This window comes from Micromonospora sp. RL09-050-HVF-A (assembly GCF_019374995.1).
GTDB lineage: Bacteria > Actinomycetota > Actinomycetes > Mycobacteriales > Micromonosporaceae > Micromonospora > Micromonospora antibiotica.
On the sequence record NZ_JAGKQP010000002.1, the window covers coordinates 5,713,221 to 5,770,494 of the forward strand.

General features: G+C 72.7%; 50 protein-coding genes and 1 pseudogene (2 of these 51 only partly in view). 26 read left to right on the plus strand and 25 right to left on the minus strand.

The window, feature by feature from the left end:
• Positions 1-1,887 carry the 3' portion of a VWA domain-containing protein gene (locus J7462_RS25425; RefSeq protein WP_219467496.1) on the plus strand. 63 nt of this gene lie to the left of the window's left edge, so the window shows 1,887 of its 1,950 coding nt (coding positions 64-1,950); the start codon falls outside the window, past its left edge; the stop codon is at positions 1,885-1,887.
• A 21-nt stretch (positions 1,888-1,908) separates the two neighbouring features.
• Here the strand turns inward: J7462_RS25425 and J7462_RS25430 are convergent, their stop codons facing one another.
• Positions 1,909-2,925 carry a GlxA family transcriptional regulator gene (locus tag J7462_RS25430; protein ID WP_219467499.1) on the minus strand — a complete coding sequence of 339 codons (1,017 nt, stop codon included), beginning with the start codon at positions 2,923-2,925 and terminating at the stop codon, positions 1,909-1,911.
• A gap of 70 nt (positions 2,926-2,995) precedes the next feature.
• Between J7462_RS25430 and J7462_RS25435 the strand changes: the two genes are divergently transcribed.
• Complete coding sequence (locus tag J7462_RS25435) at positions 2,996-4,294, plus strand: MFS transporter (RefSeq protein ID WP_308291026.1); 1,299 nt, start codon at positions 2,996-2,998, stop codon at positions 4,292-4,294.
• 99 nt (positions 4,295-4,393) lie between these two features.
• Here the strand turns inward: J7462_RS25435 and J7462_RS25440 are convergent, their stop codons facing one another.
• Together J7462_RS25440 and J7462_RS25445 are read right to left on the minus strand one after the other, a co-directional pair.
• Positions 4,394-5,131, minus strand: coding sequence for an RICIN domain-containing protein (locus J7462_RS25440; RefSeq protein WP_219467505.1), 738 nt, complete (start codon positions 5,129-5,131; stop codon positions 4,394-4,396).
• A gap of 58 nt (positions 5,132-5,189) precedes the next feature.
• Positions 5,190-5,474 (minus strand): DUF427 domain-containing protein, encoded by a 285-nt coding sequence (locus J7462_RS25445; RefSeq protein ID WP_219467507.1) that lies wholly within the window; start codon positions 5,472-5,474, stop codon positions 5,190-5,192.
• A gap of 184 nt (positions 5,475-5,658) precedes the next feature.
• On the opposite strand from J7462_RS25445, the gene J7462_RS25450 reads away from it, so the two are divergent.
• From J7462_RS25450 to J7462_RS25465, 4 genes and pseudogenes are all read left to right on the plus strand, one after another.
• Positions 5,659-7,041, plus strand: a complete 1,383-nt coding sequence (locus J7462_RS25450) for an FAD-binding oxidoreductase (RefSeq protein WP_219467511.1) — start codon at positions 5,659-5,661, stop codon at positions 7,039-7,041.
• Positions 7,038-8,373: pseudogene (locus tag J7462_RS25455) on the plus strand (class I SAM-dependent methyltransferase). The gene J7462_RS25450 and the pseudogene J7462_RS25455 overlap by 4 nt, the downstream one beginning before the upstream one ends.
• Before the next feature lie 99 nt (positions 8,374-8,472).
• The gene (locus J7462_RS25460; protein ID WP_219467513.1) at positions 8,473-9,033 is read left to right on the plus strand and encodes a helix-turn-helix domain-containing protein; all 561 of its coding nucleotides are present in this window, start codon (positions 8,473-8,475) and stop codon (positions 9,031-9,033) included.
• Positions 9,026-9,889 carry an SRPBCC family protein gene (locus tag J7462_RS25465; RefSeq protein WP_219467516.1) on the plus strand — a complete coding sequence of 288 codons (864 nt, stop codon included), beginning with the start codon at positions 9,026-9,028 and terminating at the stop codon, positions 9,887-9,889. Before J7462_RS25460 ends, J7462_RS25465 begins: the two co-directional genes overlap by 8 nt.
• Positions 9,890-10,341: 452 nt before the next feature.
• Here the strand turns inward: J7462_RS25465 and J7462_RS32600 are convergent, their stop codons facing one another.
• A complete protein-coding gene (locus J7462_RS32600) occupies positions 10,342-10,764 on the minus strand; it encodes a hypothetical protein (protein WP_255597900.1) in 423 nt (140 codons plus the stop codon).
• On the opposite strand from J7462_RS32600, the gene J7462_RS25470 reads away from it, so the two are divergent.
• Positions 10,745-11,440 carry a S1C family serine protease gene (locus J7462_RS25470; protein ID WP_255597901.1) on the plus strand — a complete coding sequence of 232 codons (696 nt, stop codon included), beginning with the start codon at positions 10,745-10,747 and terminating at the stop codon, positions 11,438-11,440. The two genes, J7462_RS32600 and J7462_RS25470, sit on opposite strands and share 20 nt — an antisense overlap.
• A 91-nt stretch (positions 11,441-11,531) precedes the next feature.
• Here J7462_RS25470 and J7462_RS25475 read toward each other — a convergent pair whose 3' ends face one another.
• Positions 11,532-12,800 (minus strand): sigma-70 family RNA polymerase sigma factor, encoded by a 1,269-nt coding sequence (locus J7462_RS25475; protein ID WP_308291027.1) that lies wholly within the window; start codon positions 12,798-12,800, stop codon positions 11,532-11,534.
• 95 nt (positions 12,801-12,895) lie between these two features.
• Positions 12,896-13,225, minus strand: coding sequence for a YciI family protein (locus J7462_RS25480; protein WP_219467520.1), 330 nt, complete (start codon positions 13,223-13,225; stop codon positions 12,896-12,898).
• 124 nt (positions 13,226-13,349) lie between these two features.
• Here J7462_RS25480 and J7462_RS25485 point away from each other — a divergent pair, with 124 nt between their 5' ends.
• From J7462_RS25485 to J7462_RS25515, 8 genes are all read left to right on the plus strand, one after another.
• Positions 13,350-13,583: a zinc-ribbon domain-containing protein gene (locus J7462_RS25485; protein WP_219467522.1), complete on the plus strand. Its 234-nt coding sequence runs from the start codon at positions 13,350-13,352 to the stop codon at positions 13,581-13,583.
• Between the two features lie 238 nt (positions 13,584-13,821).
• On the plus strand, positions 13,822-14,910 hold the full coding sequence (locus tag J7462_RS25490) for a hypothetical protein (RefSeq protein ID WP_219467525.1): 1,089 nt from the start codon (positions 13,822-13,824) through the stop codon (positions 14,908-14,910).
• Positions 14,907-15,737: a hypothetical protein gene (locus tag J7462_RS32605; protein WP_255597902.1), complete on the plus strand. Its 831-nt coding sequence runs from the start codon at positions 14,907-14,909 to the stop codon at positions 15,735-15,737. The genes J7462_RS25490 and J7462_RS32605 overlap by 4 nt, the downstream gene beginning before the upstream one ends.
• Positions 15,632-16,402: a hypothetical protein gene (locus J7462_RS32610; RefSeq protein WP_255597903.1), complete on the plus strand. Its 771-nt coding sequence runs from the start codon at positions 15,632-15,634 to the stop codon at positions 16,400-16,402. Before J7462_RS32605 ends, J7462_RS32610 begins: the two co-directional genes overlap by 106 nt.
• Positions 16,403-16,518: 116 nt before the next feature.
• Positions 16,519-18,783: an EAL domain-containing protein gene (locus J7462_RS25500; protein WP_308291028.1), complete on the plus strand. Its 2,265-nt coding sequence runs from the start codon at positions 16,519-16,521 to the stop codon at positions 18,781-18,783.
• A gap of 135 nt (positions 18,784-18,918) precedes the next feature.
• Complete coding sequence (locus tag J7462_RS25505; protein WP_219467530.1) at positions 18,919-19,677, plus strand: MerR family transcriptional regulator; 759 nt, start codon at positions 18,919-18,921, stop codon at positions 19,675-19,677.
• 62 nt (positions 19,678-19,739) lie between these two features.
• Positions 19,740-20,024, plus strand: a complete 285-nt coding sequence (locus J7462_RS25510) for an antibiotic biosynthesis monooxygenase family protein (protein WP_219467533.1) — start codon at positions 19,740-19,742, stop codon at positions 20,022-20,024.
• Positions 20,025-20,284: 260 nt separating this feature from the next.
• Positions 20,285-21,064 carry a hypothetical protein gene (locus J7462_RS25515; protein ID WP_219467536.1) on the plus strand — a complete coding sequence of 260 codons (780 nt, stop codon included), beginning with the start codon at positions 20,285-20,287 and terminating at the stop codon, positions 21,062-21,064.
• 76 nt (positions 21,065-21,140) lie between these two features.
• Here J7462_RS25515 and J7462_RS25520 read toward each other — a convergent pair whose 3' ends face one another.
• Positions 21,141-22,697: an SLC13 family permease gene (locus J7462_RS25520; protein ID WP_219467539.1), complete on the minus strand. Its 1,557-nt coding sequence runs from the start codon at positions 22,695-22,697 to the stop codon at positions 21,141-21,143.
• Between the two features lie 43 nt (positions 22,698-22,740).
• On the minus strand, positions 22,741-24,294 hold the full coding sequence (locus tag J7462_RS25525; protein ID WP_308291029.1) for a gluconokinase: 1,554 nt from the start codon (positions 24,292-24,294) through the stop codon (positions 22,741-22,743).
• A 239-nt stretch (positions 24,295-24,533) separates the two neighbouring features.
• Between J7462_RS25525 and J7462_RS25530 the strand changes: the two genes are divergently transcribed.
• Positions 24,534-25,625 (plus strand): hypothetical protein, encoded by a 1,092-nt coding sequence (locus J7462_RS25530; RefSeq protein WP_219467546.1) that lies wholly within the window; start codon positions 24,534-24,536, stop codon positions 25,623-25,625.
• A gap of 89 nt (positions 25,626-25,714) precedes the next feature.
• Positions 25,715-26,101: a membrane protein insertion efficiency factor YidD gene (gene yidD / locus J7462_RS25535; RefSeq protein ID WP_219467551.1), complete on the plus strand. Its 387-nt coding sequence runs from the start codon at positions 25,715-25,717 to the stop codon at positions 26,099-26,101.
• Positions 26,102-26,159: 58 nt separating this feature from the next.
• Here the strand turns inward: yidD and J7462_RS25540 are convergent, their stop codons facing one another.
• Positions 26,160-26,378 carry a hypothetical protein gene (locus tag J7462_RS25540; RefSeq protein ID WP_255597905.1) on the minus strand — a complete coding sequence of 73 codons (219 nt, stop codon included), beginning with the start codon at positions 26,376-26,378 and terminating at the stop codon, positions 26,160-26,162.
• A 145-nt stretch (positions 26,379-26,523) separates the two neighbouring features.
• On the opposite strand from J7462_RS25540, the gene J7462_RS25545 reads away from it, so the two are divergent.
• A complete protein-coding gene (locus tag J7462_RS25545) occupies positions 26,524-27,249 on the plus strand; it encodes a TetR/AcrR family transcriptional regulator (protein WP_219467557.1) in 726 nt (241 codons plus the stop codon).
• A 95-nt stretch (positions 27,250-27,344) separates the two neighbouring features.
• The gene (locus J7462_RS25550; RefSeq protein ID WP_219467560.1) at positions 27,345-28,508 is read left to right on the plus strand and encodes a phosphotransferase family protein; all 1,164 of its coding nucleotides are present in this window, start codon (positions 27,345-27,347) and stop codon (positions 28,506-28,508) included.
• A 52-nt stretch (positions 28,509-28,560) separates the two neighbouring features.
• Here the strand turns inward: J7462_RS25550 and J7462_RS25555 are convergent, their stop codons facing one another.
• A complete protein-coding gene (locus tag J7462_RS25555; protein ID WP_219467563.1) occupies positions 28,561-28,929 on the minus strand; it encodes a VOC family protein in 369 nt (122 codons plus the stop codon).
• Positions 28,930-29,088: 159 nt separating this feature from the next.
• Here J7462_RS25555 and J7462_RS25560 point away from each other — a divergent pair, with 159 nt between their 5' ends.
• The 3 genes from J7462_RS25560 (at position 29,089) to J7462_RS25570 (ending at position 34,153) form a co-directional block, all read left to right on the plus strand.
• Entirely contained in the window at positions 29,089-33,390 is a 4,302-nt protein-coding gene (locus J7462_RS25560; RefSeq protein WP_219467567.1) for an AAA domain-containing protein, read from the plus strand.
• A 114-nt stretch (positions 33,391-33,504) separates the two neighbouring features.
• Positions 33,505-33,861, plus strand: coding sequence for a type II toxin-antitoxin system RelE/ParE family toxin (locus tag J7462_RS25565; RefSeq protein ID WP_219467569.1), 357 nt, complete (start codon positions 33,505-33,507; stop codon positions 33,859-33,861).
• Positions 33,854-34,153, plus strand: coding sequence for a helix-turn-helix transcriptional regulator (locus J7462_RS25570; protein ID WP_219467572.1), 300 nt, complete (start codon positions 33,854-33,856; stop codon positions 34,151-34,153). The genes J7462_RS25565 and J7462_RS25570 overlap by 8 nt, the downstream gene beginning before the upstream one ends.
• Positions 34,154-34,172: 19 nt before the next feature.
• Here the strand turns inward: J7462_RS25570 and J7462_RS25575 are convergent, their stop codons facing one another.
• From J7462_RS25575 to J7462_RS25590, 4 genes are all read right to left on the minus strand, one after another.
• Positions 34,173-37,232, minus strand: a complete 3,060-nt coding sequence (locus tag J7462_RS25575) for a DEAD/DEAH box helicase (RefSeq protein ID WP_255597906.1) — start codon at positions 37,230-37,232, stop codon at positions 34,173-34,175.
• A 271-nt stretch (positions 37,233-37,503) separates the two neighbouring features.
• Positions 37,504-38,028 carry a hypothetical protein gene (locus J7462_RS25580; RefSeq protein WP_219467576.1) on the minus strand — a complete coding sequence of 175 codons (525 nt, stop codon included), beginning with the start codon at positions 38,026-38,028 and terminating at the stop codon, positions 37,504-37,506.
• 149 nt (positions 38,029-38,177) lie between these two features.
• Complete coding sequence (locus J7462_RS25585) at positions 38,178-38,972, minus strand: inositol monophosphatase family protein (RefSeq protein ID WP_308291030.1); 795 nt, start codon at positions 38,970-38,972, stop codon at positions 38,178-38,180.
• Positions 38,969-39,790, minus strand: a complete 822-nt coding sequence (locus J7462_RS25590) for a DUF5919 domain-containing protein (protein WP_374197548.1) — start codon at positions 39,788-39,790, stop codon at positions 38,969-38,971. Before J7462_RS25590 ends, J7462_RS25585 begins: the two co-directional genes overlap by 4 nt.
• A gap of 365 nt (positions 39,791-40,155) precedes the next feature.
• Between J7462_RS25590 and J7462_RS25595 the strand changes: the two genes are divergently transcribed.
• From J7462_RS25595 to J7462_RS25605, 3 genes are read left to right on the plus strand one after another with little or no spacing between them, the layout of a single operon-like run.
• Positions 40,156-40,434 (plus strand): hypothetical protein, encoded by a 279-nt coding sequence (locus J7462_RS25595; protein WP_219467580.1) that lies wholly within the window; start codon positions 40,156-40,158, stop codon positions 40,432-40,434.
• Positions 40,431-41,177: an FAD-binding oxidoreductase gene (locus J7462_RS25600; RefSeq protein ID WP_219467583.1), complete on the plus strand. Its 747-nt coding sequence runs from the start codon at positions 40,431-40,433 to the stop codon at positions 41,175-41,177. The genes J7462_RS25595 and J7462_RS25600 overlap by 4 nt, the downstream gene beginning before the upstream one ends.
• 24 nt (positions 41,178-41,201) lie before the next feature.
• Entirely contained in the window at positions 41,202-42,206 is a 1,005-nt protein-coding gene (locus J7462_RS25605; RefSeq protein WP_219467586.1) for a serine protease, read from the plus strand.
• Positions 42,207-42,820: 614 nt separating this feature from the next.
• Here the strand turns inward: J7462_RS25605 and J7462_RS25610 are convergent.
• The 11 genes from J7462_RS25610 to J7462_RS25660 all read right to left on the minus strand — a co-directional run bounded on the left by J7462_RS25610 (position 42,821) and on the right by J7462_RS25660 (position 55,424).
• Entirely contained in the window at positions 42,821-43,903 is a 1,083-nt protein-coding gene (locus tag J7462_RS25610; protein ID WP_219467589.1) for a macro domain-containing protein, read from the minus strand.
• Positions 43,900-44,550 (minus strand): DUF4433 domain-containing protein, encoded by a 651-nt coding sequence (locus J7462_RS25615; protein ID WP_219467592.1) that lies wholly within the window; start codon positions 44,548-44,550, stop codon positions 43,900-43,902. Before J7462_RS25615 ends, J7462_RS25610 begins: the two co-directional genes overlap by 4 nt.
• A 38-nt stretch (positions 44,551-44,588) precedes the next feature.
• On the minus strand, positions 44,589-46,145 hold the full coding sequence (locus J7462_RS25620) for a restriction endonuclease (protein WP_308291031.1): 1,557 nt from the start codon (positions 46,143-46,145) through the stop codon (positions 44,589-44,591).
• 317 nt (positions 46,146-46,462) lie between these two features.
• Positions 46,463-47,821 carry a hypothetical protein gene (locus J7462_RS25625; protein ID WP_219467598.1) on the minus strand — a complete coding sequence of 453 codons (1,359 nt, stop codon included), beginning with the start codon at positions 47,819-47,821 and terminating at the stop codon, positions 46,463-46,465.
• 3 nt (positions 47,822-47,824) lie between these two features.
• Complete coding sequence (locus J7462_RS25630; protein WP_219467600.1) at positions 47,825-49,210, minus strand: OmpA family protein; 1,386 nt, start codon at positions 49,208-49,210, stop codon at positions 47,825-47,827.
• Positions 49,207-50,031: a hypothetical protein gene (locus J7462_RS25635; RefSeq protein ID WP_219467604.1), complete on the minus strand. Its 825-nt coding sequence runs from the start codon at positions 50,029-50,031 to the stop codon at positions 49,207-49,209. The genes J7462_RS25630 and J7462_RS25635 overlap by 4 nt, the downstream gene beginning before the upstream one ends.
• Positions 50,032-50,042: 11 nt before the next feature.
• Positions 50,043-52,358, minus strand: a complete 2,316-nt coding sequence (locus tag J7462_RS25640; protein ID WP_219467607.1) for a hypothetical protein — start codon at positions 52,356-52,358, stop codon at positions 50,043-50,045.
• Positions 52,355-53,173 carry a hypothetical protein gene (locus J7462_RS25645; protein ID WP_219467609.1) on the minus strand — a complete coding sequence of 273 codons (819 nt, stop codon included), beginning with the start codon at positions 53,171-53,173 and terminating at the stop codon, positions 52,355-52,357. Before J7462_RS25645 ends, J7462_RS25640 begins: the two co-directional genes overlap by 4 nt.
• An 84-nt stretch (positions 53,174-53,257) precedes the next feature.
• Positions 53,258-53,962, minus strand: coding sequence for a Crp/Fnr family transcriptional regulator (locus tag J7462_RS25650; RefSeq protein ID WP_219467611.1), 705 nt, complete (start codon positions 53,960-53,962; stop codon positions 53,258-53,260).
• A gap of 42 nt (positions 53,963-54,004) precedes the next feature.
• Positions 54,005-54,394 (minus strand): Pycsar system effector family protein, encoded by a 390-nt coding sequence (locus J7462_RS25655; protein ID WP_219467614.1) that lies wholly within the window; start codon positions 54,392-54,394, stop codon positions 54,005-54,007.
• A gap of 277 nt (positions 54,395-54,671) precedes the next feature.
• On the minus strand, positions 54,672-55,424 hold the full coding sequence (locus J7462_RS25660) for a Crp/Fnr family transcriptional regulator (RefSeq protein WP_219467618.1): 753 nt from the start codon (positions 55,422-55,424) through the stop codon (positions 54,672-54,674).
• Between the two features lie 573 nt (positions 55,425-55,997).
• Between J7462_RS25660 and J7462_RS25665 the strand changes: the two genes are divergently transcribed.
• Positions 55,998-57,274, plus strand: partial view of an AAA family ATPase gene (locus tag J7462_RS25665; protein ID WP_219467620.1) — the 5' portion only. The gene runs 46 nt beyond the window's last position; 1,277 of the gene's 1,323 nt are visible here — the first part of the coding sequence; it begins with the start codon at positions 55,998-56,000; its stop codon lies off the right edge, out of view.

Genomic DNA, 57,274 nt, shown 5'->3' on the forward strand with positions numbered 1-57,274 from the left:
TACGACGTGCGTGCCGCCGTGGACTCCGTCGGCGCGGAGGTGCTGGCCGGCGGCAGTCTGCGGGAGGCGCTGCGGGATCTGCTGCGTCGTGGCCCGCAGGGCCGGGGCGGCCTGGACGACCTGGCCGCCCGGGCCCGCCGGCTGCGCCGGGAGGCGCTGCGCCGGGGTGACCTGGACGGCGCGGTGACCCGGTCCCGGGCTTTGCTCGACCAGGCCCTCGCGGCGGAGCGGGACGCGCTGCGTGAGCGCACCGACGACGACGCCCGGTTCGCCGAGACGGTGCTGGACAACCTGCCCCGGTCCACCGCCCGTGCGGTGCAGGAGCTGGCCGGCTACCGGTGGACCAGCGACGAGGCCCGGCAGGTGTACCAGCGGATCCTCGACGGGCTGCGCGGGGAGGTGCTGGAGCAGCGGTTCGCCGGGCTGCGCGACGCCGCGCGGGCCGCCGGTGACCCGGCCGTGCAGGTGCAGCTCGCCGAGATGATGCGGGACCTCAACGACCTGCTGGCCCGGCACGCCCGTGCGGAGGACACCACCGACGCGTTCGCCGAGTTCATGCGCCGGCACGGCGAGTTCTTCCCGGAGCAGCCGGGCACCGTCGACGAACTGGTCGACGTGCTGGCCCGCCGGTCGGCGGCCGGTGAGCGGCTGATGCGGTCGCTGTCCGACCGGCAGCGCGAGGAGCTGGCCGGGCTGATGCGGCAGTCGCTCGGTGACCGGCTCGCCGGTGAGCTGTCCGCCCTCGACGCCCACCTGCGCGCCCTGCGCCCCGACCTGAACTGGCAGCGCGGCGAGCGGGTCCGGGGCGACCAGCCGCTCGGCTACGGCGAGGCGACGGGGGCGCTGGACGAGATCGCCGAGCTGGACGAGCTGCTCGACTCCCTCGACCAGCAGCAGCCGGGGGCCACCCTGGACGACGTGGACGTCGAGGCGGTCGCCCGGACGTTGGGCCGCGACGCCGCCGACGACGTACGCCGGCTGCGGGAGCTGGAGCGGGAGCTGCGCCGGCAGGGCTGGGTGGGCCGGGACGCCGACGGGTTGACGCTCAGCCCGAAGGCGTTGCGCCGGTTGGCCGGGACCGCGCTGCGCCGGGTCTTCGCCGACCTCACCGCCGGCCCGCGCGGCCAGCACGACCTGCGTACGGCCGGGGCGGCCGGCGAGGTCAGCGGCGCCTCCCGGCAGTGGGAGTACGGCGACGAGCAGCCGTTGGACGTGGTGCGCACGCTCACCCGGGCGGTCCGCCGGGCCGGCCCCACCGTGCCGCTCCAGCTCGCCGTCGAGGACTTCGAGGTGGTGGAGACGGAACGGCGGGCGTCGGCGGCGGTGGCGCTCTGCGTGGACCTGTCGTACTCGATGGTGTCGCAGGGGCGGTGGGGGCCGATGAAGCAGACGGCGCTGGCCCTGTCGCACCTGATGGCGACCCGGTTCCCGCAGGACGCGTTGCAGATCGTCGGGTTCGGTCGGGAGGCGGTGACGCTGACCCAGCGGGAGCTGGCGGCGGTGGAACCGGACATGGAGCAGGGCACCAACCTGCAGCACGCGTTGCGGCTGGCCGGCCGGCACCTGCGCCGGCATCCGGGGGCCGAGCCGGTGGTGCTGGTGGTCACCGACGGTGAGCCGACCGCGCACCTCGACCCGGACGACGGTGAGGCGTACTTCCACTGGCCGACGCTGCCCGAGACGGTCCAGGCGACCATCCGCGAGGTGGACCGGCTGGCCCGCGCCGGTGTCACCCTCAACCTGTTCCTGCTGGGCGACGACCCCGGCCTGCGCCGCTTCATGGATGCCGTCGCCAAGCGCTCCCGGGGTCGCCTCTTCACCCCCGACCTGGGTGACCTGGGCGAATACGTGGTCTCCGACTATCTCCGCTCCCGCCACACGAGCTGACCCCCACCCACCCCGCGTCGGTCATGCGGTCGTGGCGGACCCCACCACCGGATGATCGACGGAGGGTGGGGGGCGGCGGAAGGTGCGCCGGTAGGTCGAGGGGGAGACGCCGATCCGGGTGTGCAGGTGCTGGCGCAGGGCGGCGGTGGTGCCGAAGCCCGCCCGACGGGCCACCTGGTCGACGGTGAGGTCGGTGGTCTCCAGGAGGAGCCGGGCGTGGTCGGTGCGCTGCTGGAGCAGCCACTGTGCCGGGCTGAGCCCGGTCTCCGAGCGGAAGTGCCGGGTGAAGGTGCGTACGCTCATCCGGGCATGGGCGGCCAGTTCCCGCAGGGTGACCGGCTCGTGCAACTGTTGGCGGGCCCACTCGCGGGTGGCCGCCGTGCCGCTGGCCGGGCTGCGTGGCACCGGTCGTTCGATGTACTGGGCCTGGCCGCCGTCGCGCCAGGGCGGCACCACGCACCGCCGGGCCGCCCGGTTGGCGACCTCGCTGCCGTGGTCACTGCGGATGACGTGCAGGCAGAGGTCGATCCCGGCGGCCACCCCGGCCGAGGTGAGCACCTGGCCGGAGTCGATGAAGAGCACGTCCGGGTCGAGGTCGACCTGCGGGTACAGCCGGCGGAACGGTTCGACGTGCGCCCAGTGGGTGGTGGCCCGGTGCCCGTCGAGCAGCCCGGCGGCGGCCAGCGCGAACGCGCCCGTGCAGATCGACATGATCCGGACGCCCCGGTCGTGGGCCTGCCGCAGGGCCACGGTCACCGCCGGGTGGACGGTGCCGTCGGTCATCGGCGGGCCGCCGTGCAGGCCGGGCACCACCACCGTGGCGACGGTCGTCAGCAGGTCGAGCCCGTGGTCGGGGAGGACCCGGAAACCCGAGGAGCTGCGGACCGGGTGGCCGCCGGGGGTGCAGGTGTCGACGGTGTAGAGCGGTTGCCGGTCGGCGGTGCAGGCGGCCCCGAAGACCTGGGCCGGGGTGCCCAGGTCGAGGCCGACGACGCCGTCGAGGGCGAGCACGCCGATCCGGTGCGGGACGAGGGTCATGGCCCGATTATTGCGTACGATGGCTTTCCGGCCACTCGTCGCAGGTCGGGTGGGCCCCGAGACTCGGAGCGTGACCCGAGCCCGTCGTCTCCACCCGGCCTGGACCGTGGCCGCCGTCGCCTTCGTCGCGCTGGTCGGCGCGGCCGGCTTCCGCGCCACCCCGTCGGTGCTGCTGCACCCGCTGCACGCCGAGTTCCGCTGGCCGTTGGCCACCATCTCCGCCGCCGTCTCGGTCAACCTGCTGCTCTACGGCCTGACCGCGCCGTTCGCCGCCGCGCTGATGGAACGGTTCGGCATCCGCCGGGTGGTGACCTGCGCGCTGGCACTGGTGGCGCTCGGCAGCGGCCTGACCGTCTTCATGACGGCGAGCTGGCAGCTGATCCTCTGCTGGGGTGTCCTGGTCGGGCTGGGCACCGGGTCGATGGCGCTGGCGTTCGTCGCCACCGTCACCGGACGCTGGTTCGTCGCCCGACGAGGGCTGGTGACCGGGGTGCTCACCGCCGGTGGGGCCGCCGGTCAACTGGTCTTCCTGCCGCTGCTCGCGGTGCTGGTCCGCGACCACGGCTGGCGGGCGGCGGCACTGGTGGTGGCCGGGGCCGCCCTGGCGGTCGTACCACTTGTGGTGTGGTGGTTGCGGGAACACCCGGCGGACCTCGGCCTGCCCGCCTACGGCGCGACCGAGGTGACGCCCCGGCGGCCGGCCGCCGGCGGGGCCGCCGCGCGGGCCGTCGGCGCGTTCACCGCCGCCGCCCGGACCCGCCCGTTCTGGCTGCTCGCCGGCGGCTTCGCGATCTGTGGCGCGACCACCAACGGTCTGGTCGGCACCCACTTCGTGCCGGCCGCACACGACCATGGGATGCCGCAGACCACGGCGGCGGGTCTGCTCGCCCTGGTCGGGCTCTTCGACATCGTCGGCGTCGTGGCCTCGGGGTGGCTCACCGACCGGGTGGACAGCCGGCTGCTGCTGGCCGGCTACTACGCGCTGCGTGGTCTGTCGCTGTTGCTGCTGCCCAGCCTGTTCACCGGCGGCACCGGGCCGAGCATGCTGGTCTTCGTCGTCTTCTACGGCCTCGACTGGGTGGCGACCGTGCCGCCGACGGTGGCCCTGTGCCGGGAGTACTTCGGCGCCTCGGCGGCGGTGGTCTTCGGCTGGGTCTTCGCCGCGCACCAGTTCGGGGCGGCGGTCGCGGCGACCGGCGCCGGTCTGGTCCGCGACCGGCTCGGTGACTACGCGCTGGCCTGGTATGTGGCGGGGGCGCTCTCGGTCGGCGCCGCGGTGCTGTCGCTGCTGCTGCGCCGACGTCGGTCGCTGCCACCACCGCTCCTGCTGTCGGCCCGTCCCGCCGGGGCGTGGAGCTACCGAGGCTGACCGACGCCGGTCGGGCCTGCCGCCGGTCCGCCGGCCGGGCAGCGGGGTCGAGGTCGGTCCGGTGCGCCGACCGGGCTACGGCCACCCCCGCCGCACCCGTCAGCCGAGGGCCCACTGTTGGCCGGCCGACGCGGTGCAGGTGGCCTGCACCAGGTCGTCGCCGGCCGCGGTGCCGTCATTCCTGACCTGCACGCACTTGCCGGACTGGACGCCTACCAGCAGGACCGGGCCGGTGCCGACCGGGGTCAGCCGCCACTGCTGGTTGGCCTGCCCGTGGCAGCCGAACTGCTGGATCCTGGCTCCGTCGTCACCGCTGCCGCCCTCGACGTCGAGGCACTGGCCGTGCCCGGCGTTGGTGAGCGTCACCAGGTCCGGTGCGACCGGGTTGGCGACCCACGACTGCTCCGCGCCACCGGTGCAGGGCGCCAACTCGGCGGTGGCCGTCTCACCCGCGCCGTCGGTGCCGACACAGAGGCCGGAGGTGACCGCCCGCAGCACGGTCGGCCCGCTGAACGTGGCCGGGGTGGTGGGTGGCGGGGTCGGCGAGGGCGGCGGGGTGGTCGCCGGTGGTGCGCTGGTCTCCGGGGCCGCCGTGGCCGGCGAAGCGGGGGTCGGCGCAGCGGGGGTCGGCGCAGCGGCGGCCGGCACCACCGGCTGGGTCTGCCCGTCGCCGCCGCCCAGCACGCCGGTGGCGAAGAAGACCCCCAGCAGTACGCCGGCCAGCCCGGCGGCCAGCGCGAACCGCATCAGCGGATCACGGGGCAGACCGGGGCGGGCGGCCCGCCGGGCGCCGTACACGGTGCCGGACGGGTCGCGGTGCGGATCGGGGACGGCCATGCAGGCATGGTGACCCACCGGGCGGGCCGACGGCCAGTCGGCCCGCTCCCGAGAGGGATCAGTCGACGACCCGGACGTCCTTCCAGAACGCCACCCGGTCGCGGATCTGCTCCGCCTCGGGCTTCGGGTCGGGGTAGTACCAGACCGCGTCGGGGCTGGTCCGGTCACCGTCGGTGAGGGAGTAGTAGGAGGCGGTGCCCTTCCACGGGCAGACCGTCTGGGTCGTCGACTCGGTGATCAGGTCGTCGCGCAGGGTGCTGCGGGGGAAGTAGTGGTTGCCCTCCACCAGGACGGTGTCGTCGCTCTCGGCCACGACCTGGTCGTTCCACACGGCTTTCGGCATGCCACCACGCTACGCCCCACCCCGGTCGATGCTCCCGCACCCCTCGCTGCCGGCGGTTCCGACCGGTGCCCGTGTGCCGGCCGCCGGGCCCCGCCCCGCACCCGCCTCCCGGAGGGCTCGGCTGATCCGAAACGGCCAGCGTTGGGGTCCCCCCGGAACGGCGCTTCGCGCGTAAAGTGATCTCATGCGCGCGCAGCGTGATCATGAACTGGCGGTGGACGCGTTGCGGCGGTCGTACGCCGCCGTGCCTGCGGGGCAACCCGTTCGACTGGCCAAACGCACCTCCAACCTGTTCCGGCCCCGGTCGGCCACCGGCGTGCCCGGCCTCGACGTCAGCGGGCTGGACGGCGTGCTGTCGGTCGACCCGGTCACCCGCACCGCCGAGGTGCAGGGCATGTGCACCTACGAGGACCTGGTCGACGCGACCCTCCCGCACGGGCTGATGCCGCTGGTCGTGCCCCAGTTGCGCACGATCACCCTGGGCGGCGCGGTGACCGGGCTGGGCATCGAGTCCACGTCGTTCCGCAACGGGCTCCCACACGAGTCGGTCGTCGAGCTGGACGTCCTCACCGGTGCCGGCGAGGTCGTCACCGCCCGGCCGGACGGCCCGCAGTCCGACCTGTTCGCCGCGTTCCCCAACTCGCTGGGCAGCCTGGGGTACGCCACCCGGCTGCGCATCGAACTCCAGCCGGTGGGGCGGGCGGTGGCCCTGCGCAACATCCGGTTCACCCGGCTGGAGGAGCTGACCGACGCGGTCGCCGAGGTGACCGCCAAGGGGGAGTGGGAGGGGCGGCCGGTCGACGCGATGGACGGCGTGATGTTCAGCCCCGGCGAGTCCTACCTGGTGCTCGGCTCCTTCACCGACGAGCCCGAACGGCTCAGCGACTACACCGACCAGGACATCTACTACCGGTCGCTGCGTCGCCGGGTGCGGGACACGCTGGGCACCTACGACTACCTGTGGCGGTGGGACACCGACTGGTTCTGGTGCTCGGCCGCGTTCGGCGCGCAGCATCCGGTGGTGCGTCGGCTCTGGCCGGCCCGCTGGCGGCGCAGCGACGTCTACCACCGGCTGGTCCGGCTGGAACACCGGCACCAGGTGGCCGCCCGGGTGGACCGGTGGCGGGGCCGGCCGGCCCGGGAACGGGTCGTGCAGGACGTCGAGATCCCGCTCGACGGCACGGCCGACTTCCTGCGCTGGTTCGACCGGAACGTCGGGATGACCCCGGTGTGGCTGTGCCCGTTGCGGCTGCGCGAGCCCGCCGGTCCCGGTTCGGCCCGGGCGTGGCCGCTCTACCCGCTGCGCCCCGGCGTGACCTACCTCAACATCGGCTTCTGGGGCACCGTCGAGGTCGTGGACGGTGCCGCCGACGGCGACGTGAACCGCTCCATCGAGCGGGCGGTGTCGGAATTCGGTGGACACAAGTCGCTCTATTCCGACGCGTACTACGACCGGGCGGCCTTCGACCAGCTCTACGGCGGGGAGACCTGGCGTGTGGTGAAGGACCGCTACGACCCGGACCATCGGCTCACCGGACTCTACGAGAAGGCGGTTGCCCGAAAATGAGCCTGACCGACCGAGAACAGGGGCGGCGAGCGCCCCGGCCAGCCCGCCGGCGGGAAGTCGGCCCGGCCCGACCGTCGCCGACGTCGTCCGCGCGGTCACCACCCATGACCTGCCCGTCCGCGTCACCGGCTACGACGGCAGCGCGATCGGCCCGACCGACGCCGGGATCACCCTCGACATCCGCTCCGAGCGGGGCCTGTCCTACCTGCTCACCGCCCCCGGCGACCTGGGCATGGCGCGGGCCTACGTCAGCGGCGACCTCGGGCTGGGCGGGGTGCACCCCGGCGACCCGTACGACGCCCTGCGGGTGCTCCTGGATCTGCGGCTGCGGGTGCCCTCGGTGGCCGAGGGGCTGGCCCTGGTGCGTGGCCTCGGCTGGGAGCGGCTGCGGCCCCGCCGGCGCCGCCCCAGGAGGCACTGCCCCGCTGGCGGCGGGTGATGGGTGGGCTGCGGCACTCCCGGGGCCGTGACAGCACCGCCATCTCACACCACTACGACGTGTCGAACGCCTTCTACGAGAAGGTGCTCGGCGACTCGATGACGTACACCTGCGCGGTGTACCGCAGCCCGACCGACACCCTGGAGCAGGCCCAGGCGGCCAAGTACGAACTGGTCGCCGGCAAGCTGGCACTCCAGCCGGGGATGCGCCTGCTCGACGTGGGCTGCGGCTGGGGCGGCATGGTCCGGCACGCCGCCCGCGAGTACGGCGTCAAGGCGATCGGGGTGACCCTGTCCCGGGCGCAGGCCCAGTGGGCGCAGGAGGCCATCGCGCAGGAGGGGCTGACCGGCCTGGCGGAGGTGCGCCACCTCGACTACCGCGACGCGCCCCGGGAGCAGTTCGACGCGATCTCCTCGATCGGGCTGACCGAACACATCGGGGTGCGCAACTATCCGGCCTACTTCCGGGCGCTGCGGGACCGGCTGCGACCCGGTGGCCGGTTGCTCAACCACTGCATCACCCGGGCCGACAACCGGGCTCCGCACCGCTCCGGCGCGTTCATCGACCGGTACGTCTTCCCCGACGGCGAGCTGGCCGGGCCGGGCCGCCTGGTCGGCGAGGTGCACGACGCCGGCTTCGAGGTGCACCACGAGGAGAACCTGCGGCAGCACTACGCGCTGACCCTGGCCGCCTGGTGCCGCAACCTCGTGGCGAACTGGGATTCCTGCGTCGCCGAGGTGGGCCTGGGCACCGCCCGGGTCTGGGGCCTCTACATGGCGGGGTCGCGGCTGGCCTTCGAGCGCAACGGCATCCAACTGCACCAGGTGCTGGCGACCCGCAACGCCCCGCACGGCGTGAACGGCTACCCGCTGCGCCCGAACTGGACGCCCTGATCCGCCGTCCGGCCGCCCCGACGAAGCCGCGCCATCTCGGCGCGGCTTTTGTCGATCCCATTGACAAGGAAGATTTTTACGTACAGGATTGTTTTTGCGATGAGAGACGTCCTGTACCTGGAGCAGATCGAGCAGGCCGAGACCCTGCTCAAGCCGCAGCGCGTGGACGTGCTGCGGCAGTTGGCCGAGCCGCGCACCTGCACCGAGGTGGCGGCCCGGCTGGAGCAGACCCCGCAGCGGGTCTACTACCACGTCAAGCAGCTCGCGGCGGCCGGCCTGGTCGAGCAGGTGGCCAGCCGCAGGGTGCGCGGCATCAGCGAGGGCATCTGGCAGGCCGTCGCCCGGTCGTACTGGCTCTCGCCCCGGCTGGTCGGTCGGATCGGCGGCGTCCGCCGGGTGTCCGACGAGCTGAGCCTGGGCCACCTGCTCGACCTGATGGAGGAGGTCCAGGCGGACGTCGCCGCGCTCGACCGGAGCGCGCCGGAGCTGCCCTCGATCGGGGTGTCCGGCGAGATCCGGGTGCCGGCCGAGCGCCGGCAGGAGTTTCTGCACGACCTGCAGTCGACGTTGCAGGACCTGTTCACCCGCTACGGCGGCGTCGAGGGGGACGCCTTCAAACTCGCCGTGGCCTGCTACCCCAAGGGGGAAGACCATGACTGAACCACTCACCCTGGGCGCCCGCCTCGCCGCGCCGGTGCAGGCCGTGTGGCGGGCGCTCACCGACCCGGCCGAGCTGCGCGTCTGGCTGACCGAGCACGCCGAGGTCGAGCTGCCCAGCCGGTACGAGTTCTGGGGTCGGCACACGCCCGAGGGCTACGCGCCCCACCAACGGCTGCGGCACGCCGACCCGTACACGCTGCGCTTCGACTGGCTGCTCGACGGGGTCGAGACGACCAGCGAACTGCGCCTGACCGCGCAGGGGCCGGGCAGCGCCCTGCTGACCCTCAGCCAGAGCCACTTCGACTTCGCCGAGGCGATGGACGGCAGCAGCATCCGTGGTGTCCTGCAGACCTGGTGGTCGCTGTCGATCGCCAATCTCGCCGCGCACCTGGAGGGTCGTCCGCTGCTGCCGAGGACCGACTTCACCTCCGCCGAGCTGAGCGGTGAGCTGACCATCGCCGCGCCGGTCGACCGGGTCTGGACCTCGTTGACCGACTCGGCGCAGGCCAGCGCCTGGTTCGGCTACCCGATCGGCATCGAGCCCTGGGTCGGCGGCCGGTACGCCATGGGCGGCTTCGACACCGGGTACGCGGCGAAGGTGATCGACCTGGAGCCCGGCCGGAAGATGTCGGTGGACTGGGGCCCCGTCGGTGTCACCACCTGGGAGCTGGCCGATTCCGACGGAAGGACGAAGCTCACCTTCGTGCAGAGCGGCTTCGACGAGGGCAACCCGCCGTACGCGGCGTGGAGCGGGTCGGTGGCCGGCCTGTCCGAGCTGCGCCGCTTCCACGAGATGGCCGACTGGCAGCCGATCTGGGTGGCCGAGGAGATCCGCACCGGCGCTCCCGGCATCTGAACCACCCCCGGCACCTGTCCCGGGGCCGGTTCTCAAGGTCGGGGTGCGGGTGGTGGCCTGTCCTGGGCCGGAGTCGCCCTGGGCCGGAGTCGCCCGGCAGCAGCACCATGCAGGTGACCCCTGTAGAGCTGATGACGTTGACGATTCACGGGTGGCAGGGGTAGACGGGCACACCACCGGCTCTTGGCTGTGCGCATCCTGCGGGGTCCTGGCTGTGTGCGACCCGTGGGTCCCGGGCAGTGTTGTCCCGGACCGGGTCGTTCCAGCCCCGCTCCTGTCGGTGTTCGCGCCGGTGGTGCCGGCTGAATCGCTGACGTCATCAGCTCGAAAGGACGCCGGACAGAGGTTGGTGACCCGGGCGGGTCACGGGGCACCCGGGTCACCGCGCGCCACGCACGGCGGACGCACAGGTACGCCACAAGGGGGCCTCAGCCCGGCGCGGCACGGTGGCTTCATCGCCGCACCGAGGAGGCCCCATGTCGCACCCCGACAACCACCGTCACCGCTCCGACCGCGACCAGCCCGACCACCACCGGCCCGACCATCCTCGGTTCGACCGGTCGACCCTCGTCGAGGGGTGGTGACCTGATGTCCGACACCATGCTGCGCCCGGCGCCCACCAACCCGGTCCCACCGGCTGTCCCGGTCTCCGAGCCGCCGTCGTCCTCACCGCCACCGCCCTCGGCAGCGCCGTCGCCGACCTCGCCGCCGTCGCCGCCGGTCTCGCCGTCGCCGCCGTCGCCGCCGGTCTCGCCGTCGCCGCCGTCGCCGCCGGTCTCGCCGTCGTCGCCAGCGCCGTCGTCGCCGTCGCGGTGGCGGCGGGGGCTGCTGGCCGGTGGCGCGGCGGTGGTGCTGATGCTCGCGGGCGGCGGCACCGGCGCGCTGGTCGTGGACCGGTTCGCCGGCCAGGGTTCGTCCGTCACCGCTACGACGGCCGCCGCCCCGGTCTCCACCGCCACCATCGACTCCCTCGCCACGGTGGTCGCCGTCGTGTCGCCCAGCATCGTCACCGTCGAGGTGACCGGGGCCCGGGAGTCCAGCCTCGGATCCGGCGTCATTCTCGACACCGACGGACTCGTCCTCACCAACCAGCACGTGGTGGACTCCGGCGGCCAGGTCGACGTGGCCCTCGCCGACGGCCGTACCGCCCCGGCGACCGTGGTCGCGCAGGACGCCAGGGCGGACATCGCGCTGCTGCGGGCGACCGGCTTGACCGGGCTCACCCCGGCGACGCTGGGCAGCGACTCGACCCTGACCGTCGGGGACACCGTCCTGGCGTTCGGCAGCCCGCTCGGGCTGGTCGGGACGGTCACCTCCGGAATCGTGTCGGCCCTCCACCGGTCGGTGGACGACCTGTCCGGGCTGGTGCAGACCGATGCGGCGATCAACCACGGCAACTCCGGCGGAGCGCTGGTCGACACCGCCGGGCGGGTGGTGGGCATCAACGTCGCGATCGCCACCACCGGAGAGGACGAGGGCAGCGTCGGCCTCGGCTTCGCCATCCCGATGGACACCGTCCGCCAGGTCGTGGCCCGGCTGACCGCGAGCTGACCCCCGGCCCCGCCCCGCTTCCCGGTCGGCGGGCAGCGCAGGTCAGCGGGCAGCGGGTCAGCGGGCAGCGGGTCGGCGGGGCAGTGCCGGGTCAGGGTGACGGAGTCAGGTCGTCCGCACGGCGGAGCAGGGCCCGGCGTTCGGCGTCCGAGCCGACCAGGTCGGCGGCGCCCCGGAACAGGAGGGCCGCCCCGAACGGGTCACCACGGCGGGCGGTCAGCTCCGCCTCCGCCGCCAGCGCCGGTGGGTAGCCGTCCAACGCTCCGCCGGCGCGGGCCTCGGCGAGCAGGGCCAGCCCGGCCGTCGGTCCGTACGCGTAGCCGTGGGCCACCGCACGGTTCAGCCCGATCACCGGGGTGGGCCGCAGCCGCGACAGTTCGTCGTAGCAGTGGGCGATGGCCGTCCAGTCGGTACGGCCGGCGTCCGGCGCGGTGGCATGGCAGGCGGCGATCCGGGCCTGGAGCAGATACGGGCCGGGCCGGTCGGCGCGGGCCGTGGTCGACGGTCTGTCGGCCCGGGCCGTGGTCGACGGTCTGTCGGCGGGGGCCGGTGCCGACCGGCGCTCGGCGTGGGCCAGGGCGGTCAGGGCCTCGGCGATGGCGGCGTGGTCCCAGCGGGAGCGGTCCTGCTCGGCGAGGGTGAGCAGGTCACCGGCGGCGTCGCGGCGGGCCGCCCGGCGGGAGTGCTGGAAGAGCAGCAGCGCGCACAGGGCGGCGACCTCCGGCTCGGCCGGCATCAGCTCGTCGAGCAGCCGCGCCAACCGGACCGCCTCGTCGGCGAAGGCGGGCTCGCCGTCCGCGTCGTACCCCCGGGTGAAGAGTAGGTAGAGCACGGCCAGGACGCCCGGCAGCCGCTCGGCCAGCGCGGACCCGGTCGGCACCCGGTAGGGGACGCCGGCGGCGGCGATCCTGGCCTTGGCCCGGGTGATCCGCCGGGTCATGGTGGACTCGCCGACCAGGAAGGCCCGCGCGATGTCGGCGGTCGGCACCCCGGCCACGGTACGCAGCGTCAGCGCCACCCTGGCCTCCAGCGTCAGCGCCGGATGGCAGCAGGTGAACACGAGCCGCAGCCGGTCGTCCACCACGTCCTCCGGATCGTCCGGGGTGGGGTGCTGGTCGGTGAGCACCGCCAGCTCGCGTAGTTTGCGGCGTTCCACGGAGGCCCGCCGCAGCACGTCCGTCGCCCGGTTCCGGGCCACCGTCATCAGCCAGCCGCCCGGATTGCCCGGCACGCCGTCGCGGGGCCAGCGCTGCACGGCGGCCATCAGCGCCTCCTGGGCGCAGTCCTCGGCGAGCGTCCAGTCCCCGGTCACCCGGATCAGCGCGGCCACGATCCGCGGGTACGCCTCGGCGCCCGCCACCGCGACCGCGCCGACCGGGTCCCCGGCGACCGGGCCCGCCGGCCCACCCCCGTGGTGCGGGCCCGGCGGTCCGCCCGGGTCGACGGCCGTGGCCCTCAGAGGTCGACCAGGGGACGCAGTTCGAGCCGCCCCTCGTAGGCCATCGGGTGGCGACGGGCCACCTCCACCGCCTCGTCGAGATCGGAGCACTCCAGCAGGTCGAAGCCCACGATCACCTCCCTGGTCTCGGTGAACGGCCCGTCGGTGAGCAGCAGCTCACCGTCGCGTACCCGGACGGTGGTGGCCGCCGACACGTCCGCCAGCCGGCTACCCAGCACACGCTGCCCGTTGCCGTCGCGCTCGGCGACCCACGCCTCGATGTCGGGGGCGGCCTCCGGGTCGGTGTCCGGCGCGGTGTCGGTGCAGACCAGCATCAGGTACTTCATCGGGACGCTCCTCGGTGTCGTTGTCGTCACCAGGGTGACGTTCGGGAGGCCGGGTTCCGGACAGCGGTGGGCAGGATTTTTCCGCCTGTGGTTCCCGGGGCGTCGGGCGGGGTAATGCCGGGCGATGTTCTTCATCTTCGGACTCCGTACCAAGGTCACCCGGTCGGGGGTGGTGACCGCCGTCTGCCGGCACTGCGGCAACCAGGCCGCGCAGGTGATCAGCCGCCGGTCGACGAAGTTCACCCTGTTCTTCGTCCCGCTGATCCCGATCCGGACGAAATACGTGCAGCAGTGCTCGTTCTGCGGCGTCGAGTACGCCGTCGACGCCGACGAGGCCCGCCGCCTCCCGGTCGGCTGACCGTGGCCCGCTTCCTCTGCTGGCTGGTCGGCCGCCCGCCGACCGTGCCGGTGCACACCGCCCCCCGCCCACCCTGCACCCCCGGTCGTCGCCCGTCGCGCCGCCGCCACCGGCCGGCCGCCGGTGCCCGTTCGCCCCGTTCGCCCTGGAACCGGTCCGCCGGCCGCTGACCCGCCCGCGCCACCCCGCACCGCCGGCTGTCGGCCGGGGTCGGTCGGGGCCGCTATCGTGGCCTGTCGTGACGAGCACCGCACGACGCCTGGCCGCGATCCGGGGCGACGCGCCCCCGAAACGCCACAACGCCCGGACGATCGCCGCGCTCACCGGCAACCCCGGCTGCGCCCGGCGGGCCGTGCTGGACGGGGCCGGGGTGGACAAGTCGGCGCTCGCGCAGCGGGTCGGCTTTCCCGCCCGGTTCGGCCAGTCCCGGTTCGCCATCACCCGCGGCAACGCGTTCGAGGCGCAGGTCAAGGCGGACGGCGGGGCGGAGCTGCTGCGGCTGGTCGCGACGCGGTTGGGCGTACCGGTGCCGCAGCGGGCGAGCTGGACGGACCTGGGTGGCGCGGACGACCTGCCGGACCGGCGGGAACGGTCCCGGGCCGCGTTGACCGCCACCGGGCCGGACGCGGCGCTGTTCGACCATCCGCTGCTCGGCCTGGACGTCGCCGGTCAGCGGGTGCACCTGGAGCCGGATCTGGTCGCCGCCCGGCTCGGTGGCCGGTTCCACGTCGTGGAGATCAAGTCGTTCCCGGTGATCGACGGCCAGGCCGACCCGGCGAAGGTGTCCGCCGCCGCCGTCCAGTCGGCCGTCTACGTGCTGGCGCTGCGGGAACTGCTCGCCGCCGAGGGGCGGGACCCGGAGTCGGTGTCGCACGAGGTGGTGCTGGTCTGCCCACGTGACTTCGCCAACCAGCCGGTGGCCAGCCTGATCGACGTGCGTAAGCAACTGCTGGTGCTGCGTCGCCAACTGGACCGGATGGCCCGGCTGGACGACCTGCTCACCGCCGTACCGGCCGGTTTCACCGCCGATCCGGCCGCCGATCCGGCGACGCTGACCGCCGCGCTGCGTACCGTGCCGGCCCGTTACGCGCCGGACTGCCTGGCCGGCTGCGAGCTGGCGTACTTCTGCCGGGACGAGGCGCGCGGGCAGACCGGCGCGCTGGGTCGGCCGGTGCGGGAGGCGCTCGGCGGGATCGCCGAGGTGACCGAGGTGCTGGCCCTGGCGACCGGCGAACGGGCCGCCGACCCGGAGCGGGAGGAGGCCGCCGCGCTGCTGCGGGCCGCCGCCCGGTTGCGCGCCGACGCCCTCGCCGGCCACCCCGCATGAGTACGCTGCGCGCGCTGGCCCGGGCCCAGGCCGTCGCCGCCGGGGTGGCCCAGCCGGTCGCCACGGTCCGGCACCTGCACCTGGCGCAGCGCCCACTGGTGCTGGTGCCGCTGGGGATGGCCGGTGAGGCGCACGCCCCGCTCGCCGCGTTGGTCGGCACCGCCCCCGACGACGCCCGGTTGCTGATCGTGCCGCAGCCCCGCAACCGGGACCAGCGGTTCCGTTTCGTCACCGAGCTGGCCGGGATCGTGCTGCCCTGGCTGGACGACTTCCGGGGCGTGGCGGAGGCGGTGGCCGTGGACCGGGGACGCGACGTGCGCTACCGCTACTCCGACGCCCCGCAGCTGTGGGTGCCGAACCCGGCCGGGATCACCTTCCTGCGGCTGCTCGGCCGGTCCACCCGGTTCCGCCGGCCGGACGGCGACTATCCGGTGCATCCGGCGGTGCCGCTGCTCGGCCGCTGGCTGACCTTCTTCGCCGAACGGGCCGAGCAGCCCGGCTCGTCGACGCTGCTGGCGATGACCGACGCGCTCACCCTGCACTGGGCGACCGGGCAGAGCGCGGTGGAGGACCTGCACCTGCCGGCGCTGCTCGGCTGGATCGACCCCCCGGCCGGCTGGACCGGTGCGGCGGCCGCCGCCCGGGCGGAGGACCCGGGGGTGTGCCCGCCGGCCGGGCCGGCCACCGACCCGGAGTTCGACAACGCGGCGCTGGCCCGGCGATGGCCGCCTGGGCGGCGGCCGACGACGACCCGGCCGCGCGCGACGAGGCGTACACGGAGCTGGTGGGGTTGCTGCGCGGGCAGCTCGCGCCCACCTGGGAGCTGATGTGGCGTGGCCTGGGGTTGCTCGGCGCGCTGCCACCGGGGGCCCGGGTGGCCGGGCGGTGGGCCGGCGACCGGGACGCCTTCACCTCGTATGCCGAGCATCTCGACGCCGACGGTGGGCCGCAGCCCCGACACGACGGCGCGGTCGCGGCGGCGGTCCGGCTGCACCGGCTGGAACGTGCCGCGACCAGCTACGCCGTGCAGCGCGCCTACGACGACCCGTTGGTGATGGCCGAGCACCGGCTGACCGGGGAGGCGTTCGTCGGTGACGTGACGCTGGCCGATCCGGCGCGGGTGGACGACAGCGGCAAACGGCCGGTGCTGCGGCCGAGGATCCAGGTGGTGACCACCGAAGCGGTCCGGGTGCCGGTCGGGGCGACCCTGTGGTCGACGGCGCGGCCGGGGCAGAAGGCGAAGGTGGTCTTCGTGACCCCGGCGGCGGACGGCCGGACCGAGGTGGTGCTGGAGTTGTCGGGCGGGATGGGCCGGGGGCTGACCGCGCTGCCGGGCACCGTGCCGCAGGTGGGGGAGCGGCTCTGCCTGACCACCCTGTCGGAGGCGTTCCTGCCGGCCGGCGCGTTTCCGACGGCGGACGAGACACCGTGGACGCACGGCGGGCCACCGCTCACCGACCCCTCGTCCGGGCTGTCCTCAGTGGTCGGATAACCGACCCGGTGAGTGTGGCGGCTACCCGCCCGGCTGGCTAGGCTTCGATGGTTCGCCGTCCGTGGCCCGTCCGCACGGTCGAGGTGCGCGTTGGAGAGAGAGCCGGAGCGATCACCGTGCTACCCCAGGACGCCGTCTCCGGCACGCCGACCCGACCGCTGGCCCTTCCGCGGGTGGGTGCGATCGTCGCCGCGGTGGTCGTCGTGCTGGAGCTGGGCTGGCTGCTCGCCGCGCTGCCCGGGGCGGCCCTGGCCAGCGACGTGACCGCCACGGCACTGGCGAGCTGGGCAAGTTACGCCTGCACCCGGACGATGCGTCGGCACCCCGCCCCGCTGCGCCGGTTCTGGGCGCTGCTCGCCCTCACCATGGGCCTGGCGGCCGCCGGTCGGCTGCTGTGGACGGTGGACCGGTTGCGTGCCGACGAGTTGCCGCACACCCCGCTGATCGGGGCGATCTTCACCGCCGGCATCGTCACCGGCACGGCCGCATTGCTGGCCGCGCTGACCGCACCACGCAGTGTGGTCGGCCGGGCCCGCACGGTGCTGGACGGGGTGATCGTCGGACTGGCCCTGATCCCGATCGGCTGGGTGGTGGTGTTCCGCGACATCGCCGCCGCCGACCTCGACGATCCCCTGCGGACCCTCGGCCTGCTCTACCCGATGATCGACCTGATGCAGTTGACCATCCTGGTGGCGGTGGCCGGCTCGGCCCGCCCGGTGTGGCCGCCGTTGACCCTGATCGGGGCGAGCCTGGTCACCCGGGCCGGCGCGGACGCCGTCTACGTCTCGCTGGTCGCGCACGGCACCTACGCCCCGGGGCACCCGATCGACGTCTGCTGGCCGCTGAGCTACCTGCTGATCGGCATCGCCACCACCCGACCACCGCCGCCGACCTGCGACGGCGCCGAGGAGATCGGCGAGTCCCCGCTCCCGTCGTGGTGGCGGGTGGCGCTGCCCTACCTGCCGGTCGGCGGGGCGATCATCGCGGTGGTGCTGGCCCGCCGACCCACCGGGCAGACCCCGCCCCTGGTCTTCGTCGGCATGATGACGCTGCTCGGGGTGCTCGCCCTGCGGCAGGGGCTGGCGGCCAACGAGAACCTGCGGCTGGTGGCCCGGCTGCGTCGGCTCGCCTACGCCGACCAGCTCACCGGCCTGCCCAACCGGCTGATGTTCAACCGGCGGCTGCGCCAGGCCCTGCGCGAGGGGCCGCCGGTGGCCGTCCTGCTCCTCGACCTGGACGGCTTCAAGCAGGTCAACGACCGGTTCGGGCACGCCACCGGCGACACCCTGCTGTCCAGCATCGCGGTCCGGATGCGGGCGGCCGTCGGTGGCGACGGAACCATCGCCCGGCTCGGTGGCGACGAGTTCGCCGTGCTGGTCGCCGGTGACCGCCCGGTCGCCCCGGAACGGCTCGCCGAACGGCTCCTCGCCGCCCTGCAACCGTCCGTCGGCGAGGAGGACGTCGGGGTGCACCCGTCGGCCAGCATCGGCATCGCCGAGTTCGGCCCGCAGCACGCCTCCCACACCGACCTGCTGCGCGACGCCGACATCGCCATGTACGCGGCGAAGGCCGCCGGGAAGTCCGCGTACCGTACCTGCACGCCCGCGCTGCGGGAGTCGGCGGTCAGCCGGGCCGAGCTGATCGCCGACCTGCGACGCGCCGTCGACGAGCGGCAACTGCACCTGGAGTACCAGCCGATCGTCGACCTGGCCACCGGCGTGGTCCGCAGCGCGGAGGCGCTGGTCCGCTGGCGGCACCCCCGGCTCGGCCTGCTCGCCCCGGCGGCGTTCCTGCCGCTGGCGGAGGAGACCGGGTTGATCGTGCCGATCGACAGGTGGGTGATCCACGAGGCGTGCCGGGCCGCCGCGACCTGGCGGGCCCTGGTGCCCGAGGCGACCGTGGCGGTCAACATCGCCGCCGCGCACCTGCGCCGCCCCGACCTGATCGCCACCGTCACCGCGGCCACCGCCACCGCCGGCCTGGCGCCCCGCGCGCTCACCCTGGAGCTGACCGAGTCGGCGCTGATCGACGGCAGCGAGGCGGTGCTGGAGCGGCTCGCCCAGCTCCGGGAGTTGGGCATCCGGATCGCCATCGACGACTTCGGCACCGGTTACTCGTCGTTGAGCTACCTGCACCGCATCCCCGCCACCGACCTCAAGATCGACCGGTCGTTCGTGGCCCGGCTGGACACCGACGCGCGGGCGTACGCCACGGTCGAGATGGTCACCCGGTTGGCCGGGGCCTTCGACATGGAGGTGGTGGCCGAGGGGGTGGAGACCGAGGGGCAGCACGCGGCGGTCACGGCGATCGGCTGTGTCCACGGCCAGGGCTACCGGTACGGCCGCCCGGGCCGGTTGGCCGCCCTGCACACCCCACGCTGACCCGCCCCGGCCCCCGCCCATTCCCTTCTCGGTCCGCCCCGGTGTGGGCTTACGGGATCGGGGGACCGGCGCAGAATCGGGCTTGACCCTCACGTCGCGGCAGGCCGGAGCCTTGGTGTCGGAAAGGAGGAGACCATGGCGTACACGGTGGGTCAGGTGGCGAAGGCGGCCCGGGTGACGGTCCGGACGCTGCATCATTACGACGAGATCGGGTTGCTCTCGCCGAGCGGCCGGACGCCGGCCGGCTACCGCCGCTACGACGACGCGGACCTGGAGCGGTTGCAGCACGTCCGCTTCTACCGGGAGCTGGGGTTTCCGCTGGAGGAGATCGCGGCGATCCTCGACGACCCGACCGCCGACCCGGCGGCGCACCTGCGCCGGCAGCACGACCTGCTGACCGGGCGGATCGGGAAACTCCAGGAGATGGTCGCGGCGATCGAGATCGCGATGGAGGCGAGACGGATGGAACTCAAACTGACCCCGGAGGAACGGTTCGAGGTCTTCGGTGACGTCGACCCGGCGGAGCACGCCGAGGAGGCGCGGGAGCGCTGGGGCGACACCGAGGCGTACCGGGTGTCGACCCAGCGGGCGGCGAACTACTCGAAGGAGGACTGGCTGCGCCTCAAGGCGGCGCAGGAGGAGTGGGGCGGGCGGATCGTGGCGGCGCTGACCGGCGGGACGCCTGCCGACTCGGCGGAGGCGATGGCGCTGGCCGAGGAACACCGGCAGCTCATCGTCGGATGGTTCTACGACTGCTCGTACGAGGTGCACACCGGGCTGGCCGACATGTACCTGGCCGATCCCCGGTTCACCGCCTACTACGAGGCGATCGCACCGGGGCTGACGGAGTACCTGGCGGAGGCGATCCACGCCAACGCGATCAGCCGGGCCTGAACGGTGCCGCCTGCGGTGGGCGAGGATGGGGGTTCGTCCCGCTCACCCACCGGAGGTCGTCCGTGTTCATCGTCGCCGGAAGTCTCTACGTCGAACCCGCCGAGCGGGACACCTACCTGGCCTCCTGCGTGGAGGTGGTCCGGCAGGCCCGCTCGGCGCCCGGCTGCGTCGACTTCGCCATCGGCGCCGACCTGGTCGAGCCGGGCCGGATCAACGTCTACGAACGTTGGGAGTCCGACGACGAACTGCTGGCGTTCCGGGGGTCCGGCCCGGAGCAGGAGCAGATCGCGACGATCCGTGGCGCGGAGGTGCACCGCTACCGCATCTCCGCCGTCGAGGCCCCCTGACCGGCCCCCGGTCTGTCGTTTCTGCCGGGGCACACCCGGTTCCGGTGACCCCCGGTGCCCCGGCGGTGGTTGCGGCGTCCAGTCGCCGGACCGGTCGGAGGGTCCGGGTGTACACGGGTCGGACCCGTCGTCGCCCGGGCCGGACCGGTGCGGTCGGGGGTGGCCGGTCGGCGGCCGGGTGCCGGGCTAGGCTGGCGCGACCGCTCTGTCACCAGCGTCGATCGGCTCGGCCGGCGGGCGCGCCACCCGGGGAGACCGCCGTGAAGCACCCGAAGCTGGCCGTCGCCACGGCCGCCCTCGTCGCGCTGGTGACAGCGGCCGGCTGCACCTCGGACGACGGCGGCGCGGGACCGGCACCGACCACCGGCTCGGCCACGACCGGACCGGCCCCGACCGAGCCGGCCGCCGTGCTGGCCACCGCCGCGCAGCGGGTCGACCAGCAGTCCTACCGGCTGACCCTGGGCGACGGCGCGGGCGGTGGGGACACCACCAGCCTGGTCTGGGACCCGAAGGGCCGGCGTGGACTGGAGACGACGACGCTGGCCGTGGCGAACGGCAAGGTGGTCATCGAACGGCTCGCCACCGGCACCGACGTCTACGTGAAGGTGACCGCCCCGGACCGGCGGGTGCCGGTCTGGGACGGGCGTACCTGGTGGCACCTGGGCACCGCCGAGGCCGCTGCCGCGAAGCGGACCGGGCTGGACAACACCCGGCTGGCCAGCACCCTCGGCACGGCCACCGGGGTACGCGCCACCGGCGAACGGGCCTACGCCGGCACGCTGGACCTGCGGCGCAGCACCGAGGTGCTCGGCGACGGGGTGGGTGGGGTGCTCGGCGAGCGGGCCGCCACGGTGCCGTTCACCGCGACGGTGGACGCGCAGGGGCGGCTGGTCCGCTACCGGATCGAGCTGGCCAGCGAGCCGGGCAAGACCTCGGCGCTCGACCTGACGTACGCGGACTTCGGCCTGCCCGTGTCGGCGGAGAAGCCGGCGGCGGGCCTGATCGGCGAGGACCCGCCCAGCAACATCCCCGGCGCCTGACCCGCCCCGCAACGACCCCGGCGCCTGACCCGCATCGTCGCCGGGGTTTGACCCGCATAGTCGCCGGGTCGGGGTGTCACAGGAGCAGGTCGAGCAGGAGGACACCGGCGAAGCCGACCACCGAGATGATCGTCTCCAGCACCGACCAGCTCTTGATGGTCTGCCCCACGGTCAGCCCGAAGTACTCCTTGACCAGCCAGAAGCCGGCGTCGTTGACGTGCGAGAAGAACAGTGACCCGCAGCCCACGGCCAGCGCCAGCAGCGCCACCTCCGGTCGGTCCAGGGTGGCTGCCAGCGGGGCGACGATGCCGGCGGCGGTGATCGTGGCGACCGTCGCGGAGCCGGTGGCGACCCGGATGCCGACGGCGACCAACCAGCCCAGCAGCAGCGGGGAGAGGTTGGCGTCCTTGGCCGCGTCGGCGACCAGGTCGCCCACCCCGGCGTCCACCAGCACCTGCTTGAAGCCGCCACCGGCGGCGACGATCAGCAGGATGCCGGCGATCGGCGGCAGCGAGCCGCCGAGCACCGAGGAGACCTGGCTGCGGCTGAAGCCGGCCTGGTAGCCGAGGGTGAACATGGCGACGATCACCCCGGCCAGCAGCGCCACGATCGGGGTGCCGACGATGTCGAGGGCCTGTCGGGCGAAGGTCCCCTCGGTCAGGGCCAGCTCGCCGACGGCGCGCAGCAGCATCAGCACCACCGGCAGCAGCACGGTGAGCACCGCCGGCCAGAACCTCGGGGCACGCCGGGCGGTCTCGGTGCCGCTGTCGTCGACCGGGGCGCCCGGCCGGCCGGTGCCCGGGTTGACCAGGTCGTCGTCGGTGAGCAGGTCGTCGTCGCCGGCCGGTCCCCGCCCGGCGTCCCGGCCGGCCGACTTCCGGTCGGGGCGGGCGTCGGGGCTGCCGGGTCCGCGCCGGCCACCGCCGGAGGTGGCCGGTTGCCGGGTGGGCAGCAGCGCGGCCGGGGCGGTGGCCGGCACGTACCGGGCGATGAAGTTGCCGAACACCGGGCCGGCGACGATCACGGTGGGGATGGCGATGATCAGGCCCAGCCCGAGGGTGAGCCCCAGGTCGGCGTTGAGGGAGGAGATCGCCACCAGCGGGCCGGGGTGCGGCGGGACGAGGCCGTGCAGCACCGACAGGCCGGCCAGCGCCGGAATGCCGATCTTCATCAGCGGTACGTCGGTCCGCAGCGAGACCAGCAGCACGATCGGCACCAGCAGCACCACGCCGACCTCGAAGAACAGCGGCAGGCCGATCAGCGCGGCGACCCCGGCCATGGCCCAGGGCAGGGCGGTGCCGGAGACCCGCCCGACGACCCGGTTGACGATGCCGTCTGCCCCACCGGACTCGGCGAGCAGCCCACCGATCATCGCACCGAGCGCGATCAACAGCCCCACCCCGCCGACGGTGGAGCCGACCCCGGCGCTGAACGACTCGATCATCGTGTCGGGGGCCATGGTGGCGACCACGCCCAGCACCGCCGCGCCGAGGATCAGCGCCAGGAAGGGGTGCACCTTGCCCCAGGCGATGAGCAGCACCACCGCGGCGATGCCCAGCAGGGCGGCCACGACGAGCTGGGCGTCACCGGCGCTGGTGGCCGGTTCCGCCGGTGCGGCGAGGAGAGTGAGCACGGTAATCACGACCTTCGGACGGTGTCCGACCCGGTGCGGGCGGTCACATGGGTGCGGGGGTGGGCGGTGGCTCCGCCGGCAGGCTGGGGGCCAGCCGGCGCAGCGACGCGAAGGTGGGCACCAGCGCGTCGTACAGCTCGGAGTGCAGGGGGAGCAGGGCGGCGTAGGTGGCGGCGGAGGCCGGCTCGGGGCGTACCGTCTCGTCGATGCGGACCAGGTCGGCGGCGACGTCGATGGAGTCGATCAGGCCGAGCGCCTGCATGCCGAGCAGCGCCGCGCCGAAGCTGGAGCCCTCGTGGCCGGCGGGGAACCGCACCGGCATGCCGAGCGCGTCGGCGAGCATCTGCCGCCACAGTGGACTGCGGGCGAAGCCGCCGCTGGCCCGCACCTCGCGGACCTCGTTGCCGGCCGCCCGGACCGACGCCAGGACCAGGGCGAGCTGCTGGCACACCCCCTCCAACGCGGCCCGGACGAGATGCTCGCGGCGGTGCCCGTGGGTCAGCCCGACGTACGCCCCGCGCGGCAGCGCGCTCCAGTGCGGGGCCCGCTCGCTGAGCAGGTACGGCAGCATGATCAGCCCGCCGGAGCCGACCGGGGCGGTGGCGGCCAGCGCCAGCAGTTCCTCCTCACCGTGCTCGCCTAACTCGGGGGCGAGCGCGTCGCCGGCCCACTGGAGCACGATCCCGCCGTTGTTGATCGCCCCGCCGACGACCCACCGGTCCTCGGTGAGCGCATAGCAGAACACCCCGCCGAGCGGGTCGACGGCGGGACGTTCGACGGCCACCCGCATCGCCCCGGAGGTGCCGATGGAGCAGGCGACGACGCCGGGGCGTACCGCGCCGAGACCCAGGTTGGCCAGCGGGCCGTCACCCGCGCCGACCACGAGCGGGGTGTCGGCGGGCAGGCCGGTGGCGATGGCGGCGCGGGCGGTCAGCCCCGGCAGCACGGTGGTGGTGGGGACGAGCCGGGGGAGCTGCTCCTCGGTGATCTGGGCGATCCGCAGCGCCTGCGCGTCCCAGGTGAGTTGGTGGATGTCCATCAGGCCGGTGGCCGAGGCGACCGAGTGGTCGGTGACCAGCGTGTCGGTCAGCCGCAGCAGCACGTAGTCCTTGATGCCGACCCAGTGGGCGACCCGTGCGTGCAGCGTCGGCTCCTGCTCGGCGTACCAGAGGAGTTTCGGCAGCGGGGCCATCGGGTGCACGGGGGTGCCGGTGCGCCGGTGCAGGGCGAGCCCCCAGGGGGCGGCACGCAGCCGTTCGGCCTGACCGCTGGCCCGGGAGTCGGCCCAGGTCACCGACGGGGTGAGCGGTACGCCGTCCGGGTCGAGGCCGATCAGGCTGTGCATGGCGGTGCTGAACGACAGACCGGCGATGCCGGTGCCCAGCTCGGTGACGACGGTGCGGATGGTCTCCACCACCGCGTCGAAGATGAGCTGGGGGTCCTGCTCGGCATAGCCGGGGTGCGGCTCGTCGAGGGGGTAGCCGACGGAGTGGCTGGCGAGCTGGTGGCCGTCGGTGTCGTACCCGACGGTCTTGGTGCTGGTGGTGCCGATGTCGACGCCGAGCACCACGCGGCGGCGCTGGTCCGGGCCGGTCACGGGTCCCCCTTGGCGTCGGCGGTGCGGGCGGTGCGGCCCGGCTGCGGCTGACGTTACCCACGCCGGCAGCACCCCGCACGGCGTCGGACCGGAAGGTGAGGCATCGTGCGGTGCGCCGCCCGGCGGGAAATCCATCCCCCGATCGGGTGGTAAATCGGCAATGCCGGGTCCGTCGGGCTTGTTCCTGCCGTTGAGCCGGGTGAACACCGGTTGGTGGCTCGCACGGCGGAGGGATCGGCGTGGCGATGACTGATTCGACGGGTTCCACCTGGCGCTACACCTGGGCTCGCCAGCAGAACGAACGACGGCGGCGGGTCTTCCGCACCGCCGAGCGGGCCTGGCGTCGCCGTGACGACGAACTGCGTCGGCTGCGGGCCCTCGCCGTCGGCCTGCGGGGCAGCGCGGCGGCCGGGGGCGGCCTGCCGCTGGCGTTGAGCCCCGGTGAGTCGGCGCTCTGGACGACGCCCGGCGTGCAGCTGGTCGAGCTGCGGCACACCACCGTGCTGCCCGCCCCCGACCTGGTCGTCGAGGCGGATCCGGGGCGGCTGCGCCACCGGTTGCCCGACGGGGTCCGGGTCACCGACGCCGGCATCGCGGTGGTCACCAACCGTCGGTTGGTCCTGGTCGGCGGGCGCGGCCGGCGCGACTGGGCGTACGGCAAGATGACCGGGTTGCTGCACGACCCGGCGGCCCCGGTGAGCCTGATCCAGGTCCTGGACCGGCGGCAGACCTCCGGTCTGCTGCTGCCGGCGGGTGTGGCGACCGAGTTCCGGTTCGTGCTGACCCTGGCCTTCGCCGACGCCATCGAGCAGCGGCCCGCCGTCCTCGCCCAGCTCGACGAGCTGATCGCCAGCCATGCCGAGGCCACGCCGTTCCGGCCGGAGATCGCCACTCCCGCGCAGGCCCGGATCAGCGCCCGGATCCCCGGTGGTCGGCGGACCGTCGCGGTGGCCGCCGCGCTGACCCTGGTGGTGCCGGCGGTGCTGGTCGAGTCGGACCCGCCGGCTTCCCCGGAGGTGGCGGCGGCGGCCACCGCCGCGCCCGGCCCCGTCCCGGCGCGGACCCGACCCCCGTCGCCGGCCCCGTCCCCGTCGGTGGTGCGGGAGCGACGCTGCGGGGCACCGGCGAACCCGATGGGGTACGACTACTGCGGCGGCGAGCGGGTGCGTAAGCCCGACCACCGGGTCTGCGACTGGTTCGACTGCGTGCCGCAGTTCTGGGCCGGGCGGGGTTACCTGGTGTCGTGCCGCGACGGCGCGGTCAGCCTGACCGGCGGCCAGCCGAAGCCCTGCGCCGGCCACGACGGGGTACGCCGCACCGTCCACCACTGATCCACCGGGGCTAGCGGTGTCAGGCCGGGGTCGCTACCGCTGCTTCGGCCCATCGGCCCCGACAGTGGGACTGGCGCGGCCGTCGCATCATGTACGGCGTGATCCATTTCAAGCGTAAGCAGCGCAAGAAGAAGCGCGACTGGTGCGATGCCGACTGCGACGGTTGCGACGGCTGCGACGGCCTGCCCTGCTGCGACTTCGGCCTGTTCTCCCTGCTGCTCACCCTCGGCGCGACCACGGCCCGGGTGAGCCGGGCACCGGTGGTCGACCGGGCGGGCCGGGCGGCGATCCTCGGTTACCGGCGGTGGTTGTCGCACCGCTGGCCGGGCCAGTGCCGCTACACCCCGACGTGCAGCGCCTACGGCCTGACCGCCGTCGAACGGCACGGCCTGGCCGTCGGCGGCCGGATGGCGGCGGACCGGCTGCGCCGCTGCCGGCCGGGCGTCCCGCGCGGCACCCACGACCCGGTCCGCTGACCGTCCGGTGGCCCCGCCGCCGACGGGCACCGGCTGCTGCTGACCAGCCTGGCCCGCCTCACGCCGTCACGTCGCGGTAGACCTCGACGTCGTAGATGAGCCGGACGGGTTCGCCGTTGGTGGTGCCCACGAAGACCGGTTCGCCGGCAGGGGTGCGCCCGCGCCGCCACACCTCGGCGCGGGCGGCATCCCGGGATTCGCGATGGACCTTCCCGGTCCGGTGCAGCTCCACCACCCGGCGGGCGGTCTGCCGGTCGCTGTCCAGCTGTATCCGCATCAGCGGCACGGGGTGCCACCGTCCTTCCTGGAATCGCCACTGCCCGCCGAGGGGTCCGGCGGGTCCGGCTCAGGCAGTTCCTCTAACGCTGAACATTTAACTTAACGGCGTTAACTCAACTGAGCACTGTACTAGGCTGCTGCGGGTGGACGCGACTGAATTGAGTGGGGCTTCCGCCGAGCGGCACGGCGGCCGGTCCGATGCCAGGGCCGGCGCGGTCTGGCTGCGCGCGGAGCCGACCCGCAACCGCCGGGCCACCCCGCTGACCCGGGAACGGATCGTGACGGCGGCCGTCGCCCTGCTCGACCGGCACGGCATCGACGGGCTGACGATGCGCCGGTTGGCGGAACACCTGACGGTCACCCCGACCGCCCTCTACTGGCACGTCACGACGAAGGAGGACGTCCTCGACCTGGCCGTCGACCACATCTTCGGCGAGGTGCCACTGCCGGCAGCCGGCTCCGACTGGCGGGACGACGTACACCTGCTGACCTCGGGGTGGCGGGCGGCCATGCTCCGCCACCCCTGGGCGCCCGGCCTGATCGGCCGGCCGATGCTCGGCCCGCACGTCCTCGCCCGCACGGAGTTCCTCCAGTCGGCGCTGGTCCGCGCCGGCTTCACCGGCCTCGACCTGGCCGTCGTCACCCGACTGGTGGCCAACTACGTGATCGGCGCCGCGCTGACCGAAGCCACCTGGCACCAGACCGGCGACCCGGAGGTACGTGCCGAGGCCCGCCGGCACCTCGTGGCGAACGCCGCCAGCTACCCCACCCTCACCGCCTCCGGGCACCTCGACGATCGACAGTGGAGCGACGACGACCTCTTCCGCCGGGGCCTCGACGTCATCCTCGCCACCCGACCGGGAAGCTGACCGCAGCATCCCGGTCGTCGGACGGACCACCGGCGGCATACGGACCGGCGGTATTCCGCTCGCCTGTCGCGTGGACCGCCGCTACCGTCCGGGGCATGTCCCGCACCATCCGACTCGTCCTGGTCGACCCCGCCGGCCGCCTCCTCGGCGCACTGCCCGACTTCGACGTGCCGGTGCCCTGGTGGCATGACACGACGGCGGTCGTCGCGGGGGCCCGCGCCGCGTACGGCGTCGAGGTGACGGTGCTGCGGCTGCTCGCCGGGCAGCGCGGGCGGCCACCCGGGGGCCACGTCAGTTACCTGGCCGAGGTGGCCGGCCCGGTGCGCGTACCGCTGCTGCCGGCGGAGGCGGTGCAGCCGGCGGCGCATCCGCTGCGCGCGCCCTACGCGCAGCCGGGCGGGCCGGCGGCGAGCCTGGCCTGGGCCGCCGCGCAGCTCGACCGGCTGGGTCGGCCGGCGACCGTGTCGGCCCAGGAGCGCACCTGGAACCTGTCGGCGGTATGGCGACTCGACGGGCCGCACGGCACCGCCTGGCTCAAACAGGTGCCGGTGTTCTTCCGGCACGAGGCGGCGGTGCTGCGGCTGCTCGCCGGCGACCCGGCCACCCCGACGCTGCTCGCCGCCGACGACGAGGGGCGGATGCTGCTCGACCACGTGCCGGGGGAGGACCGCTACGGCGCCGACCCCGCCGAACGCGCCGCGATCGCCGTCGACCATCACGCCCTCCAGGTGCGCACGGTGCCCACCGTCGACGGACTCGTCGCCGCCGGCGTGCCGGACCTGCGTGGTGCCGCCCTGGCCCGGTGGCTGCGCGCGAAGCTCGCCCCGCACCCCGCCGCCGACCCGCTCGTCGCCGGGCTGCAGGGGCGGCTCGACGAGGTGGCCCGGTGCGGGCTGCCCGACACCCTCGTGCACGGTGACCTGCACCCCGGCAACGTCCGCGCCGACGGGTCGCGGTACACCATCATCGACTGGGGCGACGCGTTCGTCGGTCACCCCGCCTTCGACATCCTGCGGCTGACCGAGCAGCTGCCCGCCGGGCCGGCCGCCGCCCTGGTGGCCGACTGGTGCGCACGCTGGCGGGCCGACGTGCCCGGCTGCCGGCCGGAACGGGCGGTGGCGCTGCTGCGGCCGGTGGCCTGGCTGCGAATGGCGGCGGTGTACGCGATGTTCCTCGCCGGCATCGAGCCGAGCGAGCGGATCTATCACGACCGGGACGTGCCGGAGAACCTGGCGCTGGCGGCGGCCGAGCCGGGCTGACCGCCAGCGCGTCGGGCCCGGTAGTCGTGGGTCGGAGGTCGGAGGTGGACCGTCACTCCGGCCGGTGGCAGACCGCCTCGACGTTGTTGCCGTCCGGGTCGCGGACGAACGCGCCGAAGTAGGTCGGGTGGTATTCCGGCCAGACCTTCGGGGCGTGCAGCACCTCGGCGCCGGCCGCCACCGCCGCGTCGTGGAACGCCCGGACGGCGGCCCGGTCGGCGGCGGCGAAGGCGATGTGCGCCTCGTGGGCCGGGCCGGACGTCGTGGTCGGACTGAGCCAGAAGTCGGGCCGCTCGACGCCGTAGCCGACCACGTCGCCGTACTCCAACAGCCGGCGGGCGCCCAGCGGGGCGAGGACGGCGTCGTAGAAGGCGAGGCTGGCGGGGATGTCGCGGGCCTGGATGCCCAGGTGGTCGAGCACGATGGTCTCCCTCGGGTGTGGTTGCCGGCCCAGGCTAGAACGGACCTCCGACAACGGACCACCGACACGGTCGCGGTCAGGAATGCCGACCGGAGGTCCCGTCCGGGAGGAATTCGCCGGTAGGGTGCCGGGGACCGCCACAGCCAGCAAAGGTGCCGCATGCTCCCCCGCGCCACGTCCGACACTGAACCGCCCGCGCTGATCCTGGAGCGCACCACCGCGCTGGTCGACTACCTGATGGCGGTCCGCGCCCAGCTGGAGAAACCGGTCCGGACGGTGCCCACGGCGGACGCGCTCTGGCAGCACGACCTGCCCGAGCACCCCGACTGCCAGGTGGGCGTCTCGGCCGACGGGGTGAGCTGGCTCCAGGTCGGCCTGCCGGCGGCACCCCGGCGACTGAAGACCCCCGTCGAGTTCGTCGCGCACCTCGCCGACACCCCGCCCTACCCGGCCGAGCCGAGGTTGACCGGCGACGAGGAGACCCTCGCATGGCTGCGACCCCGCTTCGAGCAGTGGCGGGAGCAGGACTGGCGGCCCTGGGCCGAGCAGGCCGCCCGCACCGACCGGGTACGCCAACTGCACCGCGCCCTGTTCGACCTGATGCACCGGGTCGACATGACCGCCGCCAGTCACGAACTCGTCTGGGGCCACGGCGTCATCCGCGTCGACGTCGCCGGCCACCCGGTGCGGTACCCGCTGGTGGTGACCCCGGTCGCCGTCGAGTTCGACGCGGACCGGTCGGTCGTGCGGGTCGTACCGCAGGGGCCGGCCAGGTTGCAGACCGACCCGCTGACCGGCCTCGACGAGCGTTACCTGCGGCAGCTGCTGGCCCTGGCCGGCGTCGGCGGGCAACTCGACCTCGACGTCTGGGCGGACCTCGACCGGCGGGAGTTCTTCGAGCGGGCGCTGCGCCGCCTCGGCCACGACCCGGTGCTGCGCGACGCCGACGCCCCCGCCCCCACCGGCGCGTACGTGCACGACACCGGGGTGCTGTTCGTCCGGCCCCGGCAGCGGATGCTGCGCCGCTTCCTGGAGGAGCTGCGGACCCGGCTGCTGGGCGGCGACACCACCGGCATCGGCGCGCTGGCCGCCATCCTCGCCCACGAGCCGAGCCGGCTGGAGATGCCGCAGGACCAGCCGCAACGGTGGCAGCCGCTGGGGGAGCGGCTGCTCATGCCGCTGCCCACCAACGAGGCGCAGGAGTCCATCGCCCGCCGGCTGGCCCAGCACCGCAACGTCGCCGTGCAGGGGCCGCCCGGCACCGGCAAGACGCACACCATCCGCAACCTGATCTGCCACCTGATGGCACACGGCAAGCGGGTGCTGGTCGTCGCGCAGAAGGAGGACCCGCTGCGGGTGCTGCGCGACGGCCTGCCGGCCGAGATCCAACCGCTCTGCCTGGCGGTGCTCGGCCGCTCCGCCGACCAGCTGGTGCAGCTCCAACTCGCCGCCCGGGAACTCTCCGACCGGGGCGCCACCCTGGACCGTCGCGCCGAGCAGCAGCGGGTCGACCGGCTGCGCCGGCAACTGGAGGAGGCCGAGCGGGACCTCGGGCTCGCCCTGGCCGGTCTGCGCGCGTTGGCCGAACACGAGTCCGCCCGCTACGAGATCGACGGCATCCGGCTGTCCCCCGGCGACGTCGGGGTGTGGCTGCGCGAACGGGCCGACCGGTACGGCGACATCCCCGACCCCCTCGCCCCCGACCTGGACGCCCCGCTGACCGGCGAGGAGTTCAGCGAACTGCTCGACATCGCCCGGCGTACCCGGCGACCCGACCGGGCGCAGGCGCTGCGTCAGCTGCCGACGGCGGCCGACCTGCCGGCCGCCGAGGCGATCCGGGGCGACCGCCACGAGCTGGCTGCGACCCGACGCGAACTGGACCGGCTCGCCGACGCCGGGATGCTGGTCGCCGAGGCGCGCGCCGTCGGGCAGCCCGCCATGGAGCAGCTCGGCGGTCAACTGCGGGAGGCGCTGACCCTGCTCACCGAGCGGGAGGGGGCGTGGACCGACCGGCTCGGCACCCTGCTGCAGGCCGACGCCAACTGGCGCATCCGGTGGGAGGACCACGTCGCCGCCAGCCAGCAGGCGCTCGCCGACCTGGCCACTGCCGCCCGGGTCATCGCCGGGCACGAGGTCACCGTCGCCGAGGCCCACCTGACCGAGCCGCGCCGGCTGCTGGCCCTGCTCGACGAGCTGCGGCAGCGGTTCGCCACCGGCAAGGGCGTCAGCAGGCTCTTCCAGGGCACCCTGGCCCGGATCGCCACCGAATGCCGGATCGACGGCGAGATGCTGCGCAGCGCCGACGACGTCGACATCGTCGTCGCGTACGTCACCCGGCGTCGGCTGCGGCAGGCGCTGGCCACCCGGTGGGCGGAGTGGCGGGCGTCGCTCGGGCTGCCCGCCGAGGTCGGCGACGAGCCGGAATACTGGACCGGCCAGCTGCTCACCGCCGCCGCCACCGCGCTGGACTGGGACCGGCGGCGCTGGCCGGCCCTGCTGGGCACCGTCCGCCGGGTGCTGCCGCGCACCGAGCACACCATCGACGTACGCCGGCTGACCGCGCTGATCACCCTGCTCGGCCGGGCCACCGCGGTGTTCGCCCACGACGAGCTGGTGGCCGAGGAACACCGACTCGACGCGTTGCTGCAACACGGCATGTCCGGCGTCGACGCCAGCGACCTGTGGCGGCTGCTCGACCACAGCTTCCAGGGCGACGTCGACGGCTGGGACGCCCTGCTCGACGAGGTGCGCCGGCTCGCCGCCCTGCGCCCCGAGGCGCAACGCCTCGCCCAGCTCACCGACCGGCTGCGACCCGTCGCCCCCGACTGGGCCGCCCAGCTCGAGGACGGCACCGCCGTCGCCCTGCACGGCACCGGCGCGGACTGCCTCGACCGGTGGCGGTGGCGGCGCGCGCAGACCTGGTTCGACCAGGTCGTCGGCAGCGTAGACCCGGTGGCCCTGGGCCGGCGCGTGGACCGCACCCGGGAACGCATCCGGCAGCTCACCAGGGAACTGGTCGTGGCCTCATCCTGGTTGGAGGTGTCGCTGGCGTTGGACGACCGGCGGCGGGCCGCCCTCGCCGACTGGACCACCGCGCTGCGCAAGATCGGCAAGGGGACCGGGAAGAACGCCGCCCAGTGGCAGGCCCACGCCCAGAAGGCGATGACCGCCGCCGTGGACGCCGTGCCGGTGTGGGTGATGTCCGTCGACCGGGCCATCGAACAGTTCGCCGGGGGCGCGCGCTTCGACGTCGTCATCGTCGACGAGGCGTCCCAGGCCGACCTGTTCGCGCTGCCGATCCTCAGCCTGGCCGAACGGGCCGTCGTGGTCGGCGACGACCAGCAGATCGGGCCGCAGCTCTCCTTCGTCGGCAGCGTCACCGGCCTGATCAACTCACACCTGGTCAACGTGCCGTCGGCCGAGCACTTCGACCCGGAGAGCAGCCTCTACGACCACGCCGTCCGCCGCTCACCCGAGCGGATCCTGCTCACCGAACACTTCCGGTCCGTGCCGGCGATCATCGGGTTCTCCAGCGACACCTACTACGGCGGCGAGATCGAACCGCTGCGCACCGACCGGCCCGCCGGCATCGGCGACCCGGTCGTCGCCGTGCACGTGCCCGAGGGCGTCCGCCAGGACCTGCCCACGTACGGCAACGTCAACGTCGCCGAGGCCGAGGCCCTCGTCGCGCGGGTCGCCACGATCGTCGCCGACCCGGCGTACGCGGGCCGCAGCATCGGCGTGGTCAGCCTGCTCAGCACCAGCGGGCAGGCCCTCTACCTGCTGGCCCGGCTACGGGAGGAGATCGGCGAGGAGGAGATGGAACGCCGCCGGCTGCGTGTCGGCGACCCGTACACCTTCCAGGGCGACGAACGCGACGTGGTGCTGGTGTCGACGGTGGTCTCCCCGCACCACGGGCCGGTCGCCGCGTTCACCAAACGCGACCACCACCGGCGGGTCAACGTCGCCGCCTCCCGGGCCCGCGACCAGCTCTGGGTGTTCCACTCCGTGCAACCCGACGACCTGCGCCCCGACGACGCCCGGGGTCTGCTGCTGCGCTACTGCCAGAACGTCACCACCGCCGAGGAGGCGTACGACAACCTGGAGCAGCGCTGCGACAGCGACTTCGAACGCGAGGTGCTGCGGCGCATGCTGCGCCGGGGGCTGCGGCCGTTGCCGCAGTTCCGGGTCGGCTCGTACCGGATCGACTTCGTGCTGCCCGCGCCGGACGGGCGGCGGCTGGCGATCGAGTGCGACGGGGACGCCTATCACGGGCCGGAGCAGTGGGAGAGCGACATGCGCCGGCAGGCGGTGCTGGAACGGGTCGGCAACTGCGTCTTCGTACGCATCCGGGGGAGCGTGTTCAGCCGGGACCCGGACGCGGCGTTGGTGCCGCTGTGGCAGCGGATCGAGGAGTTGGGCATCGGGGGGAGCCGGGTGGCGGAGACGTCCTCCTGCTGAACGACCGCTTCCGGCTGACGCCTCTCCCCGCACTCGCCGCCAAGCCGGGAAACTGACGCGACACGTGATCGTCGCCAAGGGTGTCTGATTACCTGGGGCTATAGCATCAACGCTATGGCCTGGGGTAGCGTGGAGCTGGAGCCAGAAGTCCGAGACTGGCTGGAGGAACTGCCGAGCACAGACTTCGCCCGAGTGGCGTTCTATATTGATCTTCTTGCCAGTCGAGGTGTCCTCCTCGGCGAACCTCATACCAGGCAACTGGACGGCAAACTCAGAGAATTGCGCTTCTACCTGGAGCGCAGCGCGGTACGCCTGACGTACTGGATAGCTGGCGAGCGGAGGATCATCCTGCTGACGGTGTTCCGGAAGACGCGGATGCGGGAGGACCGGGAGATCCAGCGGGCTCGCCGGGCGCTTGAGCAGTGCATGACGGAGCGGCACATCGTGACGAGGGGGCAGAACGATGAGTGATCGCGTCGACTGGAACGACCTGCGTGACCGCCGGCTGGCCGAACCTGGAGCGGCTGAGGCGTACGACGCGACCAGGATCGCCTTCGAACTGGGCCAGGAGGTTCGCCACCTGCGCGAGCGCAGTGGCTGGAGCCAGAGTCGGCTGGCGCGAGCTGCCGGAATGACGCAGTCCGCCGTGGCGCGGTTCGAGGCTGGCGGGACGATACCCACCCTGCCCGTCCTGGAACGACTGGCCGGCGCCCTCGACATGCGGCTCGACATCAGGTTCACGCCGAACGCCGATGCGGCCTGAGGATCCCATGGGGACGACCTCAGGCGGCGATGGTGCGGGCCGCCGCGTACAGGTCGGCGGGTAGCGGGGTCGCCAACTCCCACACGATCCGCATCGGCCGTTCGCCGCTGTGGTGCTGGTAGGTCATCGGCCCGGCGTACAGGTAGGCCGGAGCGCCGAGGTCCCGGTCCGGCACCCGGGTCTCCCGGACGAACAGGTGCACGGTCGAACCCCGGGCCGCGTGGTGGATGTACCGCTGCCCGGTGGGGGACAACTCCGAGGTGGTGCTCTGCGACTCCCACTGGAACAGCCGCTCGGTGACGGCCCGGTCGGCGTACATGGTGGTGGGGGAGTAGTGCTGCTCCGACTTGACCAGGGTGACGAAGAACAGGTCCGCCTGCTCGGCTTCCAGCCATTTCACCCCTTCCCGTAGCGACCCGGGGTTGGTCATGCCGAACGCCGCGCACGCCTCGTTGCGGCTGTACCGGGCGTGCACCCGCAGTACGCCGACGGGCGCGGTGACCCGGTGGATGCGCTCCCGCAGCACCTCGGCGACCTGGCGCAGTTCGGCGCAGCGGGCCGGTTCCGCCCACAGCCGTTCGAGGCGTTCCTCCCGGGCGGCCAACAGCGCCTGCGGCCCCCACAGGTCGAAGTGCACCATGTTCCACAGCCGTCCGGCCGGCGGCGGGTCACCGGCGGCGACCCGCGCCAGCAGGTCGAGCCGGTCGACGTCGTCGAGGTGCAGCATCCGGCCGATGGCCCGGCCCAATTCGCGGTCGGCCGGGCCGGGGGCCGAGGGGTCCAGGCCGGCGAGCCGACGCAGCCCGGTCCACCCGCCGACAGAGGCCGACCGGTAGACGTCCTCCACATCCAGGCCGGTCTCCCGGAGGAACTCTGCGAGGCTCACGTCGCCGAGTTGCCGCAGTTCGGCCACCAGGCCCTTCTTTGACGTGGGCAACGCGGTGCGCAGGTTGTCGAGCACGATGTCCTTGGCGACCCGGTCGAGCTGCACGTGGCAGCCGCTGGGCAGCAACGGGAAGTCCTGCTCGACGGCGGCTCTGACGGCCCGCCGGCTGATCCCGGTCAGCGCCCGCCAGCGCAGGTCGAACCGGAAGTTGGCGTGCTGCCCGCCGATGAAGTCGAGCACCGTCAGGCACGGCTTGTCGTCGTCGAGGCGCAGCCCACGGCCGAGCTGTTGCAGGAAGATGGTGGCGCTTTCGGTGGGCCGCAGCATCAGGATCGTGTCGACCATCGGCAGGTCGACACCCTCGTTGAACAGGTCGACCGTGAACAGCACCCGCAGCTTCCCGGCCTTGAACTCCCGCAGCAGCCGGTCGCGCTCCGCGCGGTCCGCCCGCGAGGTCACCGTCGCCGACGGTACGCCGTGCCGGGTGAACCAGTCGGCCATGAACTCGGCGTGCCCGATGCCCACGCAGAACCCGAGCGCCCGCATCCGGCCGGTGTCCACGGTGTCCCGCACGGCCTTCAGGATGATCCGCGCCCGCGCGTCGTCACCGGTGTAGACGCCGTCGAGATCAGCCAGGTCGTACCCCTGGCCGCGCCGCCACCGCAGGTGCGACAGGTCCGTGTCGTCGTGTACCCCGAAGTATTGGAACGGTGCGAGCAGTTGCCGCTCCAACGCCTCCCACAGGTGCAGCTCCACGGCCGCGCGCCCGTCGAACCACCGCCGCACGTCGCCGCCGTCCGCGCGGTCGGGCGTCGCCGTCAGTCCCAGCAGTACGCGCGGCGCGAGCCGCTCCAACAACCGGGCGTACGTCGGCGCTTCCGCGTGATGGAACTCGTCGACGATCACCATGTCGTACGCCTGCGGGTCGATCTCCCGCCGGTGCAGCGACTGGATGGAGGCGAAGACGTGCGTCCAGTGCGTCGGCACCTGCCCGCCCACCAGGGTTTCGCCGAAGCTGCCGTCGCCCATGACCTGGCGGAACGTCGACAGGCTCTGCCGCAGGATCTGCTCCTGGTGGGCGACGAACAGCAGCGAGTCGACGGTCTTGTTTCGGTGCAGCCGCCGGTAGTCCAGCGCCGCCACCACCGTCTTGCCGGTGCCGGTCGCCATCACCACCAGGTTGCGGTGCCGGCCGTGCACCTGCCGCTCGGCGTCCAGGTCCGCCAGGATCTCCGCCTGGTACGGGTACGGGCGTACGTCCAGGTTGGCGATCTGCGTCGGCGAGTCCTCGCGCCGTTCCCCGCGCAGCGCGCGGCGCAGCCGTTCGGCGTCCCGCCCGGTGTCGTAGGTCTCGAACGCCGGGTCGTTCCAGTAGTCCTCGAAGGTGGCGGTGAAGGTGTCGATGACGTGCGGCTGCTCGACGTTCGAGATCCGGACGTTCCACTCCACCCCGTCGACCAGCGCGGCCTTCGACAGGTTGCTCGACCCGACGTACGCGGTGGTCAGCCCGTGGTGGCGGCGGAACAGCCACGCCTTGGCGTGCAGTCGGGTGGTCCTGGTCTCGTAGGAGACCTTGATGTCGGCCCCCAACTCGGCGAGCCGGTCGAGGGCGCGTTGGTCGGTCGCGCCCAGGTAGGTGGTGGTGATGACGCGTAGCTTGCCGCCGCGTTGGATCAGCTCGCGGAGGGCGGGTTCGACGATGCGCAGCCCGTGCCACTTGATGAACGCGCAGAGCAGGTCGACCCGCTCCGCCGACGCCATCTCGTGAGTGACCTCGTGGCCGATGCGGGGCTGGTGCCTGCCGTTGACCAGCAGCGCGCCGGTAGAGAGCGGGGTGGTGGGGCGCTGCGGGAAGGTCGGCTGTGCCGGGGGTGTGGGTGGGGCGGCGATGGCGTGCAGCAGGTTGCGGGCGTCGGCGATCTGGTCGTGCTGGTCGGTCGCGGCGGGGCTGAGGGTGGCGATGGCTTCGGCGATCCGATTGGTCAGCTCGACCTGGTGGCGGAGCTTGTCCTCGCCGTTGGGGACGGCTTGCAGGGCCCGGCTGATCAGGGTGGCGAGGTGCCGGGTGAGGGGGTGATGGGAGTCGGCGGGGTCCAGGGGCTGGTGCTGGACGTGAGTCGGGTCGAGGTGGTGGAGATGGTTGGCGAGCTGGTCAGTTATCAGATGCTCGTAGGTACCTACCTCAAGATCCATCACTCGGGCAAGGTAGCGGTCGACATGGTTTCTCTGCATTGGCTGTCAGTTTTTTGACAGTTCAAGACTTCATCCAACTGAGGTCCCTATTGCTCTCGCTCGTCGTCGCCTGGTTGCCCCACAACTGGGCTGAACAGCGAGAATCGCACCGCAATGCGCGCATGAGACCCGGCATTTCGGTCGGGATGGTTTTTCGTAGCCCAGCCCTGGTCCTCCAGGTGTAGTCAGGTTCGCTTGCCCTGGATGTCCCCGATTTATTCAAGAATTTCCATCATCCCTCTATTGGTCGAGCCGATTCGATCCCATGGCGAGGTGATCCTTCGAACCGTGCTTCAAGCTGTTCGTTGCCGTAAATCGACTCGTACTGCACATGGACCCTGATCCGTTGCGTTACCGCTTCCCAAAAATCATCGTCTCTCGCTGGATCGTAAGACTCTACGGCAAGGATTATCAGTTCTCGGCCGACTGGAATGGGTTTGCCTTGGCGAAGGGATGTGAAATTAGGCCAGACTGCGAACGTGCCCCGCAGGGGGTCGACGGCCTGCTTCTCCCACGGCCCGACCTCCTCGCTGTCGAGATAAAAGGTAGCTTTTCGAATAATGGCCGGGCCAAGGCCGGCATTTTGGATTCGTATTCCTGTCAGGCCGCCGTCCGTCCGGAGGCAGTCCAGACTCAGCAGCGGGCGAACCGATTGGAAGTTATGCCTTCGGCTCGCCCTTGCTTCGGTGATCGAGACTGCAAGTGAGGCGATGGCAATCACGGTCGCAGAAATTGCAGTGATCGAATTTGCGTCCACAGTTCTCCTGTTTGGAAGTGCGGGCCACGTCATCAACTAGTAGGCGCCATCCTCCAAGCTACGTCGTTCGGGCAAGCTGGAATGATCGGAGCGCGCTCATGCCGCCGACCGTGCGCCGCGACGTTGTGCGGATGCGATGACGCCTCTGATCAGTCGTCCGAAGAGACTGCGCCGACCAGCGTCAGCATCTCCGCCACCAGACGGGGAGTTAAGCCGAGGGTTATGGACGAGCGGGGGCAGTGCCCGCTTCCGTCTCGGTCCACAACGACAGCGCCCGCCTCCCGGGCGATTGCCGCTCCGGCCGTCATATCCCACGGATGGTTAGACAGGGTGAGCGCCGCATCGATCCGGCCTTCGGCCAGCCAGGCTAGATCCAGCGCGGCGGTCCCGGTCATCCGCACTCGCTGCACCGTCTCGGCCAACCGTGCTGTCAAAGCGAGACGCGCCCGGTTTTTGGTGGCAGCGTCCGACCCGACGGCATAGTCACCGATCGCCACGACCGCGTCGCACAGCATGCTGGTGTCGCTCACCCGGATGGGTTTTCCGTCGACTGTCGCACCGTTGCCACGGGCAGCGGCGTACCGATTGCCCAGGAAAGGGGTTTCGATGACACCGAGGACCGCGTCATCCCCGTGCAGCAGCCCCAGCGACACCGCGCACAGTGGGATGCCGCGTACGAAGTTGGCCGTCCCGTCGATTGGGTCGAGCACCCACTGCATCTCGCCCGTGGCCTGGACGCCGTCTTCCTCGCCGAGGAAGCCGATCTCGGGAGTGGCGGCCTGGAGGAAGGCCCGAACCTCGCGCTCGATCTCGTAGTCGAGTTGCGACGCGAAATCCCGCTCACCCTTGGCGGTGAGAAGACCGGGGGAGCGATGCCGCATCATCTCGGCCGCCCGTGCCACTGCCTCCTCGGCCACCGGAAGCAGGTGTCGGTAGTCGCTCACAACTGCCGCCCTCGCTGCCACTGCGCCTCGAAGAACTGCTCGAAGACCGGATACAGGCAGGACCGGTCTTCCTGCCGTCTGACCACGAAAGTCGGGGAATCGACCCCTCGACTCACCGGCAGGTACGGCTGCGCAACACAGAGGTCATCTGCCAAGACCACGTTGAAGCGGAGCGTGTCGTCATAGACGGCCAGTTCCAGGTGGTCACGTAGCTCTTCCGGCAGCCGCTTCCGGACCCGCATCAACGTCTCGATGTTCAGCTTGGTCAGGCCGGAGAGCTGACCTGGCGAGAAGCCTTCCTCTGCCTCGCGTGCCTGGACAGCCGACCCTGCGGGATCGAGGAACAGGCAGCGGGCTCGGCCCCCTGCGTCGAGGAGGGCACGCCACTGGCTGTCGGCGAAGCCCTGAGCAAGCAGGTTGAGCGAAAGTCCGACAGCGCGAACCGTCGTTGCGCCGCCCAGGAGGTGGTCGGGTGAGATCCGGGTGGAGAACTCTGAACGGCTCGAAAAGACGGCGACGAGGTCACCGAGCTGCGTCGCGTCGTTGACCGGCACATCAGGCACATCGGTGGGAAATGGTGCTGCGGCTCGCAGCGCGGCCGTGAAGCGGTCCTGTACCTCCACGGGAGCCTTGCCGAGCGTGGTGTCGAGGGCCGATTGCATCTCAGGGCGCGGAGTGACACCAGCGCCACCGGCTTCCCACTTGGACACGGTCCGTTCGGCCACGCCGAGATGTGACGCGAAGTCGCGGATGCTCATCCGGAGTGCGTGGCGGAGGGTCCTGCTCTCCTGACCGCTCCATCGCTGCACGGTCGTCATGGTGTCGCCTCAGCTCATGTCGAGTTAGGTCAACGTGCACTGTATCGGCAGTTGGTGCAGCGCGGTGACCGTGCAGGTGCAGTCCGTGGTCATGGCGTCAGCGGAGCCGTCTGACCAGGGTTGATGCATGGCCCGGGGCGGGTGCTGGGCTCCGGGGCGTGTCGACCCGAACGACGCGACCTCGTCCCCGCCCGCCCCGGCGCCCCGTCACCCTTCCGCCGACGTACAGGGGCCGCAGACACCATGAACACCGCCGCAACAGACCTCCCCGTCCCCGCCACCGATCAGGAGGAAGGAGCGCACACCCCGGCCCCGGGTCGGCTGTCCGATTATGCGCAGGTCACGCCCGAGGGCGGTGCGCAGGCATGACGCCGGAGGAGATCGTCCACCGCTGGTTGCGGCTGGTGACGGCGGACGCGGAGCTGTCGCCGTACCTCATCGGGGTGGATCGGGTCCGGCTTGCCGCGCACCTGACGGCGGGCGTGACCGCCGCGCTCGCCGGGGAGCCGGCGGACGCCTGGGGTGGGCTCGGCCTGTCCGAGGAGCAGCACCGGCGCATCGGTGACTACCTGGTCGGGGTGTGCTGGGCGGCGGACCTGCCCGACGAACGGATCGCCCAGGTGCGCCGGGCGGTGGCCCGATGAGCGCAGCCGGTGACGGCGTGCCGGCGAGGGTGACCGGTCACGACCGGCCGTGCCCCGGCATCGCCATCCTGACCCTGCGTCCCTGGTCGCGGTTGCCGCACCGCCCCGGCCAGGCGGTTCCCGTCGAGACCCCACGGCACCCCGGTCGCTGGCGGTGGTACTGCCCGGCCAACGCACCCCGCCCCGACGGCACCGTCGAGCTGCACGTCCGCGCCGTGGCCGCCGGCACCGTCTCGGGCAGCCTCGTCCACGAGGTACGCCCCGGCGAGCTGCTGCACCTCGGCCCGCCCCGCGACACCGGCCTGCACCTGCGCGACGGCGACCTGCTGCTGGTGGCCGGTGGCACCGGGCTGGCCCCGCTGCGCGCCCTGGTCGAGCAGGTCGCCGCCGCCCCCGACGGCCGCCGGGTCACGCTGGTCGTCGGCGCACGCACCTTCGTCGAGCTGTACGACGCCATCGCCCTCGACAAGCTCCAGTGCGCCCACGACTGGCTGACCATCGTGCCCGCGTTCTCCCACGACCCGCACGCGGAGTCGGCCGAGCGGGGTGACGCGCTCACGGTCGCCCTCGACCACCTGCGCCCCGACCAGGTCGTCTACGTCTGCGGACCGCCTCCGATGCTGGCGGGTTCGCGGCTGCGGCTGCTCGCCGCCGGTGTGCCCGCCGACCGCATCCACCTTCCGCACCGGATTCCGGCGTCAGACCGTGGAGCGGGAGGGATTTTTCCGCAAACGTCTTCCTGACATTCCGGTCCTACGTTCCCCGTCATGACATTGAAGCCAACCCCCGGTCTGCGTCGTCGCGTCGGCGTCGCGGGAGCGGTCACCGCGCTCGTGACGACGAGTCTGACCGGGCTCGCTCAGCAGCCCGCCACCGCCACGCCCGGCCCCGTCGCCACCCACGCCGTGACCGTCACCGCCGCCGAACGGCAGGCGGTGCTGGCGTACTGGACGCCGCAGCGGATCGCGGCTCTGAAGACCCCGTCGGCGCAGGTGCCGCCCGTGGCGAAGCCCGACGGCGCACCCTGGACGCGGGCGGACGCCGCGTCACGGACCGTCGGCAGGCTCTTCTTCACCGACCACGGTGAGGACGCCAGCTGCACGGCGACCGTGCTGGACAGCGCCAACCGCAGCACCGTGGTGACCGCCGCGCACTGCGTCAACAACACCGACCTCATCGGTGAGGACAACCAGTGGTCGCGCAACGTGCTGTTCGTCCCCGGCTACGCCGACGGCCGGGCCCCGTACGGCAGGTTCGTCGCCCGGCTGTCGGTGGCCCCGTCGACGTGGCTGCTCAACGACCAGATCGAGAGCCTCTACGACTCGTACGACCAGGCGTTCGTGGTGCTCCACCCGGACGGTGACGGACGCCGGGTGCAGGACGCGGTCGGCGCCGCCCAGCGGATCGGCTACGACGTGCCGGGCGCGCGGGTGGTGCACCAGTTCGGCTACCCCCGGGCCAGTTCCGACGAGGCCCGCGAGGGGTTGCCCGAGTACACCGGTGAGCGCCTCGCCTACTGCGCCGGCCCGGCGGTGGAGCAGCAGGCGACCGAGGAGTGGCCGGAGCCGCCCGGCCAGTGGGGCACCGCGTGCGTGATGGGCGGCGGCTCCAGCGGCGGCCCACGCTTCGCGAACTTCGACCGGCACACCGGGCTCGGCACCGTCGTCGGCGACAACTCCCACGGCTATATCCCGGGGAAGCGCTACCTGGTGGGTCCGCAGTTCAGCACGGCGATCACCCGTCCGCTCTTCCAGCGGGCGCAACACGGCTGAGCCGGGCCGGGCAGCCCATGCCGTCACGGGCGTGGGCTCTCTGCCGTAGTCAGCCGCCGATCAGGCCCCATGACCAGCTGCGGCGACCAGTGCCAACATCTGCTCGGCGAGGCCGGGGGTGATGGACGAGCCGAGGTGGTGGGCGCTGCCGTCGTGGTCGAGGACGACGGCGCCCGCCTCCCGCGTGGCCGTCCCGCCTCCCGCGTGGCCGTGGCAGCGGCTGCGCTACCGGCCGGGCTAGGCCGTCGCCGTCAGCACGGCGCGTAGTCCCGGCCGGTGGCGCCGGTATTCCCCCGCCAACGCGCCCCGCCTCGACGGTACGCGTCACCGACCCCACCAGCAGGTGTACGTGTGCGGTCCTTCCGCCATGATCGACGATGCCCGCCGCTGGCCGGGGTGTCCGCCGACCGCCTCCACCTGCCCGGGTGATCCGGGTCGCGCCGCTGCATCCACGAACGCGATGAGGCGCTCGCTGAGAAACGGCGTGCCACGAGTGCCCTCCGCGACCGGCAGACCACCCGAGCCGCCTGACGCCAGGGCTACCACTTCGCCGCGCGGCTCAACCGACGAAGCCGACCCGGGAAGCGGCCCGGCTCAGGTGGACCTGAAGCCGGTCAGGCCGACGACGCGGCCAGGCGGGGTAGCAGGCTGGCGGACTGCAGACGCTCGTGTGCGGTGGTGACGTGCGCCGGGGTGAACAGGCGTGCCTTCCGCCCGTTCCACGCCCGGACACGTTCGATCAATTCGTCGAGGTCGCTGGTCGGAGGCTCCACCTCACCGGCGAAGTGCACCGTGGCGAGTAGTTCGAGGCTGTACGGAGACTCGAATCCGTCCATCAGCGCAGCGATGCGGTCGAGCGCTTCCGGCATCCGGTGACCGGCGGCGAACCACGCGGAAACGGCCTCGCTGGTTCCGCCGGTGAGGTGGATGGGACGCAACTCCTCGACCCGAGAGGTCCGGTCGCCGAAGCCGATCAGGTAGTGGCCTTCGAGTCGATTGAGAACGTGGTTGAGATTCTCCGCGTACGGCCCGTAGCGGCCCCGGGTGAAGGACAGGCGCAGCGGTTCTCCGAAGACCTGGAGGAAGTAGGCGAGTTTCTGGATCTCCAGGTTGGTGATGCCGTCCCGGGGCTCCAGCGCGCGGGCGCGGTCAAGATAGCGTTCGATGGCCCGCAGCAGGGTGGCGCGTCCTGCGGTCAGCGCCGGCTTGGCGGTGGCGACCGGCATGTCCACCGGCTCGGGAGCGCCCTCCGGAGGGAACACCAGCACCTGGACGTCGGGCAGTTCGGCGAACGCCTGCTCGATCATTGGTCGGACCACGTCCCAGTCGAGCCCACCGTTGCCACAGCCGAGTGCCGGTAGCGCCACCGAGCGGATCCGCCGTTCCCGGACGACCCGGACGAGATCTGCGAGGCCGGATTGGATGTCGGACAGCTTGGATCTGGCCTTCCAATGCCCCTTCGTGGGGAAGTTGATCACATAGCGGCGGGTGCCGAGTAGGCCTGAATCGAATACGAACATTCTGCCCAACTGGACACTTTTCGCCGCACAGGCGGCCCGGTAGGCCGCGTAGTTGGCGGGGAAGGCGCGCTTGAACTGGAGGGCGATCCCCTTGCCCATCACGCCCACCGTGTTGACGGTGTTGACCAGCGCCTCGGCGTCGGCGGTGAGCAGGTTGCCATGGCTGACGACGATCATTCGCGTACCTCCCTCCGGGTGTAGCCGTAGTACCAGCCTGGTCTGACAACGACGTACGGGTTGATGATGCCAGCAGAACGGAGGAGCCGCCTCAGCTGTGTCTCCCGAGCCTTCGTCCGTACTGAGTAACCGACGAGCAACTCCAGCGGGAACTCCCGGTGTACCAGCAACTCGGCCATCCGCCGTCGCATCCGGTCCTGGTCCTCTGGAATGTTGTTCCAGGAGACCTCCCGCATCAGCGGCCAGTCGACCATCGAGACAAGATCGTCAAGGCTCCCGGAGAAGCGGGTGAGCGCGGAGGCGCAGTTGCCGTCGCTGACCACCCATGGCAGCCCTGCCCGGTGTATGCGGTCGACCGAGCTCACCAGGTATACCAGTGGATCGTCACCATCCGGATACAGGCCGATCTTGCCGGCCTGGTGATCCTTTGCGATCCGGTACATCATCGGCGAACGGGGCGCGAAGTAGAACGGCACGTAGTCGGCGACGAACCCGCCGGGTGGGCAGGTCACCTGCCTGGATCGTCGACTGGCCTTGATCTCCACCGACCCCACCTCGGTCACCAGATGTCGGCCCACAGTGCTGTCCGCGATGAGCCTTCCCGTTCCCAGAATCGCCGGCAGGTTGTCGACGTGGGTGAAATGCATGATCCGGGCTTGTCCGGGTGGACGCCGCATGTCCATGCTCAGTCCAGATCATTCGGGTCGATCCGGGCCGTCACCCCCGCATGTTCGCCGAGCAGGTAGAGCAGGTTGGAGCCGTCGATCAACTCCAGCGGCTTACCCGAGGCGAACTCGTACGAGGCCGGTGCGTAGCCGCTGGTGGTGACGAGAATGCCCTTCGATGCGCCCTCGTTCTGGAGGGTGCCGAAGAGGTCCCGTACGGCGGACACGTCGACCGTGTTGCGGTAGCGCTTGGCCTGGATGACGACCTTGCCACCGAAGATGGGGCGCGGGTCGAAGGCGACGCAGTCCACGCCGCCGTCCCGGGACGGGCGGGTCTGCTTGGTGTCCAGGCCCATCTTGGCGAAGAGGTTCTGGATCAGACTCTCGAACTCGTTCGGGGTCAGCCTGAGCAGATTGGGCCGCTGGTCCAGGTCGGCCAACACGTCGACCTCGTCGATGAACCGCTTGTCGACCATGTCGAACTCCAGCACCGGCCGGACCGGTGCCAGCTCGGCGGGCCGTTTCGACACCGAGGCGTTGAGATGCGTCAGGCAGGCGAGCGGCTCGACCAGGCGCAGGTTGAGCGCGGTGAAGGTCTCGCGGGTGGTCCGCAGCGTCACCAGGCACGGCTGGACTGAAGCGCCCGTCCGAGGATCGGTCGTGTCGACGATGCCGTTGAACACCACCGTGTCGACGAGCTTGGACCGGTCGGCCTCGAACAACTCGTGCACCGTCCGCAAGGTGACCCGGGCGACGAGGACGGCGTACCGCTCCTTGATCTCCTTGCTGGGCCGCGCGGTGGTGGTGGTCTCGTCGCGGGACTTGACGTAACGGTATTCGCGTACGGCAGGGATCACATCGAGCGTTGGCAGGTGATACTCCACCACCAACTGGCGGGATTCCGGAACGTAGGCCAGCCGGTAGTGCTGCGGGAAGTCGTCCGGGTAGACGGAGTTACCCAGGACCATGCCGAAGTAGTCAACCACCGCAGCCGGCTCGGCTGCGGCGACGGCCGCCGCGAAGCGGTCGATCTCCGCGTTGTGCGCGTTCACCTCCGCGTCGACCTTGGCGCACTTCTGGAGATAGCGCTGATGGGCGGCGGCCAGCTTCCGTTGACGTTCGGCCTCGGCGGCGCCGTGTTCCGCCTGTGCCTGCCCGAATGCCCGTTGAGATGCGGCGAACTGCTGCTGGTACCTGGCCTGGCCGCCGAACATCTTGCTGAGGAACCCGGGCGGGACCGGCACGAACCGCTGCCAGTCGGGCGGTGTCAGCGGTACCCCGAGGTTGCCCGGCTTGAACGGGGCGTGCTCAGCCGACTTACGCAGCCGGCGGAAGTCGATGTAGTCATCGACGTCGAGGGTCGCGGCCAGGAGATTGTCCAGGTCGTCGAGGTGCGCCTGGAGGCCGGAGTTGTCGGCGGCCACCTCGGCCATCCGTGCCTCGACATACAACCGCTTGCGCTCGCGCTCGTTGGCGACGGCGGTGCGCTGCGCGGCTTTCAGCGCGCGTTCGGCGTCTCGGCGAAGTTGCTGGTGGTGGCGGTGTGCGGCAGCTTGCGCCTGCTTTTGGGCGCGCACCTGTCGTGCGTGCGCCCGCTGCATCTCCTGAAGGATGCCCACGTGAGTCCTATGTGCTGCGAGGGATGACGGAGCCGACACCATAGCCAGCAAGCGACTGATCGGACACCCTGCGCATACGCGACCACGCGCATGGGGGCATCAGATGACTGTTTGCTCCCGGCTTGTCGACCAGTACGGTCCGATGACCGACAGGATTCACCGGCGTGCGATGACCGTGGTGGATGTCCTTCCACCGCACAACCGCCCAGGCTGTGACCCGCTCCGATCCGCAAGGGCCGGTGGGGTGAACCCACCGGCCCTCAACGGAACCGCCGTCAGTGCTGACCGGTGGCCGGACCCCCATCGGTCGGGTCCGGCCAGGGGTCGACGGTGGCGGCGTCGAGCTGTGCGTTGAGCTGCTCGGTCAGGGCCGTCTGCTCCGCGCTGAGCATTTCGGGCCGGTGCCGGTCGAGCAGGTCCTGCGTCACCCGCAGCGTCTCCAGCCGCAGCGACGGGCCGGTCAGCCCCGCGAACAGGGCGCGGGTCGACGCGTCGGTGTCCGCGGAGGTGACGAAGCCGGGGGCGACCATACCGGTGAGCCCGTGCCGGGCCCGCCCCTCGGCGATCTCGGTCCAGGCGTCGGTGACGTGCCGCCAGACGCCGGTCACCGCGTCCTCCACCGCCAGGTGCAGCTCCTGCCAGGCCTTCTCGTGCTTGGCCAGCTGCTTCTCCGATCTGGCCTTGAGTCGGTCGTAGCGTCGCGTGACGTCCCGTCGGCGCAGGCCCACCCGCTTCGCCCGGTCGGCGGCGGGGTTGTGCGCGCCGGCCTTGAACGCGATGGCCGACACGCTGAGCAGCACCAGCAGACCGACCAGCGGCCACTTGAGGTCGGTGTTGAACAGGTGGCTGCCGCGTAGCTTCGCCCACAACGCCAGCACCCCGACCACCAGCGTGGCGAAGCTCACCGGCAGCACCCAGCTCGGCCAGGGCAGCTCGCCCGGCTGCCGCTCCTCGTCCTCCGGGCGCCACATCACGAAGACCCGGCGGAGCAGGATGCGCCATCCCAGCTGTCGCCGCCAGCGCCGCCGTTCGGCCCTGGCCCGGTGCCGGAACAGCGGCACCCCCAGCCAGTAGCCGGCGAGGGTGAGCGCCATGAAGATCCCAGCCCCCGGCAGGAACGCCACCCAGTATTCGACGGACCCGCCGCTGTCGAGGGCGTCGCGGAACGAATCGGCGAGGAAGACCGTGTCGTAGACCGCGCTGAGCAGGATCACCGTCCATACGAACGCCGGATGCTGCCAGCCCGGACGGTACCGCCGGTCCTCGACGCCGTCGGCGGCGTGGTCCGACTCCACCTGTCGTTCCTGGCGTGCCGCCGCGCCGAGTTCCCGCTCGGCGAGCAGCACCTCCAGCCGGTGCAACCCCAGCTTCGCCCGGTGCCAGGCGTCGACCATCCGGTCGCCCGCCGTCTTCAACCGCTGGTGGTACGCCGTCAGCGCCTCCTCCGCGTCAGCCTTGGCCTGGACCAGGCGGGCCGACTCGGTGTGTGACAACTGGTCCGGCCGGTACGGCTCCGGCGTGGCGACCGGCTCGGCGAACCGGTTCGCGCCGAGGGTCAGCAGCGGGGGGCACTGCACTGAGGGGTAGCGGCGGCCGTTGCCGCTGTCGTGGTGGCGTACGAGATTGTCGGTCATCGCTCATCCGCTCTCTGTGCTGATCACGATTTCGACCCTTCGGTTGCGCTGCAGGCAGTCCTCGTCCCAGGCGCCGCCCGGCCGCTGCTCGGTCAGGCAGATCCGGCCGGTCTCCCCGGCGCCCCTGGTGACCGGCGTGGGTAGCCCGAGGCCGTGCAGGACCGCCCCGACCGCTGCGGCCCGGCGTTCGGACAGGTCCTGGTTGTGGCGGTCGCTGCCCCGGGAGTCGGTGTAGCCGACGACCTCGACCCGGGTGACCTTGTCCTCGCCGATCTCCTTCCTGATCTGCCCGAGCCGGGCGATCCCGGCCGGCCCCACCTCGTCGGAGTCGGTGGCGAACAACGCGGCCGACGGCACCGGCCAGACGGTGCCGTCCGGCTCCGGCAGCGGCGGTCCCCCCTCGGGACGGAAACTGACCGGTGGGTCGGTGGGCGACTGGCCGGCCCCGCCCCCCGTCCCCCCGGACCGCACGGGCACCGGGGCGGTGGAGACCTCGCAGGAGGCCGCCTGTGCCGCCGCGCAGAGCCGTCGCCAGTACTGCCGCAGCCAGGCCAGCTGCCCGGTCTCCGGAATCGGCTGGCCCTCGGCGGGATGCCCCACCCCGAGCATCACCAGGTGGGTTCCGGCCAGCTCGGTGGGCCATCCGGCGCGCGCCGGACAGTCCCGGACGGCGGCTTCGATCATTGCCGCCCCACCGGCCGGGGCCCGGCTGAGGTCGGTGCAGCCGACGGTGCCCAACCCGTCCGTGGCGATCACCACCGTCCGGCGGGCCTCGCCAGCGGGGGCGGTCTGTCCACTGGCGACACCCAACGCGCCCAACACGTCGGTTCCGTCGGTACGGGCCGGCATCCGCGCCGCCTGGGTGACCGACCTGTGCAGGCAGGACTTCGTCGCTTCGCGTTCCAGCCGCTGGTTGTTGGGTCGTGTGCTGGTGGGTGCGGTCGCCCGGTCGCGGATCGCCCAGGCGACGGTGGACGCTGAGCCGTCGAAGGCGCCGATGGAGACCACGTCCCCACGGTCGACGGCGGCAGCCACCTGGGCGTCCACCTCCGCCGCCCAGTCCGGTGCCGACCCTGCCCCCCGGGTGGACGCCGAGACGTCCAGCAGCACGGCCGTGCGGCCCACCCCGGTCGGGGCCGGAGACCCGGCGGCGGTCACGCACGGGTCCGGCGGCTCGTCCTCGCCGCCGCATCCGGCACCGAGGCTGAGCGCCGCGACGGTGACCGCCGCCAGCGTGACCCGGCCGAGCGTCGTGCCCCTGCTGTGCCCGCTGCCCCGGCCAGCCTTCCCGACCGGGCCGGACCCGTCGAGCACGCCGAGCACGCCGGGCCCGTCGATGCGGTCGGGGCCGTGGATGCGGTCGGGGCCGTCGGTGGGGTCGGGCCTCATGACTCGGCCCCGGATTCGACCGCCGCGATCGGGAAGCCGCCCTCGTCGAGGTGCATCTGCCGGCGCAGCGTCTGCAGGGCCGCGTCGTAGGCGCTGGCGAACTCGTAGAGGCCGACGTTCTCGTGGTCCTTGCTGGCCTGACGCAGCACGTCGACCAGCTGCACCGCGCTCGCCCGCCGGTGGTTGACCAGGTTGGTGACCACGGCCGAGACGGTCGGATCGGCGAGCTGCGCGGCGTACGCCACCATCGCGTCGTGGCCGAGGGTGTCGAACAGTTGCTGCCAGCGTCGCGCCACCTGCTCGAACCGGTCGGCGCGCAGCAGGGCCAGCGTGGTGTTCGCCTCGACGTCGAGTTTGCGCTGCTCGAACGGCAGCAGGTGGTCACGGACCCGGGGGTCGGGCAGCACCCGCACCTTGGCCCGGCACCGCACCATGCCGGCGGCGCCCCGGTAGCACCACTGCGGGTTGAGCGCCTCCTGGATCGCCTGCTCCGCCTCCACCGACTGGTAGGGCGAGAAGTTCCGCGCCACCTCCCAGATCCGCTCGCGGACGGTGTCCCGGGCGCTGGCGGTGAACTCACCCGCCTCGGCGACGAGGTCGTGGTAGGGCAGGAAGGCGGACCAGACCAGTGTGGTGTGCACCTGGAACTCGTAGACGTCACCCTGGCAGAGCGCGGTCAGCAGGGTGCTGTCGTCGGTCGGTTGGTAGGTGATCTCCTCGTCCCTGGTGACCTGCCCCCGTGGGGTGCCACGGAACCAGTCGACCAGCCGACGCCACAGACTGCGCCGGGCGACGGTACGGCCGGATGTCGGGATGCTCACGGGTTGCCTCCTCAGGCGGGCTGTGACGGATCGGTGGTGGCCCCACCGACGGCGGCGGCGCCGGGCGGGGCGAGCAGGCGGCGGGCGGTGGCCGACTGCCGGGACCAGTCGCGCAGATAGAAGCGGCTGCGTCCGACCAGCCGGCCGACGAACACCGCGGAGAAGAGGGCGACCAGCAGGTCGGCCAGCACCGGGTCCTCGTCGCCCAGCTGCAGCCACATGTGCAGCGTCTTCCAGGACCGGGGGGCGGTGGTCGGGTCGCCGAGCGCACCCCGCCAGAGCGCGGCCAGCTCAGCCGGCTCCGGGGTGAAGCCCTCGACGGCGGTGAGCAGCAGCGGCCACCCCTCGTGGGGGGCCGGACCGGCGAGCCGTCCCAGCAGGGTCATGCCCCGGGCGGCGTGGACCCGCAGCCGGTGCAGGTCCTCGTCGTTCCAGGCGACCAGCGTGCGCCAGGTCTCCTCGGGGGCGACGGGGTAGAGGTCCATCAGCGCCCGCGCCACCGAGGCGCTGCCGTTGAGGTCGTCCCGGCTGGCCAGGGTACGCAGCTCCCGCAGGGTGTCGGCGGGGGCGAGGCGACCGATGCGGGTGCTGTAGACGCGGGCGGCGGTGTCGTGCAGCGCCGGGTTGGCGCTGCGTACCCAACTGAGCACCCGACCCTGGATGCGGGCGACGAGCCGGTCGTCGTACGCCGCGACGTGCAGCGCCCAGGCGGCGGCCTGCCGGCCGGTGCCCCGTTCGTCGGCCGCCCACTGCCGGAGCATCCCGTTGCAGACCTCGTCGAAGTCGTACGTGGCGAGCCAGCCGGTGATCTGTGCGGCCCGCCGCCGGACCTCGTCGCGGCGGGTGAAGACCAGCTCCTCCAACCAGACCAGCAGCGGCAACCGGACGCCGTCGAAGTCGTGCCACACCACGTCGAGGACGTCGAAGAGCAGGCGGGGATCGGCGAGCCGGGCCCGGCGGGGTTGTTCGCCGGTCTCGGCCGCCGCGAGGGGGGACTCGCCGCCCCAGGCGTGCAGCATCTGGTCGACGCCGCCGTCGAACACCACCCGGAGCGGCCGTTCGGCACCGCTCTCCACCGCCTGGAGGATTCCCAGCAACAACTCGCTGGCGTCGAAGACGTCAGCCAACGGGAGGTCGTGCAGGGCCGCGTAGGCGAGCTGGAACGCCTGCCGGCGCGGGGCGGCCTGCGGGTCCTCCAGGACTTTCTCCGCGCTGTCCTGCTTGAGCAGGCGGGCGACGACGTCGCGGCGACGGCGACGCAGTCCGCCCAGGGCGATGCCCAGCTCCTCGTCGGCCCCGCTCCAGCCGGCCAGCGACTGGGCGAGTTCGACGGTCTGCCGGGGGCGGGGGTGCGCGGCCAGCTCGGTGGCGATCCCGTCGTGCGCCACGCACCGGTCGATGAACTTTTCCCAGCAGTCGCCGTCGCACGCGGCGTGGCTGTCGGCGCAGCCCCGCTGCCGCAGCAGCAGCCGCCGCAGGTGCCGCCGGAGCACGTTCTCGGGCGGCGGCGGGGTGTAGTCGACGGTGTGCTGGGCGAGGGTCGGGTCGGCGGTGTCGCCGTGTCCGTCGAGGATCACCACGTAGGCCGAGTCGGTGCGGGCGAGCAACTCGAAGGCACGCAGGGTGCCGATCGTCACCGCCTCGCTGGCCGGCAGCTCCAGCACCGTGCCGTGGTCCTTGAGCAGCAGCCCCTCCTGCCGGGCCAGCTGGGTGAGGGTCACCTCGGGGTCTTCGATGCCGACCACCCGGTCGAGCCCGACGACGTGCCGCAGCATCAGCTCGGCGGTGGTCCGCCGACCGGTGCCGACGCCGCCGCGCAGGACGACGACCCGCTTGTCCCGGAGGCGTTCGAGGGCGTCGTCGAAGCAGGCCACCATCACCGAGGTGTGGTCCGTCTCCAGCAGTTCGGCCCTGGTGCGCTGGGACCGCAGGAGGGTGATCCGACGCCCGTCGGGGAGCTGGATGTTGATGAGCATGGCGTGGTCGCCGTAGACGGTCTGCCCGACGTTGGAGAAGACCGGGTCGGGCCCGGTGCCGCCGCGCACCGGGTCGTCGGCGTGGTGCCAGCTCTCGTCCTTGCCGCCGGAGTCGCCGGGGTCGGGCTTCGCGCCGGATGCGCGGATCTGGTTCATCCGGTTGCGGGCGTCGCCTTGCCCGGGGCCGGACGGGTCCGGCGCAGGGGAGCGACCGGGCTGTTCGGCCGGGTCCGGCGCGGCGGCCTCACCGGGGTCGGGCGACGACTTCTCCTCCGTGACGGGGTGGTCCGGCGTGCCGTCGCTCGCCGCGGTGTTCTTCTCGTCGCCGTTGGCGGGCGGGTCGGTGTTCATGCCGATCCTCCTCCCTTGCTGATCGGACCGTGGTTGGTCACGGTCGCGTGGTCGCCGTAGACGATCTGTCCCACGTTGTCGCCCTGCTGGCGGGCGTCGTGGTTGCGGTGGAGGCCGGCGGCCTGCCGGGCCAGGCGGGCCAGGTCCCGTGGGTCGCCGGCCGGCGCGGATGCGGACCGGTCGGGGGTCTGCGCCGTCCCGGGCCCGTCGACCGCCGCGCTGACCGCCGGCGGCGGCTGGGACGGCAGGTGGAGCCAGGCGTTGGCCTGGAACGTCTTGTCGGGCACCACCGCGCGGACGGACCGGAACATCCACGACTCCATGCCGAGGGCGTTGACCGGTACGACCCGGCGGTAGACCTCGTCGGAGACGACCGCCACCACGGGCGCGGCCGGCACCGCGACCGCCGCCTCCCGGCTGGCGCCGCAGTCGCGCAGTCGGGCCGCGTCGACGATCGCGTCGCCGCCCCGGGGCACGCCTGCGGTGTCGACGCTCACGTCTCCGCAGTCGATGCCGACCCGCAGCCGGAGCAGGTGGTCGGGGTGCTTGTTGCGGTTGTGGTCGAGGATCTCCTGTCGCAGCTGGGGCAGCAGACCGGCGAGGACCCAGGCGATCGGCACGTCGGCCGGAACGAGGATGAGTTCCCCGTCGCCGCGTTCGCGACGGATCCAGCGGCCCGGGTAGGGGCACCGGTGCTCGATCCGGCCGACTATCTGCTCCACCGTGGTCGCCAGATCGGACTGACGCGGGTATCCGCCCGCGCTGGAATTGACGATGTCCAACGAGACGACGGTCCAGTGTCGTGGAAGTTCCATGGCGATTGTTCGTCCTTTTCTACTGAGGGGTGGGTCGGTTTCGACTCTGCGGCGGGAATTGTGAAACCGGCTAGTTGATCTACATCAGGTGATGGGGTCGGCCGCCGAATCGGCGAACCGTCCCAACCCGACCTCGTCGACGATCACGATCGAGCCGTGCCGGGTCACCAGCAGGCCCAGGTGCGCCAACCGGCGCAACGCCCGGTGCACCGAGATCTGCGACGCGCCGACCAGTTGGGCCAGCTCCCGTTGGGTGGTGGGGGCGACCAGTTCGTCGTCCACCAGGACCGTCAGATCGGCCAGCACGGCGGCGACCCGGGTGGTCGTGTCGAACGACGCGGTGACGGTCCGCTTGTCGGCCGCCCGAAGCCGATCGGCCAGCAACCGGGCGAAGGACCGGTGTGCCGTCGGATGCCGCCGCAGGTAGTCGTCGAACGCCTCGGCCGGGATGCGGCGGACCACCACCGGCCCGACGGCGACCACCGAGGCCGACCGGGGGCCGTCGTCGAGATAGGACAGCTCACCGACCAGGTCACCGGCGAACCGCAGCGCGATCCCCCGCGGCCCCTGTCGGCTGCCCTCGACCATGATCCGGGCCTGTCCGGTGGTCAGCAGCAGCAGGTGGCGACCCCGGTCGCCCTGCCGCAACAGGGCGTGCGCGGACGGGAACTCCTGCCGCCCGCCGATGCGCAGCAGGGCGGCCCGGTCGGCATCGGACAGCCGGCCGGCGAAACTCGTCCGCGACCACCAGGTGGACGTCCTGTTCGGTTCCTCGGTGTGGGAAGCCACCGGTCTCTCCTCTCCTCGGTCGGTCAGGTGTCGACGGGTCGGTCAGAGCAGCGCCAGCGCGACCAGGGCGGCGGCGAGCGCGATGAGCACCGTCCCGATGCGGACCCAGCGGTACTTGGTCATCACCAGCCGGCTGAGCCAGCAGAGCTGCGAGATCAGGCCCGGCATGGTGTCCTGTGCGGCCCGCTCGACGTACCGGCGGACCAGTGCCGGGTCGCGCAGCCGGTACACGTGCCCGAAGTACGCGACCTGCCGCACCTCGGCGGCGCCCGCCGTCCTCGGCAACAACGCCATGGCCAGGGCGAACAGGGCAACCGCGGCGCAGGCGCAACCCGACCACCAGGCCCAGGCCGCCGCACCGGTCAACCGCCCCGGCGACCAGCGGGTGCCGGTCAGCACGGTCAGCATCGCCAGCACGACGCCGCCCGACATGGTCAGCCACTGCGACGCCTTCGCGTCCGCCCGCCGCAGCTCGTCGCGGGCCTCGGCGATCAGCCGCTCCGCCAGCCGCAGCGCCGCCTGCCGGTCCCCCTCCGGCCGGCCGGGACGGTCGACGCCCCGCCCGGGGCGGCGACGGCGGCGCGTACCCGTCGGTGCAGGACGCGGTCGTTGGGGACACGGGCTGCTCGGTACATGGGACTCCTCGGAACCGCAGGACTGCCGTCCCGATGAGGGTCCCGAAATCGGGCCCTGCGCTCGATGTCGAGCCCTACGGCTCGGATGTCGACATCGACACTGAACCGGCCAGGGACCGCAGCAGCTCCGGCTGCACCACCACGATCCGTCGCCGTCGGGTGAGCAGCACCTGCCGGTGCCGCAGCACCCGCAGCGTCCGGGCCACCACCTCCCGGGACACCCCGACGGACGCGGCGAGGTCCTGCTGGGTCAGCGGCAGGTCGAGCGCGATCCCCTCCGGCGTCGGCACACCGTGCCTGTCCAGTAGTTCCACCAGCAGGACGACCAGCCGGTGGTCGCCGTTGCTGGACCCGTACTCGACCCGCCGGCCGTCGGCCTCACGCAGGCTGGAGGCCAGGTGACGCAGCAGCGACAGGGCGACCTCGGGGTTGTCGGCCAGACAGCGGTGCAACCGTTCGGCGGTCAGCACCACGGCCCGGATGGGCGACAACCCGGTGACGGTGGCCAGCCGGGGCCGGGCGTCCACAGCGGACAGCTCACCGAGGATGTCGCCCGGTCCCCGGATGGCCAGCAGCGCCTCCCAACCCTGCCGTGAGGTGGAGGTGACCTTGACCCAGCCCTGCTCGATCAGCACCACGTGCCGGGACGGGTCGCCCTGGTGGAACAGCGTGGCGTTGGCCGGGTAGTCGTGCCGGGTGCCGGCCTGGGCCAGGGCGTCGCGGGCGTCGGCCGAGAGGCCGCCGAGAAAGCTGCCGGTCGGAGGGGAATGGGCGGGAACTGCGGCCGGGTCGCTGCTGGCAGAGTCGCTCCGAGAACGAGATGTCATGGGGAACGCTCTCCTCTTCGTGAATCGCGTGCTCCGCCTCGCCCGTCGACGTTGAATCGGGCAGTCCCGTGCACAGGACGCGGGGTGTGGTTCAGGTCCCGGGGCGGAAGAACGGGAAGGCGTCCTTTCTATCGTTGCCGTCAATAGCCTGTGATCCGCCGAATGGGTAAGCGGAGGTGCGAAAGGGCGACCGCCGGTGGCATCTGTTCGGGGGCGGATCACACCGTTCGTGCCGCCGACGCCGACGTCGTCGCCGACCTCGGCGTCGCCCGGTGGGCGGACCGGAACAGTCCCGACGACACCGGCAGATCTGTCGACGTCGCTGGAATCGTGGAGAACGCGCCGGTCAGCCGGTCGCGCCGGGCCGGTGGCGTCCCGGTCGGCGGCCCGGGTCCGGCCCGTCGCACCGGCCGCCGCCGGGAGCAGCCACGTCACCCCACCGGCCTTTCCGACGCCGTGTCGGACACCGGACAAAACCGCCGTGTCGGAAAGGACCGTCCAACGCTGGCGGTCCGACCGGCCGGCCGGACCCCTGCCGGTAGGGTCCAGACTCAGCAGGCAGGAGGGGAGCCGATGATCGGGCTTGAGGTGCCGCCCGCCGTCGAGGCGGAACAGGTCGTCGCGGCCGTCCTGGCCGACCTGCGCGCAGGCGACCACCGGGGCGTGGTGGTCGACTCCCCGCCCGGGGCCGGCAAGTCGACCCTCGTGGTGCGGGCCGCCGTCGAGCTGGCCGTCGCCGGTGAGCCGCTGATGATCGTGGCGCAGACCAACGAGCAGGTCGACGACCTCATCGACCGGCTCGCCACCAAAGCCCCCGAGCTGCGCATCGGCCGGCTGTCGGCGACCGACTACCGGCCGTCGGAGCGGGTCCGGGGCCACGACACGGTCCGGGTCGCGTCGAAGGTCGCCGACCTGGGCGACCCGGCCGTCACCATCGGTACAGCGGCGAAGTGGGCCACGGTCACCACGGGTCAGTGGCCGTGGGCGATCGTCGACGAGGCGTACCAGATGCGGTCGGACGCGCTGCTGCGGGTGGCCGGGAGGTTCGAGCGGGCGCTGTTCGTCGGTGACCCCGGGCAGCTCGACCCGTTCTCCACCGTCGAGACGCTGCGCTGGACGGGCCTGAGCTGGGACCCGATGCAGGCGGCGGTGGCGGTGCTGCTGCGGCACAACCCGCAGCTGCCCGTGCACCGGCTGCCCGTGTCCTGGCGGCTACCGGCGTCGGCGGCCCCGGTGGTCGCGGCGGCGTTCTACCCGTTCACCGGGTTCCGTGCCGGCACCGGCCCGGCCGACCGGGCGTTGACGCTGACCCGGCCCGGGCCTGGCGACGCGCTCGACGCGGCGGTGGAGCTGGCCGTCGGCACCGGCTGGGCGTTGCACGAGCTGCCGGCCCGGCACACCCTGCGTACCGACGCTGAGGCCGCCGCGGCGTGCGCCGCGCTCGCCCTGCGCGTGCTGCACCGGGGCGCGGTCGCGGTCTCCGAGCACGCGCCGGCCGGCACGCCGGTCACCGCCGACCGGATCGCCGTCGGCGCCGCGCACCGCGACCAGGCCGCCGCGATCCGTGCCCACCTCGGCCCGGAAGGGGCGGGCATCACCGTGGACACCGCCAACCGGCTCCAGGGCCGCGAGTACGACGTGACGATCGTGCTGCACCCGCTCTCCGGCCGGCGGGACGCGACGAACTTCCACCTGGAGTCCGGTCGGCTGTGCGTGCTGACCTCCCGGCACCGGCACGCCTGTATCGTGGTGGCCCGCGCCGGCATCGGTGAGCTGCTCGACGCCCACCCGTCGACGGAGTCGGTGCACCTGGACGTGCCGGTGAAGTTCCCCGACGGCTGGGCCGCCAA

Coding starts and splice junctions, on each gene's coding strand:
- J7462_RS25430 (WP_219467499.1), bottom strand. CDS start 2,925: ATGACCCTCGTCCCGCACCGGATCGGCGTGCTCGCCCTCGACGGCGTC.
- J7462_RS25440 (WP_219467505.1), bottom strand. CDS start 5,131: ATGGCCGTCCCCGATCCGCACCGCGACCCGTCCGGCACCGTGTACGGC.
- J7462_RS25445 (WP_219467507.1), bottom strand. CDS start 5,474: ATGCCGAAAGCCGTGTGGAACGACCAGGTCGTGGCCGAGAGCGACGAC.
- J7462_RS25450 (WP_219467511.1), top strand. CDS start 5,659: ATGCGCGCGCAGCGTGATCATGAACTGGCGGTGGACGCGTTGCGGCGG.
- J7462_RS25460 (WP_219467513.1), top strand. CDS start 8,473: ATGAGAGACGTCCTGTACCTGGAGCAGATCGAGCAGGCCGAGACCCTG.
- J7462_RS25465 (WP_219467516.1), top strand. CDS start 9,026: ATGACTGAACCACTCACCCTGGGCGCCCGCCTCGCCGCGCCGGTGCAG.
- J7462_RS25470 (WP_255597901.1), top strand. CDS start 10,745: ATGCTCGCGGGCGGCGGCACCGGCGCGCTGGTCGTGGACCGGTTCGCC.
- J7462_RS25480 (WP_219467520.1), bottom strand. CDS start 13,225: ATGAAGTACCTGATGCTGGTCTGCACCGACACCGCGCCGGACACCGAC.
- J7462_RS25485 (WP_219467522.1), top strand. CDS start 13,350: ATGTTCTTCATCTTCGGACTCCGTACCAAGGTCACCCGGTCGGGGGTG.
- J7462_RS32605 (WP_255597902.1), top strand. CDS start 14,907: ATGAGTACGCTGCGCGCGCTGGCCCGGGCCCAGGCCGTCGCCGCCGGG.
- J7462_RS32610 (WP_255597903.1), top strand. CDS start 15,632: ATGGCCGCCTGGGCGGCGGCCGACGACGACCCGGCCGCGCGCGACGAG.
- J7462_RS25505 (WP_219467530.1), top strand. CDS start 18,919: ATGGCGTACACGGTGGGTCAGGTGGCGAAGGCGGCCCGGGTGACGGTC.
- yidD (WP_219467551.1), top strand. CDS start 25,715: ATGTACGGCGTGATCCATTTCAAGCGTAAGCAGCGCAAGAAGAAGCGC.
- J7462_RS25540 (WP_255597905.1), bottom strand. CDS start 26,378: ATGCGGATACAGCTGGACAGCGACCGGCAGACCGCCCGCCGGGTGGTG.
- J7462_RS25550 (WP_219467560.1), top strand. CDS start 27,345: ATGTCCCGCACCATCCGACTCGTCCTGGTCGACCCCGCCGGCCGCCTC.
- J7462_RS25560 (WP_219467567.1), top strand. CDS start 29,089: ATGCTCCCCCGCGCCACGTCCGACACTGAACCGCCCGCGCTGATCCTG.
- J7462_RS25565 (WP_219467569.1), top strand. CDS start 33,505: ATGGCCTGGGGTAGCGTGGAGCTGGAGCCAGAAGTCCGAGACTGGCTG.
- J7462_RS25570 (WP_219467572.1), top strand. CDS start 33,854: ATGAGTGATCGCGTCGACTGGAACGACCTGCGTGACCGCCGGCTGGCC.
- J7462_RS25575 (WP_255597906.1), bottom strand. CDS start 37,232: ATGGATCTTGAGGTAGGTACCTACGAGCATCTGATAACTGACCAGCTC.
- J7462_RS25590 (WP_374197548.1), bottom strand. CDS start 39,790: ATGACGACCGTGCAGCGATGGAGCGGTCAGGAGAGCAGGACCCTCCGC.
- J7462_RS25595 (WP_219467580.1), top strand. CDS start 40,156: ATGACGCCGGAGGAGATCGTCCACCGCTGGTTGCGGCTGGTGACGGCG.
- J7462_RS25600 (WP_219467583.1), top strand. CDS start 40,431: ATGAGCGCAGCCGGTGACGGCGTGCCGGCGAGGGTGACCGGTCACGAC.
- J7462_RS25605 (WP_219467586.1), top strand. CDS start 41,202: ATGACATTGAAGCCAACCCCCGGTCTGCGTCGTCGCGTCGGCGTCGCG.
- J7462_RS25610 (WP_219467589.1), bottom strand. CDS start 43,903: ATGATCGTCGTCAGCCATGGCAACCTGCTCACCGCCGACGCCGAGGCG.
- J7462_RS25615 (WP_219467592.1), bottom strand. CDS start 44,550: ATGCATTTCACCCACGTCGACAACCTGCCGGCGATTCTGGGAACGGGA.
- J7462_RS25625 (WP_219467598.1), bottom strand. CDS start 47,821: ATGACCGACAATCTCGTACGCCACCACGACAGCGGCAACGGCCGCCGC.
- J7462_RS25630 (WP_219467600.1), bottom strand. CDS start 49,210: ATGAGGCCCGACCCCACCGACGGCCCCGACCGCATCCACGGCCCCGAC.
- J7462_RS25640 (WP_219467607.1), bottom strand. CDS start 52,358: ATGAACACCGACCCGCCCGCCAACGGCGACGAGAAGAACACCGCGGCG.
- J7462_RS25645 (WP_219467609.1), bottom strand. CDS start 53,173: ATGGAACTTCCACGACACTGGACCGTCGTCTCGTTGGACATCGTCAAT.
- J7462_RS25655 (WP_219467614.1), bottom strand. CDS start 54,394: ATGTCGGGCGGCGTCGTGCTGGCGATGCTGACCGTGCTGACCGGCACC.
- J7462_RS25660 (WP_219467618.1), bottom strand. CDS start 55,424: ATGACATCTCGTTCTCGGAGCGACTCTGCCAGCAGCGACCCGGCCGCA.